Origin of the sequence: Agrobacterium rosae, assembly GCF_002915175.1 — a bacterium.
Classification (GTDB): Bacteria; Pseudomonadota; Alphaproteobacteria; order Rhizobiales; family Rhizobiaceae; genus Agrobacterium; species Agrobacterium rosae.
In genome coordinates this window covers 211,640-267,547 of sequence record NZ_NXEJ01000009.1, presented here as the reverse complement: position 1 = coordinate 267,547, position 55,908 = coordinate 211,640, and the positions used below count along the sequence as shown (strand labels likewise).

Below are 55,908 nucleotides of genomic sequence, written 5' to 3'. Positions count from 1 at the left end.
CTTCGTCGATCAGGAACTGCGCCGCATCTTCTTCAGCAGAGCCACCGATTTCACCGATCATGATGATCGATTGTGTCGCTTCGTCGGCGAGGAACATTTCCAGGATGTCGATGAATTCGGTGCCCTTGACCGGGTCGCCACCGATACCGACAGCCGTGGTCTGGCCAAGGCCTTCGTTGGATGTCTGGAATACAGCTTCATATGTAAGCGTGCCGGAGCGCGAGACAATACCAACCGAACCCTTGCGGAAGATCGAGCCCGGCATGATGCCGATCTTGCACTCTTCCGGTGTCATGATGCCTGGGCAGTTGGGCCCGAGCAGACGCGAGTTGGAGCGGTCGAGGCGAGCCTTGACGCGAACCATGTCCATGACAGGGATGCCTTCGGTGATGCAGGTGATGAACGGAATTTCCGCTTCGATTGCTTCGATGATGGCATCTGCAGCGCCTGCTGGCGGAACGTAGATGACCGATGCGTCAGCGCCGGTCTTTTCCTTGGCTTCTGCAACAGTGGCATAGATCGGCAGGCTTTCGCCCTTGGAACCGGTCCATGTTTCGCCACCCTTCTTGGGGTGAATACCGCCGACCATCTGCGTGCCGTAATAAGCAAGCGCCTGTTCGGTGTGGAATGTACCGGTCTTGCCGGTCAGACCCTGAACGAGGATCTTGGTGTCTTTGTTTACAAGAATAGACATTATTTCCAGTCCCTCAATTAGCCGTTGATCGCCGCGACGATCTTCTTGGCCGCATCGTCCAGGTCGTCAGCAGCGGTAATCGCAAGACCTGATTCGTTCAGGAGCTTCTTGCCCAACTCGACATTGGTGCCTTCGAGGCGCACGACGAGTGGAACCTTCAAGCCGACTTCCTTCACCGCGGCGATAACGCCCTCGGCAATGACGTCGCACTTCATGATGCCGCCGAAGATGTTGACGAGGATGCCCTCGACCTTCGGGTCAGCCGTGATGATCTTGAACGCAGCCGCAACCTTCTCTTTGCCAGCGCCACCGCCGACGTCACAGAAGTTTGCAGGCTCTTTGCCGTACAGCTTGATGATGTCCATCGTTGCCATGGCAAGACCGGCACCATTGACCATGCAGCCGATGTTGCCATCGAGAGCCACATAAGCGAGATCCCACTTGGAGGCTTCGATTTCCTTGGCGTCTTCTTCGGTTTCGTCGCGCAGCAGCTTTACGTCGTCGTGACGGAAAATTGCGTTGCCATCGAAAGACATCTTGGCGTCGAGAACGCGCAGGTGGCCGTCTGTCATGACGATCAGCGGGTTGACTTCGAGCAGAGCCATGTCCTTTTCGACAAAGGCTTTGTAAAGCGCAGGGAAGAGCGCCTTGGCGTCTTCGGCAGCAGCGCTTGAAAGCTCGAGAGCCTTGGAGATCGCAGCAATGTTTTCAGCCGTTACACCGGCTTCAGGTTCGATCGCAATCGTGTGGATTTTCTCTGGCGTGTCGTGAGCAACAGCCTCGATGTCCATGCCGCCTTCCGTGGAAACCACGAATGCGACCTGACCAACGGAACGGTCAACGAGCAACGAGCAATAGAGTTCGCGGTCGATGTCTGCGCCGTCTTCGATGTAGAGACGGTTGACCTGCTTGCCAGCATCGCCCGTCTGCGCCGTTACCAGCGTATTGCCGAGCATGTCCTTGGCGTGAGAAACGACTTCCTCGATGGACTTGGCCAGACGAACGCCACCCTTTGCGTCAGGGCCGAGCTCCTTGAACTTGCCCTTACCACGGCCACCAGCATGAATCTGGCTCTTGACCACGTAAAGCGGGCCTGGAAGCTGCTTTGCGGCAGCTTCTGCTTCTTCGACCTTGAGGATAGCAACCCCTTCGGCCACCGGCGCACCATAGCCCTTCAGAAGAGCTTTGGCCTGATACTCATGAATATTCATGGATTAATCCCTGTTTGTAGCCTAAGCGGCAATTACTTCAGCGACGGAGCAATATTGATGCAGGCTTCGCAAAGACCAGCAACCGCGCCGACGGACTTCTGGAAGGCAGCTTCCTCGTCCTTGTTGAGTTCGATTTCGATGATGCGCTCGATACCGCCAGCACCGATGATCGTTGGAACGCCGACATACATGTCGTTGACGCCGTACTGGCCTGAGAGATAGGCCGCAGCTGGCAGAACGCGCTTCTTGTCCTTGAGGTAGGATTCGGCCATCTCGATGGCGGAAGCAGCAGGCGCGTAATAAGCAGAGCCAGTCTTCAGCAGACCAACGATTTCGGCACCGCCATCACGTGTACGCTGAACGATCTCTTCCAGACGCTCGGCGGTGAGCCAGCCCATCTTGACGAGGTCCGTCAAAGGAATGCCGCCAACGGTGGAGTAGCGCGCCAATGGCACCATGGTATCGCCATGGCCGCCGAGAACGAACGCGGTTACGTCCTGGACGGAGACGTTGAATTCTTCCGACAGGAACAGACGAAAACGCGCGCTGTCGAGAACGCCGGCCATGCCGACGACTTTGTTCTTCGGCAGGCCAGAGAACTTCTGGAGCGCCCAGACCATCGCGTCGAGCGGGTTGGTGATGCAGATCACGAATGCGTTCGGGGCATATTTCTTGATGCCGGCACCGACCTGCTCCATGACCTTGAGGTTGATACCGAGAAGGTCGTCGCGGCTCATGCCAGGCTTGCGGGCAACGCCGGCGGTCACGATGCAGACGTCCGCGCCTTCGATGGCTGCATAGTCGCTAGCGCCTGTGAGTTTTGCATTGAAGCCTTCGACCGGACCGGACTGGGCAATATCCAGACCCTTGCCCTGCGGGATACCGTCGGCAATATCGAAGAGGACGATGTCGCCCAATTCCTTCAGGCTGGCGAGATGGGCCAATGTGCCACCGATCATGCCAGAACCAATAAGTGCAATCTTTTTGCGAGCCATCGAATGCTTCCTCTTGAGCTTCAATTCAATTCGCCGCGAGCGTGTAGCGGCCTAAATTGTCGCACTCGACTTAGCTTTATTGGTCCGAAATGGCAACCGATTCTTTGGAGCTGAGGATTTTCAATCGTTTAGATCATAAAATTCTTACGTAAACGTAATAATTTCTGTTATCAAACTGTCATTAGGCAGCGCGTCTTTGATTGTGCAAAGCTAGATAATCCGCGCTTCGCATCTCGAACAGGCGCGACGCGGTGCGATCAAATTCAAAACCTTCCGTCCCCTTGCGCGTGACAAGAAGCTCTTCCGGCATGGCTGCAGCAGAGGCGAATACCCTGACCGTATGATCGTAGAGTGCATCGATAAGGATGATGAAACGTTTCGTCTCGTTGCGCTTATCGGCATCGAGCAGCGGGATGTGGTCGATAAAAATCGTGTCGAACCGATCGGCTATCGCGAGGAAATCCGACGCGCCCAAGGGCTTCTCACACAGCTCTGCAAACGAGAACCGTGCGACGCGGCCCGCCGCTTTCGCGACCGGAATTGAGCGGCCTTTCATCGCGATCTCCGTTGGCACGATTGCAGTGCCCGCCGTGAGTTCCTTCCAAGCCATATCCATCGCGCGCTCCGCCGCATCATCCAACGGGGTCACGTAAACCGGAAGGCTTTTGATCTTCTCCATGCGGTAATCGGTCGGGCTGTCCAGTGATACGACCTGAACATGTGCCTTCAGCATATCGACGAAAGGAAGGAAAAGACTGCGATTGAGCCCGTCCTTATAGAGATTATCCGGCACCACATTGGACGTTGTGACCAACGTGCAGCCATGGGCAAAAAGTTCGGTGAACAGCCGCGCCAGGATCATCGCATCGGCAATATCGGTGACAGTGAACTCGTCGAAACAGAGAAGCTCTGCCTCCGCCAGTATTTGCGCCGCAACGGGTGGAATGGGGTCAGCCTGTTTGGTCTCGCCGTTTTTCAGCTTTTGGCGATGGGCATGAACGCGATTATGGACATCGGCCATGAACTCATGGAAATGGCAGCGGCGCTTCTTCTCGACCGGCGCGACCTGATAGAACATGTCCATCAGCATGGTTTTGCCACGACCGACGCTCCCGTGAACGTAGAGCCCTTTGACCGACGGCGTGGAGCCTGCCTTCTTGGCGAACATCCAACCCAGCGCACTTTTCTTTTTGGCCGGTTTGCGGATTTTGAGGTCGGTGAGAATGCGATCAAGTTGCGCTGCCACACCAAGCTGGGCAGGATCGGTCGTCAGTTCACCGGACTCCGTCAAGACGTTGAGCTGTTCAACGACGCTGTGATTATAGTCCGGCAATGGCTTCATAAATACGCCTCATCCGCGGGCAACGGAGCCGTTACCCGCGTGATAGAAATTATCGGCTGAGGCTGAGCGGCTGACCGCTGTTGGTCGTGCCGTCGTAACGGGTGGCACCTGTTTTATAGACGCGACCGATCGTATCGCCAGCGCGGTTCTTGAACAGAACCATTTTGCTGGAAACTTCCCAGGAACCCATCGAAGACAGTTCGCCCGCACATCCTCGCGTACCACCGCGTGAACCGCTACCCAGGTTCGTCAGCGTCAGGAACATGTCGCAGGACGCACCGCCATTGGCGACACGCCAGTTACCGACCATGGCTTCCTTGGTAACATCCATGGCAGCAGCCGGAGGCGCAGATGCGACATTGGTGCCACCAGGCGCAGCGTTCGCAGGCGCTGTCGGGAACTGAGTGGAACCGCCAGGAGGTGGCAATGCGCCGGACTGGACAGATGGCACTGGCTGCGCCTGAAGCGGAGGCGTGTAACCGGGATTACCACTTGGAGCGCTATTGTTGTTGTAATCGAAGGAGGTACGTTGGCAACCGGCGAGGCTCATAACGACCGCTAGACCCGTCACCACATATCTAAACTGCATCTCAAGCTCCCGATTTTCTGCTTCGGCAAGACAATGTCTACACAAAACGGCTGAATTATTACCAAAGCATTAGCTAACGCAAGCTGCTACCGCGATAATTGCAATTTCAGTCGATTTTTATAGAAATTTCCAGCCCCATTATCATCAAACAGGCCACGACGGGGGTCGCGGCCTGTTCACTATCATCGATTAAAGCCGCATTTAAACCCGGCGCTCGACCATCATCTTCTTGATCTCGGCAATCGCCTTGGCAGGGTTGAGACCCTTGGGGCAAGCCTGCGCACAGTTCATAATGGTGTGGCAACGGTAAAGGCGGAACGGGTCTTCGAGGTTGTCGAGACGCTCGCCGGTAGCCTCATCGCGGCTGTCGATCAGCCAGCGGTAAGCCTGCAGCAGAACGGCCGGACCGAGATAACGGTCGCCATTCCACCAGTAGCTGGGACAGGACGTGGAGCAGCAGGCGCATAGAATGCACTCGTAGAGACCATCCAGCTTCTGGCGGTCATCATGGCTCTGCTTCCATTCCTTTGCAGGCGTCGGCGAAACGGTCTTCAGCCAAGGCTCGATGGAGCGGTGCTGGGCATAGAAATTCGACAGATCGGGAATAAGGTCCTTCACCACGGGCATATGCGGCAGCGGATAGACCTTTACCGTTCCCTTGATTTCATCCATGCCCTTGGTGCAGGCCAGCGTGTTCGTGCCATCGATGTTCATCGCGCAGGAACCGCAGATGCCCTCACGACAGGAACGGCGCAGCGTCAGCGTCGGGTCGATATTGTTCTTGATATACAGAAGCGCATCCAGAACCATCGGGCCGCAGTCGTCGATATCGATGTAGTAGGTATCGATATGCGGGTTCTGGCCGTCATCCGGGTTCCAGCGATAGACGCGATATTCGCGCACATTCTTGGCACCGGCAGGCTTCGGCCAGACCTTGCCCTCGGTCATCTGAGAGTTCTTGGGAAGTGTAAGTTCAACCATGTCCAGTTCCTCTCAAATCAATAGACGCGAGCCTTTGGCGCGATCTTTTGAAGATCGATGCCTTCGGCAATCAGGTCGGTGTGAACCGGGCGATAGTCAAGCTTCACGTCACCCTGCGCGTTGACCCAGGCAAGCGTGTGCTTGCGCCAGTTGATGTCGTCGCGACCGCCGAACGGACCGTCGACGAAATCTTCGCGCGCATGGCTGCCACGGCTTTCCTTGCGGGCTTCCGCGCCGTAGACCGTGGTGATGGCGTTGGCCATGAGGTTTTCGAGTTCCAGCGTTTCCACCAGATCGGAATTCCAGACCATTGAGCGGTCTGTGACCTTGATGTCCGGCAATTCTTTCCAGATGGCGGAAATACGCTTGCAACCGCTTTCCAGCGATTCCTGCGTGCGGAACACGGCGGCATCGTCCTGCATGGCGCGCTGCATCTTGTCACGCAATACAGCCGTTGGCGTGCTGCCATTGGCGTTACGCAGACGGTCAAAGCGATCCATGATCTTGTCACAGGCCGCGACATTCAGCGCAGGAATAGCGCTGTTGCGATCGATAACTTCGGCTGCGCGAATGGCAGCGGCACGGCCAAAGACGACAAGGTCAATCAGCGAGTTGGAGCCGAGACGGTTTGCACCGTGAACAGACGCACAACCGGCTTCGCCCACAGCCATCAGGCCGGGCAATATGCGTTCCGGATTTTCGCTGTCGGCGTTCAGCACTTCACCCCAATAGTTGGTCGGAATACCGCCCATATTATAGTGAACCGTCGGCAGAACCGGGATCGGCTCGCGCGTCACGTCCACGCCTGCGAAAATCTTGGCGCTTTCGGAAATGCCCGGCAGACGCTCATGCAGGATGGCCGGATCGAGGTGATCCAGATGCAGGAAGATGTGGTCCTTGTTCTTGCCAACGCCACGACCTTCGCGGATTTCCATGGTCATGCAACGCGACACGACGTCACGCGAGGCGAGATCCTTGGCGGATGGCGCGTAACGCTCCATAAAGCGCTCGCCCTCGGAGTTGACGAGGTAACCGCCCTCCCCGCGTGCGCCTTCGGTAATCAGGCAGCCTGCGCCGTAAATGCCGGTCGGGTGGAACTGAACGAATTCCATGTCCTGAAGCGGAAGACCGGCGCGAGCAACCATGCCGCCGCCATCGCCCGTGCAGGTGTGCGCGGATGTTGCGGAGAAATAAGCGCGGCCATAACCACCCGTCGCCAGAACCACCATCTTGGCGGTAAAGCGGTGGATCGTACCGTCATCAAGATTCCAGGCAACGACGCCCGTGCAGCGGCTGCCATCATCGGACATGATGAGGTCGAGCGCGAAATATTCGATGAAGAATTCGGCGTTGTTGCGTAGCGATTGGCCATAAAGCGTGTGCAGAATGGCGTGGCCGGTACGGTCGGCAGCAGCACAGGTGCGCTGTACTGGCGGGCCTTCACCGTAATTCTGCATGTGGCCGCCAAACGGGCGCTGGTAGATTTTGCCTTCGGCGTTACGCGAAAAAGGCACGCCGTAATGTTCCAGCTCATAAACCGCCTTTGGCGCTTCCATGGCGAGATACTGCATGGCATCCACGTCGCCCAGCCAGTCAGACCCCTTGACGGTGTCGTAAAGGTGCCACTGCCAGCTATCCGGCGTCATGTTGTTGAGCGAGGCGGCAATGCCGCCCTGCGCCGCAACCGTGTGCGAACGCGTCGGGAAAACCTTGGTGATGCAGGCGGTCTTGAAACCCTGCTCGGCCATGCCGAGCGTCGCGCGAAGACCGGCACCGCCGGCACCCACGACAATCACGTCATAGGAGTGATCGACATAGGTATATGCCTTGCCATTGGTGGAAGGTGAACTGATCGATGCCATGACGGATTATCCTGCGAATGCAATTTTCAGAATGGCGAACAGACAGAGGCCAGCAACGATGATCGCGAAGAACGTGTTGAGCATCACGAGAGCAAGCTTCAGATATTCAGCGTGAATATAGTCTTCGATGATGACCTGCATGCCGAGCTTCATGTGAATGACGCCGGAGATGACGACAAGCGCCATGACCACCGCAACCAACGGGTTGGCAAGAGCGGCGACGACTTCCGCATGCGGAGCGCCGCCATACATGACCAGGAAAACGACGAAGAACAGCAGCAACGGAACATTGGCGACGGCGGTAACGCGCTGACGCCAGAAATGCTCGGTGCCATCCTTGGCTGAGCCGAGACCGCGAACCTTGTTCAGGGGTGTACGCATATCCATGAAACGATCTCCTTAGCGCACGATGTAGGCGATGACCCAAATCAGCGCGGTCAGACAGATTGACACGACCAGCGAGACCTTCACCAGCTTGGTGGTGAAGTGCTTGTCGAAGCCATGGCCGAGATCCCACATGAAGTGGCGAAGGCCACTCAGCATGTGGTACATTAGCGCCCAGGTGTAGCCGATCAGGATCAGCTTGCCGATGATCGACCCCATCGCCCACTGCACCCATTCGTAATAGGCACCGCCGGACGCAGCTGCGACCAGCCACCATACGACGAGAAGCGTACCGAAATAGAGCGCGGCACCGGTAATGCGGTGCACGATCGACGCAAGCATGGTCGGAATCAGCTTGTAAACTTGAAGATGTGGCGACAGAGGCCGGTTATTTGTCACATTCGCCATCAGAACCTCGCGGCGTTTTTCCAGTGCGCTTCGACTGTTCGAGCGCGCCCCAAAGCAACAGCACATGATGAGAGAATGTGCATTGCACCAACCGCGACCTTTAATAGCACCACGGCACAACGACAAGCACATTTCATGGCCGAATTGAATTTAATCGATTGGTTCTGTCGATTCAGATGAAAAAACTGTCTGCCTCGATAAAAAGTCCAGCATTTCCAAATAGGAAATGCCAAAATAATTGACTTTTACGTAAGTCGTCTATGTGCTATTTAACCTTTTGGTAACTATAAATTCCGGAGGTTTTCAGTCATGTTTTTATATCGAATCACCTGCCGGTTCGCCGCTGTTGCGACCATCTTTTCAATCACCGTGACAGCGGTTGCAGCAGAGGATTTCGGAAGCCGCCGCAATTTTGGTCACCATCAAGCAACCGTTGGCTCCAATGGTCTGCCGTCCGTTATACCACGGATCGGTACGTATAGCGGCGCAATTTCTGCCTTAAGGGTACGAGGCAACGGCAATTACTTTGCGATAGACAACGGCCTGAGCCGCGCCGGGGGGGATAGGCGCGCAGCGATGCCGGTTGCACCAAAAGCGCGTATTATTCACGTCGATGCCCAAAGCATCGGCTCGGCATGCGCTTATGAAAAAGGCGTCTGCGTCATCCGCCCCTGATGAGGTTCAGATGAACCGCCAGACAGTGGTCTTCTTAATCTCGCTGTCCTCAAGCGCACGTGTGACCGGCACTTGGTAAGTCGCGCAGGCTTCGAGCTTGTCCTTCGGCAGATAGGAACGACCCGGATCACCCACAAGAACGGTGACGCCTTGCCGCGCCAGCACGGCAAACCAGGGAATGAGCGCCTCGGCAAAAGCCTGGTCGTAAAACACGTCCCCCGCCAGCAGCACATCGGCGTCGACAGGCGTGTTGATGAGATTGTCACCCGTGAACGCGACATCCACTGCATTTTCATCCGCATTCAGCCTCACAGCCGTTTTGGCCCAAGGGTCGATATCCGCGGCTGTCACATGTACCGCACCAGCCTTTGCCGCAGCAATGGCAACAAGGCCGGAGCCGCTGGCGAAATCCAGCACGCGCTTGCCGCTGACGATGTGGGGATTGTCGAGAACATAACGCGCAAGACCCTGCCCGCCAGCCCAGGCAAAGGCCCAGAACGGCGGCGGCAGACCGATGGCCTGCAATTCATCCTCCGTCTTGAGCCAGAGGTCATGCGCTTCCGATGCCAGATGCAGCGCAATTTCCGGCACATGCGGCGGCCGCATGATGCCGGTATTGGCGAGAATGAACTGCTCCGGATCGGTTTTCAATCCACTCAGTCCGGGGAGTGCGGCGGATTGTCGAGCTTGCCCATACGGCAAACTTCGAGATATTCCTCCAACAACACCGGCTGCACGGAAAGCCGCATGGAGGTAACGAGAGACATGTCGGCAAGCTTTGGGTTGGCTTTCACGTCTTTCAGCGTAACGGGTGAAGGCACATCGCACACGGCCTTGATGTGCACGCAGTCCCAGCGCGCATCGCCTTCCGCCGTAGAATCGGGGCGTGACAGTTCACACACCTCGACAATGCCGACCACTTCCAGCCCCTCATTGGAGTGGTAGAAGAAGCCCTTGTCGCCAATCTTCATCGCCCGCATATTGTTGCGTGCCTGATAATTGCGAACGCCGCCCCACTCTTCGCCAGCGTCACCCTTGACCTTTTGCTGTTCCCACGACCACGTGGATGGCTCGGACTTGAAAAGCCAGTAATTCGCCATGCTATTCAAGCTCCAGGATTGTTGAAGACCCAATTATAAGGCTTCACATCGACGCTTTCGAACAGACCGGCCTTGGCATAGGGATCGGCATCTGCCAGCGCCTTGGCAGCGTCGATGTCGGCGGCCTCGACAATCACCAGACTACCATTCGGCTTGCCTTCGGCATCCAGAAACGGGCCCGCCATCTTTAGCGTTCCCTCGGCATTGAGCTTGTTCAGATGCTCCAAATGAACCGGGCGCGTTTCCATACGCACATGCAAATGGTCAGGCTTGTCTTTGCAGATGAAGGCAAACAGCATTTTCGTCTCCTCTTGAGCCCTATTCAGTGGTGATGGGCCGTGTCATCAATTGTTGAATGGCGGTTCTGATATCGAGCTTGCCATCAATAATGGCCGCAACGGCATCCGTCACCGGCATGTCGATGCCGAGACCATCGGCAAGGCGTGAGGCGACGGAGGCCGCATAAGCGCCTTCCACCAGCCCACCGTGAAACGCAGCAGGTTCGCCGCCCTGCCCTAGCAAAATGCCGAAACGCAGGTTTCGTGACTGGTGGCTGGTGGCCGTCAAAACCAGATCACCTAGACCAGAAAGGCCACGAACCGTATCGGCCTGGCCACCCATCGCGACTACGAGACGCGACATTTCGGCCAACCCACGCGAGATCAGTGCCGCGCGCGCCGAATCACCAAGGCCTGCGCCCTCAACAATGCCGCCTGCGATCGCCAGCACATTCTTCAACGCGCCACCGAGTTGGACACCAATCCTGTCCGTCGAAGCATAAAGCCTGAAAGTCCGCCCGGAAATCGTCTGCGCCAGCCGCTCGGCCACGCTGGCGTCGAGAGTAGCAACCGCCATGGCGGTCGGTAGTCCCTTAGCAATATCGGCAGCAAACCCCGGACCGGACAATACGGCGACAGGATGATGGGGCAATTCACGCTCCAGCACATCCGTCAGCAGTTGGCCCGAAGAGCGGTCAATGCCCTTAGCACAGGTCACGACCACAGCATCCTTAGCCAGGTAAGGACCGTAGTTCCGGGCAGCATCCGCCTGCGCCTGAGATGGCATGGCGAAGAGAACAATGCCGGCATCCCGCAACACATCAGCTTCAGCAGAGTAATTCAGTGCATCCGGCAAGGAAATTCCGGGCAGTGCAGCGTCATGAACCCCATCCACGCGCAAGTCGGCCATCAAGGCTGCATCACGTCCGAGCAGCGTCACGTCATGGCGGTTTTCCAACGCGACGACCACAGCAATGGCAGTGCCGAAAGCGCCAGAACCGATGACGACGACTTTTTCACGCTCAGTCATGCCTTCGCTCCGCGTTTGCCAAAGCCGATCAAGGTCTGCGCTTGCGCGTCCAATGGCCAGCGAGAGCGTGGCTGCGTATCGAAACTGTCAGGCTCCATGCCCAGCGCCATGCGTTCCAGGCCGGCCCAGGCAATCATGGCCGCATTGTCCGTGCACAGCTGTAGCGGTGGTGCAATAAACCGAAACCGATGCTTGTCGCACAGATCCTGCAGCGTTCGGCGGATTTCCTGATTGGCCGCAACGCCGCCGGCCACAACGAGTGAAGGTTCCCCTTCAACCGAAGGGAACTCCTCCAGAAACCGTTGCAGGCCGCGGCCGATGCGATCCTTCAAAGTGCGTGACACGGCCTTTTGAAAGGAAGCGCAAATATCGGCGATATCCTGCTCGGAGAGCGGAGCGATCGCGGTCGCTGCCTGGCGGACCGCTGTCTTCAAGCCGGAAAAGGAAAAATCAAGCCGCGCTTCGCCTACCATGGGCCGGGGCAGAGCAAAACGATCCGCATTGCCGTTTGCTGCGGCTTTTTCCACTGCCGGTCCACCGGGGTAAGGCAACCCCAAAAGCTTGGCGGTCTTGTCGAAAGCTTCCCCCAAGGCGTCGTCGATCGTCGTGCCCCAGCGCTCATATTGCCCGACACCGCGCACGAGAATGAGCTGTGTGTGCCCGCCGGACACCAGCAGCATCAGATAGGGAAATGACAGACCGTCGGTCAGCCGCGCTGTCAGCGCATGACCTTCCAAGTGATTGATGGCGTAAAGTGGTTTGCCGCTCGCCATGGCCATGGCCTTGCCGGTCATCAGCCCGACGATCAGACCACCGATCAAACCCGGACCGGAGGTAGCAGCGATCGCATCGATATCGGCAAGTGTCACACCCGCACCGGTGAGCGCCTCTTCCACGAGGGTATCGAGCGCTTCCACATGGGCGCGCGCGGCGATTTCCGGCACCACGCCACCATAGGCGCTGTGTTCTTCCAGCTGCGACAAAACGACGTCGGAGATGATCTCTCCACGGCCGTCGGCATGCCGAACCACCACGGATGCAGCGGTTTCGTCGCAACTTGTCTCAATGCCGAGGATACGAAGAAAGGGGGTCATCAGCCGGTTCGTTGATTGCGGTGCTTCAGAAACTTGGGTACGAACACCTCCGGTAACAACGGATAGAAGCGGATGCAAACAAAACCTTTCCGAATCGGCACACGCGGAAGCCCCTTGGCGCTGGCGCAGGCCCATGAGACGAGAGATCGTCTCGTGAAAGCCCATGGCCTTGCGCCTGAAATGTTCGAGATCGTGCCGATCACCACCAAGGGTGACCGCATCGCCGATCGCGCCCTCTCTGAGGTCGGTGGCAAAGGCCTGTTTACCGAGGAGCTGGAAACCAAACTTCTGTCCGGCGATCTGGATTTTGCCGTGCACTCCTCCAAGGATATGGCGACAAAACTGCCTGAAGGCCTCTATCTCTCGGCATTCCTGCCCCGGGAAGACGTGCGCGATGCCTTTATCGGTCGTGCCGCTCCAAAGCTGCTGGAACTTCCCCATGGCGCGACAGTCGGTTCGGCATCATTGCGCCGGCAGGCTCTGATCCGCCGCGTGCGGCCAGACATCAACGTCATCCTGTTTCGAGGTGCCGTGGCAACGCGATTGCGGAAACTGGAAGACGGCTTGGCTGATGCGACATTGCTCGCCTTCGCAGGTCTCAAGCGGCTGGACATGGCAGACGTGCCGACGGAGTTGCTGGAAACGACAGACTTTCTCCCTGCCCCTGCACAAGGTGCCATCGGGATCGAAAGCCGCATCGGCGATACACGCGTCGGCGATTTGCTCGCGGCCATCAATCACTGTCCCACCTATGATGCCGTGTCTTGCGAGCGTGGTTTCCTGTCGGTGCTCGATGGTTCCTGCCGCACACCGATTGCCGGTTACGCCACCTGCGATGGCGATGAGCTGCACTTTTCCGGCCTGATCCTGACGCCTGACGGGCGGACGGAACACAGTGTCGAGATATCCGGCAAATGCGCGCAGGCATTGGAGCTCGGCAAGCAGGCCGGGGAACAGGTTCGCGCTGCCGCCGGCACTGGTTTCTTCGAAGGCTGGAGCTGACCATGCGCGTCGTCGTCACCCGCCCACGAGCGTCGGGAGAAAAGACGGCGGCACTTTTGCGCGAACGTGGTCATGAACCGGTTCTGATACCTCTGACAGAGTCCGTTCACCGTGCTGACGTCGCTATCCAAGCTTTGGCAAAGCCGTTGCAAGCACTTGCCGTAACAAGCGCGGAAGCCATTCGCGTGCTGGCAGGACGTGGTCTTGCTGCGCCAGAGATCCTGCATATACCAATGTTTGCCGTGGGGACCGCTTCGGCAGAGGCGGCCCGCAAATCGGGTTTCCACAACGTCACTGCGGGAGAAAGCGATGGTCCGGCACTGGCCCAGTTGATCGCTGACCGGATGAAAAGCGACACCGGATCGTGCGGCAATCTTCTCTATCTTGCAGGAACACCCAGAGACGCTGGGTTCGAAAAGCGGCTCTCGGAATTGATGGTGCCGTTCGAAACCGCCGAAGTCTACGAGATGCAGCCCCTCTCCTGGAACCGCACGGAATGGGAAGGCCTTACAGATAAGCAAGTAGATGTTGTCCTTTTATACTCCAGTGAGGCGGCTCGGCTGTTTTTCAAACTCGTCACCAGTCAGCCTGTTTTCAAGCAATGGGATCACTGTAAGTTTATCTGCATCAGTAAAAAGGTCCTTTCAGATATTCCGCCCGCGTTTCAACACAACGCATTTGCCAGCACTGCTCCCCGCGAGGCCGAAATGTTCGATCTCCTCGACCTGTTAGCGGGAACCTAATTCCCTCTTGCCTCTTTCCTTTGCCGTCATCACTAACTAGGTTTAGGGAAATGCAGGCAAAATGAGGTTGTCATGGTATCGGGAAAACCGCCACGCCACTCCAAGTCCAACGCCGAGCCGGTCACCATTGATCTGGACGCCAAGGACGTGAAAGAAGTCGGCAAGGAAAAGGATACGGCCTCTGTTGAGGATGCGACGACGGCTAAACCCGAACAGAGCACACCGCCTGAACAGACCTCGCAAGTCGACGCTCCGAAGGAGAACCCTCGTCCTATCTGGGAAGAGCAGGTAAAGACTCCGATCGAGCCGGAATCAAATATCCACAAGCCCGATGGTGTCAAGGCCGAAGCTGCCACTGGCCAAGGGCCTGCCGAGGCGTCAACTGTTCCGCCCTTCAAAGCTGAAACACCCAAGCCGGACCAACCAAAATCGGAGCTGCCAAAAACCGGGCCGACCAAACCTGCTGATGCCAAAACATTCTCCACCGCAGCAACACCATCGAAGAGCGCCACGCACAACAAGGCAGGAAATTCCGGCCTTTTGGCTGCAGGTATTGTAGGCGGCCTGATTGCGCTTCTCGCAGCTGGCAGCATGCAATATGCCGGTTATCTGCCACCATTCACCGGCAATGGCGGTTCTTCGGACGAGTTGACCGCACTTAAGACACAGGTCGCCAGCCTGCGCGAACAGATCGCCAATGCACCACAAACAGCAGCAGACACGTCGGCACTTGAAACCCGCATTGCCGCACTAGAAAGCTCCACTGCATCCGGCGGCGGCGATGTCGCCAACAAGTTGACGGCGCTTGAGAGCACAGTCTCTACCCTTCAGTCCGAAAAAGCCGCGCAGGACAGCGCCAACGCCGATCTTACCCGCCGTTTGAGCGAAGCCGAAACCAAGATCAATGAACCGCGCGACGATATAGAAGTCGCGCGCGCCATCGCTTCTGCCGGCCTGAAGGCGGCTATCGATCGTGGCGGGCCATTCCTTGCGGAACTCGATACGTTGTCAAAGGTCACACCGGACGAGCCAGCAGTACAATCGCTGCGGCCCTTCGCAAATACGGGCGTTCCGTCTCGCGCCGAACTAACCCGCAATTTCCCCGACGTCGCCAATGCGATGCTGGACTCCCTCAACCAATCCGATCCCAATCAGGGCGTCTTTGATCGTTTGACGGAAAGCGCTCTATCTCTCGTCAAAGTCCGGCCGGTGGGCAATGTCGAGGGAGAAGGTGCCGACGGGAAAATTGCGCGGATCGAGGACAAGCTTCGCAATGGCGACTTGAAGGGTGCAGCTCTTGAGTGGGATGGTCTGCCTGAACCAGCAAAGGCGGCATCGGCTGACTTCAAAAAATCGCTTGATGCCCGCGTTCAGGTTGAAGACCTCGTGAACGGTACGTTGACACGCGCCATCACAAGCACCGGACAGAAGGGGTAAGAGATGACAAAAATCATCAGTTTCGTTGTCATCGTCCTTCTCATTGGCTTCGGTTTTTCCTGGCTTGCAGATCGTCCAGGCGTGCTTTCCATCGTCTGGCAGGGCCAGCTGATCGAGATGAGCCTGATGGTCGCGGCCTCCATCGTCGCGGCCTTGATCGCGGTGGTGATGATCGTCTGGTGGCTTTTCAACACTGTCTGGAACTCGCCCCATGCCGCGCGGCGTTATTTCCGTTCCCGCAAGCGGGATCGCGGTTATCAAGCGCTCTCGACCGGACTGATTGCAGCAGGAGCGGGCAACGCCCTTCTCGCACGCAAAATGACGGCGCGCACGCAAGGGCTTTTAAGTGCCGATCAGGAGCCTCTTATCCATTTGCTGGAGGCACAGGCCGATCTTATCGAAGGCAAATATGATGCGGCCCGCCGCAAGTTCGAAGCCATGGCGCAGGACCCGGAAACGCGTGAGCTTGGCCTGCGCGGACTTTATATGGAAGCACGCCGCCAAGGTGCCAACGAAGCAGCTCTCGAATATGCCGAAGATGCGGCAAAGAACGCACCCTATCTTCCGTGGGCAGCTCAAGCGACGCTGGAAAGCAAATCCCGCAACGGCGAATGGGACGACGCCATTCGCTTGCTAGACCAGCAGAAGGCAGCGCAGGTCATAGAGCGGGGCGAAGCGGAGCGGCTGAAAGCTGTTCTCTTGACCGCAAAAGCGGAAGAGAAGTTCGAGAGCGATCCCAAGGCCGCGCGTGAAGATGCCAAGCAGGCGTTGAAACTGTCCAAGGGGCTTGTCCCTGCCGCGCTGGTTGCTGCAAAATCTTACCTGCGTGAAGACAATCTTCGCAAGGCTGCCGCAGTTTTGGAGCCGGTCTGGAAGATTGCACCCCATCCACAGATCGCTCAACTCTACGTCCGCGCCCGTAGTGGCGATACCGCCGTTGATCGCCTCAAACGTGCCGAGCGGCTCGAAAGCTTGAAACCCAACAATGTCGAGTCACTGTTTGCGGTGGCACAGGCAGCTCTCGATGCGCAGGACTTTACCCGCGCCCGCGCCAAAGCAGAAGCTGCCGCGCGTATCCAGCCCCGCGAAAGCATCTTCCTGCTGATGGCAGACATAGAGGAAGCGGAAACGGGAGATCAGGGCCGTATCCGCCATTGGATGGCGCAGGCGCTGCGCGCGCCGCGCGACCACGCATGGGTTGCGGATGGCATCGTCTCCGACAAATGGCTACCGACTTCCCCGGTCACTGGCCGATTGGACACTTTCGAGTGGAAAGTCCCCTTCGGCCAGGTCGAAGGTCCCGTGGAAGACAATAGCATCGACCATGCGCTGTCTTCGCTGCCGGATGTTGCTAAACCGGAAATTCGTGAGAAAATCATCGAGATTCCTGTTCCAGTGAAGGTGGCCAATCCTGTCATCCTGACCGAGGCCAAACCGGTGGCTGACAAACCGATCTATCCGAAAAATGACGTCGTTAAGCCTGTCGAGCAAAAGCGCCCGGATGCCGTTCCCTTCTTCGGTGGATTGCCAGATGATCCTGGTGTGAAAAAGCCTAATGCCGAGCCGGATGAAAAGACCCGCCTCAAGCTGTTTTGATCGATTTAAGGACAATCATGTTCGAACGTATCCAGTCTTTTTTCCAGAATCTCACGCAAGGCGGATCGTCAGAGGATTTCGCACCAGATGATTTGCGCGTTGCCATTGCGGCCCTGTGCTTTCAGGTCATGGAGGCTGACGGCACCGTTTCGAACGTGGAGCGCCAACGTCTGCGTGAGTTGCTACAGGAGCATTATGATCTCAGCTCCAGCAAACTGGATGCTTTGATGGAAGCAGGCCGTGAGGCTGGCCGGGAAGCGGTGGATTATTATCGCTTCACCACTGACATAAGGCGGCATCTCGACGAAGAGCAGCGTATCGAACTGATCGGCGTTCTCTGGGACATCGTTTATGCGGATGGTGAACGCAACGAAATGGAAGACCACGTCATCTGGCGCGTCGCCGATCTTTTGGGCGTTTCGGTACGGGACCGCGTTTTGCAGCGCCAACAGGCAGCAACGCATGTGAATGTTTCCGAAGAAAGCGACAACAAACAAGATGCTGTTTGAGCCATCCCGTCAGCGGGGGAAACAAGACAGCATCTTGATCGTTCTCCACCAGGAAAGATCAACCCCCGGCAGGGTCGGTCAGATGCTGATCGAAAAAGGGTACAGGCTGGACATCCGCCGCCCCGCACTGGGTGACGAACTTCCCGTAACGCTTGGTGCGCACAGGGGTGCCGTAATCTTCGGTGGCCCGATGAGTGCCAATGACCCCGAACCCTTCATCAAATCAGAAATCGACTGGCTGAAAGTCCCCCTGAAAGAGAACAAGCCTTTTCTCGGTATCTGCCTCGGTGCACAAATGCTGTCCAAGCATCTGGGCGGAAAGGTTCAGGCTCATCGGGAAGGCAAAGTGGAAATCGGCTGGTATCCATTGAAGACGACCGAAAAAGGTCGCTTGTTGATGAAGCATTGGCCGCAAATGGTCTACCATTTCCACCGGGAGGGTTTTGATCTGCCCCACGGGGCGGACCTGCTTGCTTCCGGCGAGACCTATCCCAACCAAGCCTTCCGCTATGGCCATAACGCCTGGGGATTGCAATTCCACGCTGAACTTACCCGCGCCATGATGCACAGCTGGGTGGTGCGCGGAGCGGAACGCTTCGGCATGCCCAATGCGCAGGTTGGCAGCCAGCATCTGGAGGGGCGGATGATGTTCGATACGCCGCTCAGAAGTTGGTTATCTCATTTTCTGGATCTGGTGTTTGAAGGCCAGTCACCGAGCGCTTGCCCAGCTAGCTACGCAACACTTCCGTCAGTTTGACACCAATGATGTTGTCATCATTGTCGGAGACAATTTCGCCCCGGCCTATCGTCTGACCGTTGACCCTGATTTCGACCGGATCACCAAAGCGCTTGTTCAAGAGAACGACCTGATCTTTCGTCAGCGACATCAAAGCAGAGACCGGAACCTGTGCGTGGCCGATGACGACTTCCATCGTCAGCGGAATGTCATCGAAGCTTTTACCAGATACGGGTTGCGGACCAGCCAAGGCGCGGCTGTTGTCGTAAACCGGTGTTCCCCAGTCGGTCAGTTGCGCTCTCAGAGCTTGCCGATCTGAAATCGGAGAGTTTAGCGCGTGCTCAACGCGATAGGGCTGGTTGAAACTGGCACCAACAGCGGGCCATGAGAAAGGTGCTGCACCGTCACTTGAATCCATCATGGAACACCTTCAACAAATCGAATCAGCCCTCTCATAGGGTCGCTGTCATCATAGTCGTACTGCTGGTGGAGATTTATGAGCCAGTGATTTGATTGTTAACGATAATTTAACATCCACAGGTAAGCCCCGGCATATGGTGCGAGGGCGGGAAAATAGCGTCAAATCGGCACAGATGCCCGAATTGACGCAAGCTTCGGTGGCAACTAGAGAAATCGTGTCGCAAAGCTGAACATGTCAGCGCAGTTCGAGCGTCCGGGTTAAAACAAAAAGACGTTATTCATGACATCCCGAAAACCGCATCGCGTCTCTTGAAAAAGCCTCCAAATCAACGGCACTTGCCGGTTGCTGTGTGAATGACTAAATGTCACCCAACAACGATATGGAGACATTGATGCTTGCCCTGTTTCAGACAATCGATCTGGCGTTAAACCTTTATACCTGGGTGCTGATTATCAGTGCCATCTTCTCCTGGCTTTATGCCTTCAATGTCATCAATTCTTCGAACCAGTTCGTGGGCGCGATCGGCAGTTTCCTTTACAATGTCACCGAGCCGGCGTTGCGACCCATTCGTCGCGTTCTGCCAAACCTCGGCGGCATCGACATCTCTCCGATCATCCTGCTGCTGATCATCTTCTTCATCCGCTCGCTGATGTGGAACACGATCTACCCGCTGGTCGCTTGATTTTCTCCCTATCGACATAAAAAAATCCTCCGGATCGTTAGCGACCCGGAGGATTTGCAGTTCCAAATATATGTAGAAGCTGCAATCAGCCTTGCGACTTGTAACGCTCGATAGCTTCGAGAATCAGCTTCTTGGCAATGTCGACATTCTGCCAACCGCCCATCTTCACCCATTTGCCGGGCTCCAGATCCTTGTAGTGCTCGAAGAAGTGCTCGATCTGCTTCAGCGTGATTTCTGGCAGGTCCGTGTAGTTCTGAACCTTGTCGTAACGCTGCGTCAGCTTGGGAGATGGGACAGCGAGAATCTTCTCATCCTTGCCGCCATCGTCTTCCATGATCATCACGCCGATTGGGCGCACATTGATAACGCAGCCAGGCACCAGCGGACGTGTGTTGCAGATCAACACATCGATAGGATCACCATCCTCAGAGAGAGTGTGTGGTACGAAACCGTAGTTACCCGGATAAGTCATCGGGGTGTAAAGAAAACGGTCAACGACCAGCGCGCCCGCTTCTTTGTCCATTTCGTACTTGATCGGGTGGCCGCCAACCGGGACCTCAACAATCACATTGATATCATCCGGCGGGTTCTTGCCGATAGAAATAGCATCGATACGCATTCGCTTCCCTCGATTAGGTGGGTTGGACTGGCATGTCGATACTGGGAAAGTCGCCGCTTGGCAACACAGCTTGACCGGTTGCGACAAAACTCCCCATGCAAACGGTGGGTTACCGTTACAGGAGCGTAGAAACTCATAGGTGCGAACTGATATTAACGCGCCTTAGCCGAAGGATTTGGCGACCGCAAGCATGCAGTCGCAAATCTTCGGCTGAAGCAAAACCCGACGTCGTGCGTTCAGCGACTTACTGGTCGATGATGGTCCCGCGACCGTCATTCCAAACGCGCATGTTCTGCTGCTCGTGGCGGCGCGGCTGCACGGGAATCGGAGCGGGTTTGAGACGGGCGGAAAAGAGACGCGCTGCGCTCAACACCGCCAAGGTGCCGATAAGCGCAATCGTCAAGGACGCGGTGAAAAGTGCGGCAAGAGCCAGAATTGCGATGCTGGAAGCCGCGATAAAGAATGTACGAATGCCCTGCATGATTCAAACCTTTCTGTCCAGACGAATGTGGGCCTTCTTTCCGCTGCTTGCAAGAGGGTTACCGCCGTCTGTAAGCTTGCGAATGTCACAAAAGGTTGACACAAGTGCGGCATGGCCGATTTTTATTTCAACAATACTGCTCGTCCCCGCCGTTCGCTTCTTTCGGTGCCCGCCATAAACACGCGCGCACTTGCAAAACTCCAGACACTGGATTGCGATGGCGTGATCTTCGATCTCGAAGATTCGGTTTCGCCTGACATGAAGGACGAAGCGAGACGCAATCTTGTGGCTTTCTTGAAAGAAACGACTTTGGCAGGTCTTGAAGCGATCATCCGCATCAACCCTGTCACGACGACTGTCGGACAGGCAGACCTCAAAGCGGCGCTTGCCTGCCATGCCGACGCCATCCTTCTGCCAAAGGTCGAACAACCCTCAGATATTAACGACGTGGCCGACCTGCTGGCAGAGGCCGATGCCCCCGACACTCTGAAAATCTGGGCGATGATCGAAACACCCAAAGGTGTGCTGAATGCAGCCGCCATCGCCGAGGCGTGTCACACGACAGGTGCGCGGCTTGGTGGTTTCGTGATCGGTCTCAATGATCTGCGCAAAGACACCCGCGTACCCACGGGGGCCGGGCGAACCTATCTTGTACCATGGTTGATGCAGGTCGTGCTTGCAGCCCGCGCCTATGGATTGGACGTCATCGACAGCGTGTCGAACGATTTTCGTGACCTCGACGCGTTTGCAGCGGAATGCGAGCAAGGCCGCGCCATGGGTTTCGATGGCAAGATGCTGATCCATCCAGCGCAGATCGACGCGGCAAACCAGGCTTTTGCACCGGAGGCGCAGGCGTTGACGGAGGCGCAGGAGATAATTGCAGCTTTTGCAAAACCGGAATCTGTGGGATTGAACGTCATCAATTCCAACGGGCGGATGATCGAGCGACTGCATGTCGGCCCAGCTGAAAGGCTGGTCGCCATGGCGCAGATCATCGCCGAACGAAAGGCAGGAAAAACATGAAAGTCTATCGCTTTATCACCGGCCCTGATGACGCGAAGTTTTGTCATCGCGTTACCGAAGCGCTCAACAAAGGCTGGGAGTTGGCGGGATCACCGACCTACGCGTTCAACGCTGCAACCGGCGTCATGCATTGCGGACAGCCTGTCACCAAAACCGTCGAAGGCAAAGAGTACCATCCGGACATGAAACTGGGCGAGCAGTAAGGCTTGACCTTGGCAACGGCGGATCAGCGATCCGTCGCTGCCTCGTCGGCGCTTTCTTCGATACGCTCCATATCGTCATCCGACAGGCCGAAATGATGGCCGATTTCGTGGATCAGGACGTGGGTGATGATGTCGCCCAGCGTCTCCTCGTTTTCGGCCCAGTAGTCGAGAATGGGGCGACGATAGAGGATGATGCGGTTGACCATCTCACCGGTTTCCATGGTGAAACGTTCCGAAATACCGCGTCCTTCGAACAGGCCAAGCAGATCGAAGGGCGTTTCCAGCGCCATGTCCTCGAACACCTCATCGGTCGGAAAATCCGCGATCTCGATGATCAGGTCCTTGGTCAGCGCGCGAAACTCTTCCGGCAAATGGCCATATGCCTCGATGGCAAGCGATTCGAACGCTGAAAGTGTCGGCGCGTGGCGATCCCGCCAATCGTCGGTTTTGTCTATGCGGGCCATTTCTGCTCCTTGTTGAGAGGCCCATATAAACCCTCGCCGACGAAATTTCGAGGCCTGTTTGCCACAACTGGTGAAATCCCCTGAGATTCTTGGTCATCAGGGTTATTTTCCATAGCCAAACAACCTTGACAGAAACGGTCTACTGGCGTATCCGGCACGTGAAATTGAGGGCGTATTGCGTCTTCCGTTCATATCGCTTTGTCAAAAGCGGTTTCACCGGCTTGGCTTCAAGAAGCATTCTGCCTTCAGAATCCAAGCTATTCGACTGATAAAAAGACGGCCAGACCGCATTTGCGGGCAGAGCCGGAACGAACATGAAAGGGTAAAAAATGTTCGCAGTCATCAAGACCGGCGGTAAGCAGTACCGTGTAGCGGCCAACGACGTGCTCACAATTGAAAAATTGGAAGCAGAAGCTGGCGCAACTGTAGAATTCACCGAAGTTCTCGTGATCGGCGTTGGCGCTGACGCACAGTTCGGCGCGCCTTTCGTTGCCGGTGCAACGGTCAAGGCTGAAGTTGTTGAACACAACCGCGGCAAGAAGGTCATCGCCTTCAAGAAGCGTCGTCGTCAGAACTCCAAGCGTACGCGCGGTCATCGTCAGCATCACACCGTCGTCCGTATCACGGACATCGTTGCAGCCTAATCGGCGCGACACGGGAAACCAGGTTTTAAAGGAGAAATCCAATGGCACATAAAAAAGCTGGCGGTTCATCGCGTAACGGTCGCGATTCGAATTCCAAGCGCCTTGGCGTGAAGAAGTTCGGCGGCGAAGCCGTCATTCCAGGCAACATTATTCTGCGCCAGCGCGGAACGCAGTGGCATCCCGGCGCCAATGTTGGCCTCGGCAAAGACCACACGATTTTCGCGCTCACAGCCGGCAACGTGTCCTTCCGCTCGAAGGGCAATGGCCGCGTATACGTGTCTGTAGCACCGAAGGCGGAAGCCGCAGAATAAGCCGGTCGCGTCATATGCAGCCGGTGTCCCAATGACCCGGCTGAGACGTAACAGGTTCAGTCATAAAAAAGGGGAGTTGGGGCACCACCCAACTCCCCTTTTTTCTTAACCTCATGGAGGGACTGAACCATGCAAGCTGAATTGTTAAGGGATGACCAATCACGGTCACCCGAAGAGCGGCCGAGACCGGACCGGTCAAGGAGCGATTGCCCCGTCTTATTATCGCAAAGGCTCGTTTTGCGCGCGCCTCACGAAGAAGACATTGACGCCCTTGCCCATCTTGCCAACAACGCCAACATCGCGACCATGGTGTCGCGTATGCCGCACCCTTACACGGCCAAAGATGCCGCGGATTTCGTGCGACGTGCAAAAGTGGGCGAGATTGGCAAGTGCGTCTATGCGATTACCCGCATGGAGAACGGCGAGTTCATGGGCTGCTGCGGGCTGGAACCGCAGGAAGACGGCAAGACGCTCGAAATGGGCTATTGGCTGGGCGAGCGTTACTGGAACAATGGATACACGACAGAAGCCGCCCATGCCTTGATTGACATGGCATTCCGCACCCGTGACATCGAACAGATCGATGCACGGTGCCGCGTCACCAACATTGCCTCGCGCCGGGTCATACAAAAGTGCGGTTTCCAGCTTCAGGGTTCCGGCATGGTCGGTTCGCTGGCGTTGGGCGGCATGGTTCCGGTTGAATGGTACAGACTGGATCGCAAGACCTGGGTCTCGCTGAGAAGCTGGGGAGATATGCGATGAGCACAGCTTACTCGACACATTCCCAGCATTCGATCGTGGCCAATACTTGCCCGATATTGCAAACCCGCCGTCTGGTGCTGCGCCCGCAGCGTCTTTCGGATGCGGGGAGCATTGCGCAAGCGCTGAGTGACTTTGAGGTGACACGGATGCTGACCCGCGTTCCCGCGCCTTACCACAGGCAGGATGCCCTGGAATGGTTGCTTCTTCGCACCGTCGGCACATCGCCGGACTGGGATTTCGCCATCACATGCGGCGACGATACATTGGTTGGCGTCGTGTCCATCGAGAACCGTCGAGATGAATGGCATCTGGGATATTGGCTGAACCGTTCCCATTGGGGCCGCGGCTATATGACAGAAGCTGTCGCAATGGTGATCGGCCGCTTCTTCGAGAAAATGCCGGGCGACGTCCTATATTCGGGCGTGTTTGCGGATAATCCAGCTTCTTTGCGGGTGCAGGAGAAGCTGGGTTTCCGCATCACAGGATGCCATGAAGTTTACGCGACCCCGCGCTCGACCATGGTGACACATATCGACACGGCTGTGACTGCGAAGACATTTCGCGCGCCGCAACCCTGATCGGAACGAAAATAGGGCCGGTTTCTCACAAACCGGCCTTGCTCCACGGGCTTTCGGGCCACGATAATCTTTGACCTTGAGAGCCTGCACCTATATTTGGAGCGGCAGACCCTTTTTACAAAAAAGCAAGACCGCAAGCGTTTGCAGGAATTGCCACTAAGCTGACAGAACGGCCAAGACGATGAAATTTCTCGATGAAGCAAAAGTTTATATTCGCTCCGGCGACGGCGGTGCTGGCGCGGTTTCCTTCCGGCGCGAAAAATTCATCGAGTTCGGCGGCCCCGACGGCGGTGACGGTGGGCGCGGTGGCGATGTGTGGGTGGAGGTCGTCAATGGCCTAAACACGCTGATCGATTTCCGCTTCCAGCAGCACTTCAAGGCCACCATTGGCCAGCACGGTATGGGCCAGGGCCGCACGGGCGCGAAAGGTGCCAGCGTGGTGTTGCGCGTACCCGTTGGCACGCAGATTTTTGAAGAAGACAATGAGACGCTGATTATCGATCTGACCAAGGAAGGCCAACGGTTCCGGCTGGCTGCCGGCGGTAATGGCGGCTTCGGCAATGCCTATTTCAAGTCTTCGACCAATCAGGCCCCGACGCACGCCAACCCCGGGCTTGCCGGTGAGGAAAAGATGATCTGGCTTCGCCTGAAGCTGATTGCTGATGCGGGTCTGGTTGGCCTTCCCAATGCGGGCAAATCAACGTTTCTCGCGACTGTTACGCGTGCGCGTCCAAAAATCGCCAACTATCCCTTCACCACGCTGCACCCCAATCTGGGTGTTGCCACGATTGACGGCCGTGAATTCGTTCTGGCCGATATTCCGGGCCTGATCGAAGGCGCGCATGAAGGCGTTGGTATTGGCGACCGTTTCCTGGGTCACGTTGAGCGCACCCGCGTCCTGCTGCACCTCGTTTCGGCACAGGAAGAGAATGTTGGTAAGGCTTACAAGACCGTCAAACGTGAGCTTGCTGCTTATGGTGGCGGGTTGACCGACAAGCCTGAAATCGTGGCGCTTTCGCAAATCGACGTGCTGGACGAAAAGGAATTGAAGAAGAAGGCAAAGGAGCTGGAGAAGGCTTGTGGCCGTCCGCCGCTTCTTCTGTCTGCTGCCGCCCATCTCGGTATGCTCGAAACCCTTCGTGAGCTTCGCGATATCATCGTGTCCGACAGCCGTGGCGGCGATACCGCCATGCCTGATCGCTCCATGCCAGTCGAAGACGAGATCGAGGATGGAGACGACCGCCTATGACATTGGCGCGAAAATCTCTCGGTAGCCACCACCGTATCGTCATCAAGATCGGCTCTGCCCTTCTGGTTGACCGTGCGAGCGGCCTGAAAAAGGAATGGCTGGATGCGATTTGCGAGGATATCGCGGCGCTGAAAGCCAATGGTGCCGATGTGCAGGTCGTGTCATCAGGTGCAATCGCGCTTGGGCGCACAGTCTTGGGCCTACCCTCGGGACCGCTGAAGCTTGAGGAAAGCCAGGCGGCAGCGGCCGTAGGCCAGATTGCGTTGGCACGTGCATGGTCGGAAAGTCTCTCCAAACACGACATCGTCGCGGGCCAAATCCTGCTGACGCTGTCTGACACCGAAGAACGTCGCCGCTATCTCAACGCCCGTGCAACGATCAACCAGCTTTTAAAACTCGGGGCCATCCCGATCATCAACGAAAACGACACGGTTGCGACGACGGAAATCCGCTATGGCGACAATGACCGTCTGGCGGCCCGCGTGGCGACGATGACGGGTGCGGATCTGCTGGTTTTGCTGTCGGATATAGACGGGCTCTACACCGCACCGCCGCATCTCGATCCCGATGCCCAGTTTCTGGAAACGATTGCCAAGATCACGCCAGAGATCGAAGCCATGGCGGGTGGGGCTGCGTCTGAGTTTTCGCGTGGCGGTATGCGCACAAAGATCGATGCGGGCAAGATCGCGACGGCCGCCGGTTGCGGCATGATCATCGCGTCCGGCAAAACGCTCAACCCGCTGAAAGCCATCGAGAACGGAACACGTTCGTCATGGTTTGCACCGTCTGGAACGCCCGTCACGGCCCGCAAGACCTGGATTGCCGGACAGCTTCAGCCCGTTGGCGAGTTGCATGTGGATGCAGGTGCTGAAAAGGCGCTCTATGACGGTAAAAGTCTTCTTCCCGCCGGTGTGACGCTCGTAAAAGGTAATTTCGGTCGTGGTGATGCAGTTGTCATCATGGGCGCGCAAGGTCGGGAAATCGCCCGGGGTCTTGCCGGTTACGATGATGACGAAGCGCGCCAGATCAACGGTCACAAGTCTAACGAGATCGAGGCGATCCTCGGTTATGTCGGTCGTGCCGCGATGATCCACCGTGACGATCTGGTGATGACGGGTCTTTCCGTCAAACTGAAAAATGCAAACAAGGATGAAGTCGATGCCTGAACAGGCCGTGAAGCAGAGCCATGATATCGAAACGCTGATGATGTCCATCGGCGCTCAGGCAAAAGCTGCTTCGCGACCTCTGTCCATTGCCAGCCCCGAGCAGAAGAACCGCGCTTTACTGGCCATGGCCTCTGCCATAGAAGCTGCGACGGGCAAAATCCTTGATGCCAATGCCAAGGATATGGTGGCTGCCGAAAGTGCAGGCGTTGCCGCGTCCTTCATCGATCGCTTGAAACTGGATGATGCGAGAATTGCCAGCATCGCAGAAGGCATTCGCTCCGTCGCTGCACTGGCCGACCCCGTTGGCGAGGTCATAGCGGCATGGGATCGTCCAAACGGCCTTAAGATCGAGCGCGTTCGCACGCCGCTCGGTGTGATCGGCGTCATCTATGAAAGCCGCCCGAACGTGACGGCAGACGCGGGTGCGCTTTGTCTGAAGGCAGGGAACGCCGTGATCCTGCGCGGCGGTTCGGACTCGCAATATTCATCGCGTGCTATCCATGCCTGCCTGGTCGAAGGCCTGAAGATCGCAGGTCTCCCAGAGCATGCTATCCAACTCGTGCCGGTGACGGATCGTGCAGCCGTCGGCAGTCTGCTGGGCGGGCTTGGCGGCACTGTTGATGTCATCGTTCCTCGTGGAGGCAAAAGTCTCGTAGCGCGTGTTCAGTCGGAAGCCCGCGTTCCCGTCTTTGCGCATTTGGAAGGCATCTGCCACGTCTATGTCGATAAATCCGCCGATCTGGAGATGGCGCGGAAACTCGTTCTGAACTCCAAGATGCGCCGCACGGGCATCTGTGGCTCGGCTGAAACACTGCTCGTTGATGCGGCGGCCGTTTCCACGCATCTGAAGCCGTTGATCAAGGTTCTGATCGACGGCGGTTGTGAGGTTCGCGGATCGCAAGCCGTTCTGAATGTCGTTGACGGCGTTACGGCTGCGACAGAGGAAGACTGGCGCACGGAATATCTCGATGCGATCATCTCGGTCGCCGTGGTGGACGGCATCTCCGGTGCCATCGCGCATATTGGCAAATATTCCTCCAATCACACGGAGGCAATCATTGCTGAAGACACAGAGGTAGTCGAACGTTTCTTCAACGAGATTGATTCGGCCATTCTGCTGCACAACGCTTCCACGCAATTTGCCGATGGCGGAGAATTCGGCATGGGCGCGGAAATCGGCATCGCCACCGGCAAGATGCATGCGCGCGGCCCTGTCGGCGTCGAGCAGCTGACGTCCTTCAAATACCGTGTGCATGGCACCGGCCAAACGCGGGCCTGATATTTGACCGCGGATCATGGCCTGGAAAAACGCTATCTGACCATGCCGCACACGGAGCGCGGCATGGTGATTGGTTTGTTTGGCGGTTCGTTCAATCCGCCCCATGCCGGTCATGCGTTGGTTGCTGAAATTGCATTGCGGCGGCTGGGTCTCGATCAACTCTGGTGGATGGTGACGCCGGGCAATCCCTTAAAAAACAAGGCCGATCTTGCGCCTCTGGCGTCCCGTATCGACGCCTGTGAAAAGCTGATCTCCGACCCGCGCGTCAAGGTGACCGCCTTCGAACAATCCTTCGGCGTTACATATACGGCCAACACGCTTCGCCTGATAAAAGCGAAGAACCCCCACGTCCGGTTCATCTGGATCATGGGTGCGGATAATCTGCGCAACTTTCATCGCTGGCAGAACTGGCGCAAGATTGCCGAAACCTTTCCGATTGCCGTCATCGACAGGCCAGGTGCAACGCTTGCCTATTTGTCCTCCACCATGGCGCAGGCCTACAGCCAAGCCCGCGTGGACGAAGATGATGCCGGTGTCCTCTGGACGAAAACCGCGCCAGCCTGGATTTTCATTCACGGCCCGCGGTCCACATTGAGTTCCACAGCGCTGCGCAACGAGCATAGATGAAGTAGGCGAGGTACTGACCTTGCCCACATCTTGAAAAGTTAACGCTTTGATGCCACCTTATTTGTGTGGCGCACAGAATCGTTGCGTCACAGTATCTGGTTTGTCATTTCGAGAGGAAAACAACTGACAACAGTACACACCAAGGGAAGAGCTTTCAGCGCTATCCCAAAGAGCATGGAGAGTGGCGTTGATGCTGCCCGTCGTGCCCTCGGAACCGTCCTTGCAAGTGTCGAGGACTCCAAAGCAGAAGACATCGTTTACCTGAACATTGCCGGAAAATCGGCGCTTGCGGACTACATGGTTGTGGTTTCCGGGCGCTCGAACAGGCATGTCTCGGCGATTTGCGAACATCTCATGTCCGATATGAAGGATGAGGGCTTCGGCCATTCGCGTATCGAGGGCCTCGAAAACGGCGATTGGGTCGTGATCGACTCTGGCGATGTCATCATTCACGTGTTCCGTCCTGAAGTCCGAGCGTTCTACAACATCGAAAAGATGTGGGCCGCTCCTGATATCGAGGAAGAAACGTTGCACTGATGCGGCCTTCGGGTGACGCAGACGCTTCGCCCGCATAGGAATCCGCAGCCTGTCCTGCTAAGAGCGCAACTGGCAACATTTGCGATATGGATGGATGTGTGAATGCGGATTTCGATTTTTGCGGTGGGACGGCTCAAATCCGGCCCTGAAAAGGATCTTGCGTCTCGTTATCTCGACCGTTTTGCCAAAACCGGTCCGGCAATCGGGCTGGAATTCTCGCGCATCATCGAGGTCGCGGAAAGCCGTGCTTCGAACGCTGAGACACGCAAACGTGAAGAAGCGGCCATGCTGGAGAAGCATTTGGCCGACGGTGCTGCTCTCATTCTGCTCGATGAGCGTGGCAAGGCGCTCGATAGTCCCGGCTTTGCAGAGCTTTTTGGAAACCTTCGCGATGGCGGCAAGCGTGACCTTGTGATTGCCATTGGCGGAGCAGATGGTCTCGACCCCCAGCTTTATGACAAGGCAACAGTCACTCTTTGCCTAGGTAAACTCACCTGGCCGCATCAGTTGGTGCGCATCCTGATCGCTGAACAACTCTACCGCACCGTCACGATTCTCTCTGGCCACCCCTATCACCGCGTCTGAAGTTTCGTGTAAAGCCGCCATCATATCGACAAGCGACAGGTGCCTATTGGCGCGAAGCGGCGAAGCAGCGTATGGTCGCCAAACTTTTCGGCGGTTAAACATTTCCAATGGTAAATATATGCGGCAAAAACAGGTGGACGGCCTTTTCGGGCGTGATCCTGGCTGTCTGCATGGTCGCGTCCTATCCATCTGGTAAGGCCATGGCGCTGGAAGACGCGCCGCCGACACTTTCACACGATACCACACCGCCTGATGAACTGGATGCGCTGGAAAAACGCCGCGATCAGAACCGCGAGGATTTGCAGGCACTTGTCGACAGTATCGGTCTTTCCGAAGACAAGGCGCGCCAGCTTCAAGACAGCATAGCCGCTCTCAACCAGGATACGAGCCGCATCAAGGACGAGTTGATTGCCTCGGCCGGGCGTCGCAAAGACCTTGAAGGGAAGATCAGCGACGGCGAGGACCGGCTCGCCAAGCTCAGCGTCCGAGAAGATGCCGTCAAAACATCCTTGAGGGAACGACGCGGTGTGCTGGCCGAAGTGCTGGCCGCTCTTCAACGCATGGGCCGTAATCCCCCTCCCGCCCTTCTCGTTTCACCCGAAGATGCCTTGGCATCGGTGCGCAGCGCCATTCTTTTAGGGGCCGTCGTTCCGGGCATCCGTAGCGAGACGGACAAGCTGATTTCTGCTCTCAAAGAGTTGACTGATCTGCGCCAAGCGATTGCGCTTGAGAAAGAACAGCTGACGAGCACCATGACCGCAAGCCTGGAAGAGGAAAAGCGACTCGATTTGCTGCGTTTGGAAAATGAGAAACGCAACAGCCAGACGGCCAGCGAACTTGAGGCAGAACACAAGCGTTCTGAAGAGCTTGCGAGCAAGGCAACCAGCCTTGAAGGACTGGTTTCATCGCTTGAAAACGAGATTTCTTCGGTGCGCGAGGCGAAAGAAAAAGAGCGCCTGGAGCAGGAGCGGATAGCCTCTCTACCACCAGCGGAACGGGACAAATTGCAGGCCCAGACCGAGGCCGGAATGCCCGATAAAAACCGCATTGCGCCCGCATATCCGTTTTCGAGTCTGAAGGGTAAATTGGCGTTGCCAGTTTCCGGAGATGTGCTGCGACGGTTCGGCGATGCCGATGGTACGGGACATTTTTCCAAGGGAACGGTTGTTGCGACTGGCCCGGAAGCGCTGGTAACGGCACCTGCCGATGGTTTCGTGGTTTTCGCCGGGGAATTTCGCAGTTACGGCCGAATGATTATTCTCAATACGGGTGACGGTTATCACCTTGTGCTGACGGGCATGGACAATGTGAGGACGAGACAGGGCATGTTTGTGTTCTCCGGCGAACCGATTGCCTCCATGGGTACGAAAAGAGTGGCAAGTGCAGCAGCATTGGCGCTGGAAACTGACAAGCCGACGCTTTACATTGAATTCAGGAAAGACGGCGTACCGGTTGATTCTCAACCTTGGTGGACCGCAAAAAATACCGGAAGGGCGCGCAATGATTCGTAAGGCTTCACTTCTCATTATCGGTGGACTTATGGGTGCCACAGCGATGAGCGTTATCTACTCGGCAAGCATGCCGGCACAGGCTGCTGGCCCTTCGACCTATAAGGAGCTGTCGATTTTTGGTGACGTGTTTGAGCGTGTACGCGCCCAATATGTGACGCCACCCGATGACAAGAAGCTCGTTGAAAACGCCATCAATGGCATGCTGAGCTCGCTCGATCCCCATTCCAGCTTCCTAAATGCACAGGACGCCACAGACATGCGCACCCAGACAAAGGGTGAATTCGGCGGTCTCGGCATTGAAGTGACGATGGAAAACGAGCTGGTTAAAGTCATCTCGCCTATGGATGACACGCCCGCTGCCAAGGCTGGTATTCTGGCCGGCGACTATATCTCCGAAATCGATGGTGCCCCAGTCCGTGGGCTGAAGCTTGAAGAAGCCGTCGAAAAGATGCGCGGTGCCGTCAAGACCCCTATTAAGTTGACGGTTATCCGTCAGGGCGCAGACAAGCCGCTCGACTTTACCGTCATGCGTGACATCATCGCCGTCCGTGCGGTCAAGTCGCGTGTTGAAGGTGGTGATATCGGTTACTTGCGTGTGATCTCCTTCACCGAGAAGACCTATGATGATCTCGAAAAGGCAATCAAGAAAATCAAGGAAGACGTGCCCGCCGACAAGCTGAAGGGTTACGTCCTCGATCTGCGCCTCAACCCAGGCGGTTTGCTGGATCAGGCGATCAATGTTTCCGACGCCTTCCTAGAACGCGGCGAAGTCGTATCGACCCGCGGTCGTAACCCGGAAGAGACCCGTCGCTTCAACGCGACTGCAGGCGATCTGACCGATGGAAAACCCGTGATCGTTCTCGTCAACGGTGGTTCCGCATCCGCATCGGAAATCGTAGCCGGTGCGTTGCAGGACCTGCGCCGCGCGACCGTTGTCGGCACGCGTTCCTTCGGTAAGGGTTCCGTGCAGACGATCATTCCTCTTGGCGACACCGGCGCGCTTCGTCTGACGACGGCGCTCTATTACACGCCATCGGGTAAGTCTATCCAGGGCACGGGCATCACGCCTGACATCAAGGTCGATCAGCCATTGCCGGAAGAGCTTCAGGGACGTGTCCGTGCGGAAGGCGAATCCAGCCTGCGTGGCCATATTCAGGGCCAGAGCGAGACGGATGAAGGTTCCGGTTCGGCAGCTTACGTTCCGCCGGAAACAAAGGATGATATCCAGCTCAATTACGCGATGGATCTTCTCCACGGCACCAAGACGGACCCATCCTTCCCGCCAAATCCTGATAAGGCTGTGGTCAACAAGCAATAAGATTCAAGGGCATGGGTCAAACCCATGCCTGTTTGCCCAGCGATCAGTCAGTTACGGATAGACCATTGTCTTCAGACCTGCGCAAACCGCTCATGGGTCGACAAAGAAAAAAAAGCGCCGGAACGTTCCGGCGCTTTTCTGCGCTTGGAGTTATGGTCCTTGCCGTGGCGAGTATTGGCGGTTTTTCTGTCTATACCGCCATGTCCCCCGGCAATCTTGAAGGCAACTCTACGGCCCCGGATGTCGGGCTGACAGAAGCAGAGCCGTCAAATAATGACGCTGCGCAGACATCAGCGCCGCCGAAAGATGGCTTGGCACCACAAAGCGGTCGCTCAGGTGCAAACGTCCAGAAAAATACGATGCCGGATGGCAATGTCGTCTCCATCTTCTCGCCGCGCACACGCGAAAACGATGGCCCTGTCCTGATGACCGGACAGACCTATGGGCAAGATTTGCGGATTGCAGCCCAACCCAACGAGGATTTGCTGGAAGATACCGCATTTGGTCGGCTGCCAAAGATCGGCACCGACGGCCTTCGCCCCATGGAGCAATATGCCCGGCCATGGTCAGGTGCCAGAGGCACACGCATCGCCATCGTGGTCGGCGGCTTGGGCCTGAGCCAGACCGGCACGCAAAAAGCCATTCGCGACCTGCCGCCAGAAGTAACACTCGGTTTCGCCGCCAGCGGCAACAGTCTGCAGCGCTGGATGCAGGAAAGCCGGCGCGAGGGCCACGAGATCCTGCTTCAGGTCCCGTTCGAACCCTTCGGCTATCCCGGCACCAATCCGGGCGCGGATACTCTGCTTGTCGCAGATCCGGCCAAGATCAATCTCGAACGCCTACACCGGTCCATGGCGAAGATCACCAATTATACCGGCGTCATGAATTATCTCGGTGGGCGGCTGATGGCGGATGAAAAGACGCTGGAGCCGGTCATGCGTGACATCGGCAAGCGTGGTCTGCTGTTCCTCGATGATGGGTCTTCTGCCCAATCCAAGACGGCCTCCATAGCCAAGGCACTGTCGGCTCCGACAGGCTTCGCCGATCTGCAATTGGACGATCAGGTCAATGAGGCATCGATATTGCGCAAGCTGGATGATCTGGAACGAATAGCCCGCCGCAATGGCTCGGCAATCGGCGTTGCCTCTGCATTTGACGAGAGCATCGCTGCGATTTCCAAATGGTCGGTGGAAGCTGCCGGTCGCGGCATCGAAATCGTCGGAGTTTCCGCGCTTGTTTCCGATAAGGCCGAACAGTAAATCTCTCGCACTCTCTCTGCGAAACCCTCACGAGTAGGTTCAAGATGACGATCAAAGCGGACGACCTTCCCTACCGCCCCTGCGCGGGCATCATGGTTCTCAATGCCGAAGGGCTGGTCTGGGCCGGACGCCGCATTTCCCAAGGTAACTCGGAATTTGATGGCTCTCCCCAACTCTGGCAGATGCCGCAAGGCGGCATTGATGATGGTGAGAAGCCTTTGCTGGCTGCCATCCGTGAACTCTACGAGGAAACCGGCATGAAGACCGTTTCGCTTCTGGCCGAAGCGAAAGACTGGATCCATTACGATCTCCCGCCGCAACTGCTCGGCATCGGCCTCAGAGGCAAATATCGTGGTCAGGCGCAGCGCTGGTTTGCTTTTCGCTTCGAGGGCGACGAAAGTGAAATCCAGATCAACCCGCCGCCGACAGGCCACGAGGCCGAATTCGATGAGTGGGCTTGGAAACCGATGGAAAGTCTGCCGGACCTGATCGTACCCTTCAAGCGCGGCGTTTACGAGCAGGTCGTTGCAGAATTCCGGCATCTGGTAGCCAAGTAATCGCAACAAAAAAGGCGGCAAGAATGCCGCCTTTTTCAATTCTGCAATGATCGCGTCACTCGGACTCGGCAGCATCCGCGGAGTCGGCGTTAAGCTGGCCGTATTTCGCTTCGCCGATCTTGTTGAGAAGATCGAGCTGCGTTTCGAGGAAGTCGATGTGACCTTCTTCATCGATCAGCAGCGTTTCGAACAGCTTCATGGAAACATAGTCGCCAGCGTCGTGACAGATGTCGCGGGACTTCTTGTAAGCCGTGCGCGCGTCATATTCGCCCGCGAGATCCGCTTCCAGCACTTCCTTGACGTTCTGGCCAATGCGCAGCGGCGCAACGGTCTGGAGGTTAGGATGACCTTCGAGGAAGATGATACGGTCGATGATCTTGTCCGCGTGCTGCATCTCTTCGATGGATTCGGCACGCTCTTTTTTGGCGAGCTTTGTGTAGCCCCAGTCGTTCAGCAGTCGGTAATGCAGCCAGTACTGGTTGACCGCACCGAGTTCGAGGAACAATGCCTCGTTAAGCTGCTCGATGACTCTTGTGTCGCCTTTCAATGTCCGCTCTCCTGTTGTCTTCATGCAATTGTCTCAGGCGGGACATAAAATCAAAAACATCGGCCTCCGTCGAGTGCCGACGGGCATGATATTCTTCTGTCGTCTTGATAATCAGTTCGACAACCGAGGGAAAGCAGCCGCAGCAGCGCCCGCGTTTCTCCATCGCGTGGTACACCTTGGCAGGAACGATGAGCTGCCAACAGTCATCATCAAGCATCTCGTTGATGACGTCGCGAATGTCTTTATCGGTGATGTAATTGCAGCTGCAAACGAGCATGGTACTTTGCCTGTGTGACGCAACACGTTGTTTTCATTCTTAAACCAAAACAGGATAGTCAGTGTCAAGAAAAAGATATCCAGTAAAACCGCCGCATTATTTAGAGTCGTTCTAAACTTAACAAAAATCCTCGTATTTTCATTTAGTTAGCATCTTCTTGCGGACGAGATGGGGAATTCAAGTTTTCGTCAGCGTTGCAAAATCCTCACCGTCGATCACGGAAAGTTTACTGACTTTAGCCCCTAGGCAAAATACTGCCCGCCATTGGCGGTCAATGTCGAGCCGGTGATGAAGCCAGCATTATCGGCAGCTAGAAACAGCGCACAGCGCGCGATCTCTTCCGGTTCCCCCAATCGTCCGACAGGAATTTGCGGCAGAATACGTTCATTCAACACATTCTCCGGCACGGCACGCACCATTTCCGTTCCGATATAGCCGGGGCAAATGGCGTTGACGGTGATGTTTCGGGAAGCACCTTCCTGGGCCAGCGCCTTGGTGAACCCGATGTCGCCCGCCTTGGCTGCCGAGTAATTGACCTGCCCTGCCTGGCCCTTTTGTCCGTTAATGGAGGAAATATTGACGATGCGTCCAAAGTCGCGTTCACGCATGCCGGGCCATATGGGATGCGTCATATTGAAGACACCGGTGAGATTGGTATCGATCACCTCGCGCCACTGCTGCGGCGACATTTTATGAAACATCGCATCGCGGGTGATGCCAGCGTTGTTGACCAGAATTTCGATCGGACCGAGGTCGCCCTCGACGTTGGCAATACCGGCGACGCAGGCATCGTAATCGCGAATATCCCAGCAATAGGCAGGAATGCCGGTTTCACGGCGAAACTGCTCGGCACGGTCTTCCGTGAACGCGTAATTGACCGCGACCCTGTAGCCTTCAGCATGAAAAGCCTTGGCGATGGCCGCACCAATACCGCTCGTACCGCCCGTTATCAACGCAACCCGGCTCATCTCAAGGCCTCCTTTGTTTGTCTGTGTCAGCCTTTAGATGTCTCAAAGTGGCATTTCAATGATGGCGGCCGTTACAGGCCTTCGAGACACATGGCCACGCCCATGCCACCACCGATGCACAATGTCACTAGTCCCTTTTTGGCGCTGCGGCGCTTCATTTCGAACAGCAGCGTGTTGAGAACACGCGCACCCGATGCGCCGATGGGATGGCCGATGGCAATCGCGCCGCCATTGACGTTGACGATGTCAGGGTCAAGCCCAAGATCGCGCACCACGGCACAGGATTGCGCCGCAAAAGCCTCATTCGCTTCAACGAGGTCCAGGTCGGCGATCGACCATCCCGCTTTTGCCAATGCCTTGCGCGATGCGGGGATGGGACCGGTTCCCATGATCTGCGGATCGACACCTGCCGTGGCCCAAGACGCGATGCGCGCCAGAGGCTGAAGGCCACGCTTTTCCGCTTCTGCTTCGGTCATCAACAGCACGGCAGCGGCACCATCGTTGAGACCAGAGGCGTTACCCGCGGTGACCGTACCGTCCTTGTCAAAAGCCGGGCGCAATTTGGACATGGTATCGAGCGAAGCGCCAGCGCGGATATATTCATCTGCATCGACCGTAACATCGCTTTTGCGGCCCTTGATGATGAAGGGAACGATCTCATCGGCAAAACGGCCTGCGGCCTGCGCGGCCTCGGCGCGGTTTTGGGAGGTTACGGCAAACTGGTCCTGTTCATCACGCGACAGCTGCCATTTTTCAGCGATATTTTCAGCCGTGATGCCCATGTGATACCCGTAGAAGGCATCGGTCAGGCCATCACTCAACATGGTATCGATCATCTTGAAATCACCCATCTTGACGCCGCCGCGCAGATGCGCGCAGTGCGGTGCCATGGACATGGATTCCTGCCCGCCAGCAATGATGATCGAGGCATCACCTGTTGCGATCTGCTGCATGCCCAGCGCTACGGCTCGCAGGCCAGATCCGCACAGCTGGTTGATACCGAAGGCGGTGGCCTCCTGGGGAATGCCCGCTTTCATCGCGGCCTGACGTGCGGGGTTCTGACCTTCGCCGGCAGTCAGCACCTGACCGAGAATGACCTCATCAACCTCGCTCGCAGCAACACCTGCACGCTCCAGAACGGCTTTAACCACGGCCGCACCCAGTTCGTGCGCAGGCGTGTTGGCAAAGCTGCCGTTGAAAGAGCCGACTGCCGTGCGCGCCGCGCTGACAATGACGATTGAAGGCGAAGTCATTCAGTTATCTCCCATTTCTCGGGCGGGAGATTGTCAAAGCTTCAAGCTCAAGTCAAACAATCTCCCCTGACAGCTCCGCCAAGATGTTTCCGGATAAATTGCTGCGCAAAAAAAGACTGTTGCAATGCACAAAACATTTGTCATGCCGATTAAGTTGAGCATAAACTTAAAGATGGGAAGAGCAAAAACACCTGATAAAAAGAAAATACCATCATCGCGAGGAGGCGAGCATGGCCAAACACAGTGGCGAGACCGTCATAAAAAAATATGCCAACCGGCGGCTCTATAATACCGGTACCAGTACCTATGTGACGCTGGAAGACTTGGCGAAAATGGTCAAGCGTGGGGAAGAGTTTAAGGTCCAGGACGCCAAGACATCCGAAGACATCACCCATGCGGTTCTGACCCAGATCATCATGGAACAGGAAGGCAAGACCGGCAACACATTGCTGCCGACGGCGTTCCTGAGACAGCTGATTTCCTACTACGGTGACCAGATGCAGATGGTCGTGCCGACCTTTCTAGAACATTCCATGAAGACCTTCTCCGAGCAGCACAGCCAGATGCAGGAGCATATGGGTAAAGCGTTTGGTGACGCATCCGGCACCAAGAACTTTTCATCGCCGTTCGGCTTTATGGAAGAGCAGATCAAGCGGAATACGGAGCTTTTTCGTCAAGCCATGCAGGTCTTCACGCCATTTCCGGTACCTCCCGTACCGAAGGAGCAGAAGAAGCCCGACGCCTCCGAACTTGATGATCTCAAGGCGCAGTTGCGCACGCTCCAAACCAAGCTCGATCAGCTCTGAGCTGGACGCACCCCTTCGGGAACACGCAGCAACAGCAGAAAGCCAGCGCCGAGAAAGATCGTCAGCATGGCCATGCCCACATGGGCGGAACCGGTTGCATAAGTCGCGATGGAAAAGGATAGCGTGGCCATGAAGCTGGTTGCGCGACCCGACAAGGCGTAGATGCCGAAATATCTCCCTGCCTCCGCAACGGTAATGTTGCGGGAGAGGTAGGAGCGCGATGAGGCCTGTACCGGGCCGAAGGCGAGCCCCACCAGTATACCGTAAAACAGATAGGCCTTTTCTGCGGATGTAGAAAACAGCCCATCCCGCACGGAGGCTTGCAGTTGAATGAGGCCAAACAAGGTTGAATCGGTCTGCGTGGAAACAATGCCGATGGTCGCCAATAGCAGTAGGGTGAGGCTGATCAGCACCGTCGTCCGCGATCCCAGACGTTGATCCACATAACCAGCCGCGATACAGCCACCGATGGCGACGATATTCAAGATGATGCCATAAATGCCGATTTCCATCGTGCCCCAACCGAACATGCCAGCAGCGAAGGTACCACCGAGGATCAACACGCCGTTGACCCCATCTTGATAGAGCATGCGGGCGATCAGAAATCGCATGATAACCGGGCGACCTCTCAGTTCTCTCAGCGTGACTTTCAGTTCCGACAGACCGGAGTGAACCGCTTTCCTGAAAGGCAAGCCTTTTTTGACGTCTGGGGTAAAAAAGAACATCGGCAGGATGAAAACGAAATACCAAATCGCCGAAATCGGACCGGTGATCCGCGCATCCTCTCCCGCCGCCGGATCAAGCCCAAACAGTGGCGGTATTCCAAGGATGGTGACGCCGCTGCCAGGTGCAGCAGCCAGAAACAGCACCACGAAGATCAGAACCACCATGCCGCCCAGATATCCAAGGCCCCAGGCCGTATTGGAAATACGACCGACATTCTCCGGCGTGGTCAGGCGCGGCATCATGGAATCATTGAAGACGATGGAAAACTCAGCTGCAATGGAGGCCAGGATCATGAAGGTGACCGGCCAAAGAAGGTCCGAACCGGGTGCTGCGAACCACAACATCGAAAGGCTGGCAATCTTCAGCGTCGCGAAGAAGGCAATCCATGGTTTTCTCGAGCCGGACTGATCGGCGATCGAGCCAAGAATTGGAGAGAAAATGGCAATGATCACCGATGAGATCGTCGCCATGTTGCTCCACGTCGTCTGCGCGGAAATCGGGTCCGCAGTCAGCCGGGCAACGAAATAAGGACCGAAAATGAATGTGGTGACTACTGTGAAAAAGGGTTGAGCCGCCCAGTCGAACAGCATCCAGCCCCAGATGCCGCGCTTTGGTATCTTTTCACCGGTGGTCGGGAAGGATGAGGCCATGGGTGACCCTTTCAGCCGGTGCAGCAAGGCGCGTGAAAACTGCCCAGCCATCACGACCGGGCAGTCTATAATTCTGTATCAGACGTTACGAGCCTGGACTATATCGGAAAGCAATCCGGCAGCAACAGTCAGGCGCGCAAGGTTGGTCTCGCCACTATCGCTCAGGCCGCCAAGCTCCGAGACGATGCGGTTGACCCGTACACGATCTGCCGCATACCAGGCCTGAACCGGGTTCTTTTCCTTGGCATGCTCGGTCAGAGCCGAAATGACGATCCGGCGTCGCGACGACGATATCTGGTCCTGGCTGCGCAGCAGGGCAAGGCTCTCATAGTGGTCGGCAGGTGTCACGCGTCGGCCCGCATCAAGCAACTTTGCCACGCGGAAAGTGACGGATACGGCAGCATAGCTTTCGGCGGCGCGGGCAAGCGTCGTATTTGCCTGCTCCGCAATGAGCATGATTTCCGGCACGTAGACCAGAAGTGACAGCGTTTCCAACTCGCGTATCAGCGCGGGGTCGACACCCTCGATTTCGGTGAAGCCGATCTCGTCCTGATAACGAGCGGCACCCGGCGACAACGTCTTGATGGCCGTTCTCAGCCGATCGATTTCGTCCGCCATCGATGCCGTGGCCGTACCCGTCGTCTGGAGATAAAGTCGGGTCGCATCCGTGAAGATACGGTTGACGGTGGCATAAAGACCGTTTTGCACATCGCCGGAAATCTGGCCGTCCAGCTTGTCGACTTCGCTCCACAGGCGTTTCAGGCCAAAGCCGTCTTCAACGATCATTGCGCCCTTGACGACCACAGGTGCCAGCAGACTGCTGGCATCCGCCAGCTTCTGCACGAAGCCTGGCCCACCGCGATTGACGACCTGGTTGGCAAGCGAAGTCGCAACGATTTCGCGGTGCAGACGGTGGCTAGTGATATCAGCCGCATAGGTCTTCTGCATCTTGCTCGGGAAATAATCCGTCAAAAGATGCTGGAGATAAGGCTCATCCGGTAGTGTGCTCGCCACCAATGTATCAAACAGCGTCAGCTTGGCATAGGACAGGAGAACGCCGATTTCGGGCCGGGTTAGCGGCTTGCCCGCCGCATAACGCTCGCTGAACTCGGCATCATTCGGCAAAGTTTCCACCTTACGGTTCAACTGTCCCGCTGCCTCCAGCGCGCCCATCAGACGACCAAGCTCCTCGCGGTTTTCGGTACCGCGACGCTCGGTCAGCGATATCGCCAAGGATTGCAGGTAGTTGTTGCGCAGGACGAGTTGTGCCACCTCCGTCGTCATGGACGACAAAAGCTGGTTGCGCTTGGGCAATGTCAGGCGTCCGTCATTGACGGGCGATGCCAATGCGATCTTGATATTGACCTCGACGTCCGAAGAGTTGACGCCTGCCGAGTTGTCGATGGCATCAGAGTTGCACCGCCCGCCCGAAAGCGCATAGGCGATACGCGCCTTCTGCGTGATACCGAGATTGGCCCCTTCGCCGATCACCTTGGCACGAACTTCGGTCGCGTTGATGCGGATCGGATCGTTGGCGCGGTCACCCACCTCGGCATTGGTTTCCACCGCCGCCTTGACGTAGGTGCCGATGCCGCCGAACCAGAGAAGATCGGCTTGTGCCTTCAAAATCGCCGTCATGATTTCGAACGGCGTGGCCACGGATTTGTCGATACCGATGGCCGCGACAGCTTCCGGTGTCAGCGCCACGGACTTCTCCGCGCGGGAAATGATCATCGCACCCTTGGACAGCGTTGCCCGATCATAATCCTGCCAGCTGGAGCGCGGCAGGTCGAACAGGCGCTTCCGCTCGGCAAAGGAAATAGCCGTATCCGGTGTCGGATCGATGAAGATATCGCGGTGGTCGAAGGCTCCTATCAGCTCGATCTTTTCGGATAGCAGCATGCCATTGCCAAACACGTCGCCGGACATGTCACCCACGCCAACGACCTTGAACGGCGTCGTTTGAATGTCGGTGTCCATCTCGCGGAAATGCCGTTTGACCGTTTCCCACGCACCGCGTGCGGTAATACCCATCTTCTTATGGTCGTAACCGGCAGAACCACCAGACGCAAAGGCATCATCGAGCCAGAAGCCCGCCTCACGCGCCAGCCCGTTTGCCGTATCGGAGAAGGTGGCCGTTCCCTTGTCGGCAGCGACGACGAAATACGGATCGTCGCCGTCCAGCCTCAACGTATCCGAGGGTGCAACGATATCATCGCCGACGATGTTGTCGGTGATCGACAGCAACGTGCGGATATAGGTCTTGTAGGCATCTTTGCCCGCATTGAAGATTTCGTCACGGCTGCCGCCGACGGGCAGAGTTTTCGGGAAGAAGCCGCCCTTGGCACCAACCGGCACGATCACAGCGTTCTTCACCTGCTGGGCTTTGACCAACCCCAGAACTTCCGTACGATAATCCTGTCCGCGATCCGACCAGCGAAGTCCCCCACGCGCCACCTTGCCAAAACGCAGATGAACGCCTTCGACTTCGGTGCCGTAAACGAAGATTTCGCGGAACGGACGCGGATCGGGCAGGCCATCCAGAAGCTTCGGATCGAACTTGAAAGCCAGCATCGCTTTCGGCAATCCGTCTTCGTTGCGCTGGAAATAATTGGTGCGCAATGTGGAATCCACCGCGTTCACATAACGACGCAGGGTGCGGTCCTCATCCAGATTGGGAACGCCGGACAGTGCTGCTTCAATGGATTTGTGGAGATCGGATAGTTTGCGAAGGCGCGGTTTCTCTCCGATCTTCGGATCGAAGCCATGGGCAAACAGCTGGAAAATGCTGGCGGCGATGGCCGGATATTTGAACAGGGTTTCGGAAATATGCTCCTGCGAATAGACGATGCCGGTCTGGCGCAGGTAACGCGCATAGGCACGCAAAACGGAAATTTCACGAACGCTAAGGCCAGCGGAGAGGATCAGCCGGTTGAAGTTATCGTTGTCGACGCTGCCATCGAAGACCGCAAGAAACGCCTCTTCAAGCCGCGGGCCGTAGGTCGCAAGATCAAGCGTCTCGCCCTGCTGCACCTTCAGCTCCATATCATGCAGAACGATAGTGGTGGTCTCGTCGCCCGACACGACGCCCACATCGAAGGTCCGTTCGCTGATAACGCTGAAACCAAGGTTTTCCAGCAACGGCACGCGGCGAGACAGCGGCAAATGACCATCCCGGTGGAAAATCTTCAGCGACAGCACATCACTGGTTTGGTCGTCACGGCGATAGAACTCGATGCGAACTGGTTCACCGCTGGCAGTCGCGGCGATATCGGCCATATCACCAATGGCCTCTTCAGGCGTAAACGCTTCCTGATAGGCCTGATCGACATCCAGAACGGGCGTGCCGGACGGGGAAAGCGCCACGAAATGATCGATCCAGCGCGCGGCGATATCGCCAACGGCATCTTCGAGCTTGTCCTGCGCGACCCGCGGCGTCTTGTCGTTGGTGCGACCGACGATGAAGTGAACGCGGGCAACCGAACCTTCTGGGAAGGCCGGGTAATAGGCCGAGATATGCCCGTCATAGACCCGGGCCAGATATTCGCCGATCTTCTCGCGCACATAGGAATTATACTCCTCGCGCGGCACGAAAATAATCACCGAGACGAAGCGGTCAAACCGGTCGATGCGCGGCAGGACACGCACACGCGGGCGGTCACTGAGCTCCATGATCTGCTCGATAAAGCGGATCAGAAGGTCCGTATCGATCTGGAAAAGATCGTCACGCGGATAGGATTGCAGCGTATTGTGCAGGATGCGTCCGGAGTGACTGTTGGGGTCGAAGCCGAAATGATGTTCGACCTCGGCGACCTTGGCTCGCAGCAGCGGAATTTGCCGCACGGAATGCGTATAGGCCGTCGCCGTAAACAAGCCGACAATCCGCAATTCGCCGATAACGTTGCCATCCTCATCGAAACGCTTGATGCCGATATAATCCATATAGGCGCGGCGGTGGACGATGGATTTCACATTGGCCTTGGTAACGATCAGGAAATCCGGGCCATCGAGGAACGCCAGAATTTCCGGCGTCGTCGTGACAGCATCCTTGCCCAGACGCAGGACGCGCACATTCGGGTCCGTGAGCGTACCGAGACCACTGCCCTCGCCGCGCTCGACCTTAGCGTTCTTACCCGTGCCGGAATAGCTGTAATCGCGCATTCCGAGGAAGGTGAAATTATCGTTGCGCAACCACTCTAGAAAAGCCACCGCCTCACTGCGCTCGGATTTGCGACGACTTGAACCGCGTTCTTTCAACTCGATCAGGGCTTCGTCGAGTTTCGCCAGCATCGGCTTCCAGTCGCTATAGGCGGACTGAACCTGCGACAAAACGAAGCGGAGCTTTTCCTGAAGCGTTTCGGCTCCTTGTTCCGTCACCGGCGCGATGTGAAGCTGAATGACGCTGATATTGTCTTGCTGCGCATCCACTTCTGGGTCGGCCAAGCGATAACCGCCGACCGCAGTTTTATCGGCAACCATGATGGGGTGCACAGCGAGATAAAGGCTGCGGTAACTGCTTGTGACTTCCCCCATGACGGAATCGTAGAGGAACGGCATGTTGGGCGCGATGACGGTTAGAACAGAAACCGGAGTTTCACGGGGTTCGACGCCTTCTACTTGTGAAATACCAATATAGGATGCGTCTTTTTTCCAGTTTGAAAGTTCTTTCGCGACGTGCTGCGCCGCAGTAGCCAGCATTTCCGGAGAATAATACTGGATGTCGTCAGCGCTGGCACGACCGAAAATTGCAGATGGGTCAATGAACGCCTTACCGGATGCTTCCGCCAGTTTTCTGGATTTTTCGAGTTGTTTGTCGCGTTTTGGATTGTTCCGGTAGCCCATTTTGCCTTTTTCCTCCCGAAGGATGAGGGGTTATGAAAGAAAAACGCAAAATCTCTGCATTTTCGTTCAAATTCGAATCGGATATTGGCGCGGAATTGTGAATAGTTTAAGTGGCAATCCCTACTTTAAATGCTTCATCAAAATTTTATTCGATTGAAAAACAACTTTCCCTCCTGCGGCCGCATAAAAGTATCAATTGCCTGATTTCTGTTAACATCCGGGCGACCCTATTGTGACGCCTAAGTCACTGTTGAAGCAAATTATTGATTTCCACGTATTTTTGTGGTAGACAGATAAAACTGATCCACAGCGTGGCATTTGCGTGCCCAAAAACACCACGAAAGCAACTCATCACTTGCACGCGGTCTCCGTGACATATCGTTCGTTTGTGTTGTCAACCTTGGCGGTTGCAAGATGATTTATTTTTGAGCGCACGTCTGTACCAGTACGAAGTCACCTGACGGTTTCCCCCGTCTCATCCGGGCCTACCGACCCGACCCCGGACCCCCGGGTGCATGTAACAGGGAGTTTTTAGAACGAATGACTATCCAGCAGAAGAAATCTCCAGCGCGTCACGGCTTCAAGATCGGCGAAGCGATCGTTTATCCCGCTCATGGTGTCGGTACCATTTCGTCTATTGAGGAACAGGAAGTCGCGGGCATGAAGCTCGAACTGTTCGTCATAGATTTCGAAAAAGACAAGATGCGTCTCAAGGTTCCTGTAGCCAAGGCTGTCACCATCGGCATGCGCAAGCTGTCCGAAGGAGATTTTGTCGAGCGTGCACTGAAAGTCGTTCAGGGCAGAGCGCGCGTCAAGCGCACCATGTGGTCGCGTCGCGCGCAGGAATATGATGCGAAGATCAACTCCGGCGACCTGATCGCGATTGCCGAGGTCGTTCGTGACCTTTATCGCGCTGAAAACCAGCCAGAACAGTCTTATTCCGAACGCCAGCTTTACGAAGCTGCTCTTGACCGCATGGCGCGCGAAATTGCCGCCGTCAACAAGATGTCAGAAACGGAAGCCGTTCGTCTCGTTGAGATCAATCTCAACAAGGGACCAAAGCGCGGCAAGGCTGCTGATGAAGACGAAGCTCAGGAAGAAGAAGCCGCTTAAGCTTTTCTTTTCTGGCGACACTATAAAGCCGACCCTCGAACTGCCTTCAAGATGTTGACGATCAACGACTTGAGGCAATTCGAGGGTCGGTTTTTTTATTCCGAGATGATTTTCACGCGCTGGCCCGGCTGGATCGTCGCGGTCGCGCTCATGGCGTTGAGGACGCGGAAAAGTTCAAGCTTGCGATCCGTCCCCATCATGCGGGCGGCAAGCGACGCGACGGTATCATCCGCCTTTGTCGTCACGACACGGACGCGAAGCGGTTTGAGCGCAGCGATTTCCTGCGGTGTCATCTTGCGGAAGCTGGTGCGCAGCACATTGGCAACGGTCTCAAGCTGAGCGCTCCCCTTTGGTACAGCTGTGAGGAACCGGAAAATCTGCTGTCCGACACGGATGACGGTGACGTCGAAGTCCCATTTGTCAGCCGTCGCGCGCGCGGTCGCAGCTGGTAGCCCATTGATTTCGGTCTCACGCACAGTCTCAGGCACCAGACCCGCTACCCAGCCGCTGGTGAGATAATTCGCAAGGCTGGTCTGCTTGGGATCGGCGACGCCATCGAAACGGATCGCCATTTCGCCGGGGCCGGTCGCCAGAACAGCTTCGACCTTGTTGTCGATCTGGAAACCTTCTGGCACGTCGAAACGAATGCCCAGAGTGCCGTGCAGGAACGTATTGCCTCGCACATAGCCCTCCTGCGGGCTGTCGCCGTAAAGCAGGCCATCAATGCCATTGAGGAACCATTCGCGCCCCTTGTCTCCGACCTGCCCTTCCTGACCGAACGCCCGGGCATGTCGCTTGGCCAGCTCGATACGCTGCGGCGTATTGGGGTGGCTGGATAGGAAGTCGAGGCTTTGGTCACTGTCAGGATCAGCAGAGGTGAAGCGCGCATAGGCCGCCATGGAATCCAGGAAGCGCGGCGATGCATAAGGGTCATATCCCGCTTCGCCCAGCATACGCACGCCGATAACATCAGCCTGCAATTCCTGTTGGCGAGAAAATGCAGCCAGGCGCAGCTTGCCGCGCGCCAAAGCCTGTTTTCCAGCCAGATCGCTCGACAGCACTTCTGCAACCACACGGCTGGCAATAACTTCTGCCTCTTCGCGCCGTTGACGCTCGATACCGTGATTGGCGGTGACGTGGCCCATTTCATGCGACAGAACCGCCGCGACTTCCGACGCGTCGTTGGCCAGCGCCAGCAGACCACGGGTCACATAGAGATAACCGCCCGGCAGGGCAAAGGCGTTGATGGCCGGCGAGTTGAGGATCGTGATACGGTAGGACTGCTGCGGATTTTCAGACACCGCCGTCAACGCGCCAGCAATCCGCGCCACCAGACGTTCGGTCTTGTCGTCATGATATTCACCGCCATAGCTGGCGACAATGCGTGGATGCTCGCGCGCGCCCATCTGCGCGCGTGGGTCGTTTTTCTGCACTTCCTCAACGGTCTGCGGATTGTCCGAAGGCTTCAGGCTCGATTGGTAGGACGGGCTGAACAGCGACTGGCACGACGACAAAATGAGGCCAGCGGTTACCAGCGTCAGAATGCGCCTGACCGACTTGCCCCTCTGCCATACATTCTGACCGGAGGTGTGGCTCTGCGGAGCCTTCACACACGTCATCATTCTGCCTGTCTGCTCCAAACGTTCCTGATCATCCGTCAATTGCAGACCAGAATACTCTATTACCCCTAGGGGCATGTGAATGCGCCAACACCGAAAACGATCCGTCACACGGCAATATTAAGCCAGAAGGATTGTTCTTATAGTTTTCAAGCAGTTGTTATAAATCCGCAAGTGCAAAAATGGCGCATCGCCTGTGTGATTTCGCAAGGCTTGACAGTCCCCCGCGTCCAAATTGTGACGCGACCGGGCCAACCCGGCATCCAAACCTGTCTTAAAGCGCAAGAAAGGTTCTGATCTCTTCGACATGCGTTGCCGAAAAGAAGTCTTCGACTTTGCCCTTATAAACAACATGGCCGTTCGAAAGAAAAATGACGTCGTGCGCCAATCGACGGATATCGTCCGGATGATGGGTCACAAGAAGAACCGTGTTTTTCAAGTCATCATGCAGCTCTTTCAAAAGAGCGGACATGCCGGAACGCAAGCCGGGATCAAGCGCCGCAAACGGTTCATCCAGCAGCATCACAGCCCGCTGGCGCACCAGCGCTCTGGCCAGCGCCGCCCTCTGTCGCTCGCCACCGGACAGGGTGGAAGGCAGGCGTTTTTCAAAACCGCCAAGACCAACCCGCGAAAGCGCGTGGCTGATGGCCGTCTTGTCGTCCGCGGTGAGTTTCAGCGAGGGGCTGACCCCGAGGCCAACATTTGTGAAAATATCCAGATGCGAAAAGAGATTGTTGTCCTGAAAGATAAGCGAAGCCGGACGCTCCGAAGGGTCAAGGCCGTTCACATCACGCCCATCGATCAGCACACGCCCTGCATCCGGTGTTTCGAAGCCTGCAACGAGATTGAGAAGCGTCGATTTTCCGGAGCCGGACGGTCCGACGACAGCCGTGACCTTACCCGGTTCAAACATGCAATTCAGCGCAAAATCCTGTTGACCCAGTTTCAGGGTGATATTGTCGAGGCTGACACCGCAATCTTGAGCACTCATGCGGCGGCCTTTGCTGTTATGGCCTGTCGTGACACCCCGCCTGCCGCAAGAACGAGGCAGATGACACCCAGAATAAAGGCATAGCCTGCCGCATCATTGGTCCGGTAGCTGCCCATATTGCTGTAAACCAGCCATGGCAGAGTGACAAAATTTTCGGAGCCGAACAGCGCCACGGCTCCAAGATCACCCAGTGAAAGCGCCATGGCGAAGGAGAACGCCATCGCGATCGGAGCCCACAGAACCGGCCAGTCGATAAGCCGAAGCCGGGAGAAGCCTGATATGCCAAGGCTCGCAATCAATCGACCGGTGCGGGCCTGATGGGTCGAAAACGCAGGCTCCAGAACACGCATCACAAAGGGTAGCGCCATCAGCATGTTGATAAAAGCGACCAGCGCCGGTGCGAAGACGGCAACATCGCCGAAAGGGCGCAGCAGCAAAAACCATCCGCTGCCCAGCACCACCGGCGGGACGAGAAGCACGAGTGACGAGCCGGACCCCAGCACTGTCGAAAAAGCGTTCAACGGCCAGCCCGTAGATCTGCGAGCAGCAACGGCCTGCCGTGCCCGGATGATGGCGACGGAGACTACAAGCGCAAGCGAGGCAGAGAGGAAGGCGACCATCATGCTGGTGCCGAAGGCCTTCCAGAAAGAACCTGCCGTCAGAAGGCGCGGAAGATCCGCCGACAGCCCGGATGATGCCACCGCAACCAATGGCAGGCCGACCAACAGCAATGCCAGGGAGATAATAACCCCATCCCACAGTCGTGATGGAATGCTTGATCCATCGAAACGGCGAACCCCTCGGCCCTGCGTCGAGGGCTCCGCATCCGTAGATGGCAACAGCGCCAGCAAAGCCAACAGAATGCCGGTCATTCCGATCTGCACAAGCGATAACGCAATGGCCCGTGGCGGGTCGAAATCGAATCGCAAGGCCTGATAGATCGCCACCTCGATCGTCGTCGCGGAGGGCCCGCCGCCCAGCAGCAGAACGAGGGTAAAACTGGTGACGCAAAGCATGAAGATCAGCCCCGCAACGCCCGGAACGAGCTTTGCGACCGCTGGCCATTCGATGAACCGAAACGTGGAGACGGGTCCAAGGCCAAGGCTTGCGCCCATGCGCCAATATTCATCCGGCACGCGCTCCAGACCGGCCAGAAAGAATCTCACGGCCAGCGGCAGGTTGAAGAAGACATGGGCAATGAGGATACCGGACAAACCATAGATGCTGAACGGTTGGTCTGCACCCAAAGCCAGCAGGGCGGCGTTGAACACACCCTGCCTGCCCCATATCGCGATAATGCCCAGCGCGCCCACGATAACCGGCAGGCCCATCGGCACCGCCATCAGCCTGATGATCCAGATGCGGCCGGGGAAATCGCGCTGGCGGGCAAGGGCCAGCGCCACCGGCAGCCCTGTAACAATCGAGATCAGCGTGGAAAGACTTGCCTGCCACAGCGTGAAACGCAGGATGCGCAGCGTATAGGGATCGAAAACTGCCGCCGATGACGCCCCGGCATCGAAAGACAGCAAGGCCGCAACAGCAAGGCCCATGAACATCAGAACCGCGGCAAATGCCACCGCTCCGCTATAGATGAACCTGCGACTGTCGCGACGCTGTATCATGGCGGAAGACTACTTCACGCTCATGGCCGTAAGCCATTCGTCGATCCATACCTTGCGGTTCTTGGCCACCACTTCCGGGTCCATCAGGAATGTTTTTGTGGGTTGCACCAGCTTGGAGAACGCATCCGGCAGGGGCGCAGACGTTGCGGCCACCGGCATCATCCAGTTGTTTTCTGGAATGGCGTCTTGAAAACCCGTGGTCAGCATGAAGGCGAGAAACTGCTTTGCCAGTTCCTTTTCCGGCGCATTCTTCAAGATACCGGCCACTTCGATCTGGATATAATGACCCTCTTCGAAGCTGGCCGCCTGATAGCGATCGGTCTTTTCCGCGGCCATGTGATAGGCAGGCGAGGTGGTGTAGGACAGCACCATCGGCACTTCGCCCTTGGTGAACAGACCGTAGGATTCCGACCAGCCGGGCGTGACAGTCAACACGCGGTTTTTCAGCTTTGCCCAGGCCTCCGGCGCCTTGTCGCCATAGACGGATTTCACCCACAACAACAGTCCGAGGCCCGGCGTCGAGGTACGCGGATCCTGGATCGCAATTTTTTGCGACGGATCGCCCTCGACCAGCTCCTTGAGGCTCTTGGGTGGGTTTTTCAGCGTCTGCGTGTCGTAAACAACGGCGAAATGGCCGTAATCATAGGGGACGAAAACGTCATCCTTGAAGTCACCCGGCACCTTGGCTGCGGACGGATCGAAGCCCGACGCCTCGAAAAGACCGGTCTGCTTGGCCTCGGCAATGAGATTGGTATCGAGGCCGACAACCACATCCGCTTTGGAGCCGGGACCTTCCAGTTTCAGCCGGTTCAACAGCGCGACACCATCGGCAACGCCCACGAAATTGACGGTGCAGTTGCATGTCTCTTCAAAAGCAGCCTTGACCTTGGGACCGGGACCCCACTCGGAAACGAAGCTTTCGTAAGTATAGACCGTCAGCGTCTTTTTATCTTGCGCCACGGCGATAGCGGGCAGCAAAACGGACGCAGCGACAAGCGAATGAAGGAAAAAACGACGATACATCAAGAGCACCTCCTCGAAATGGGCAACGGGGAACAGGCGTCTGAATGGAAGCCGTCTAATCCCTCCGCCGGTGTTAACCGGATCAGGTTCTTCGGGTTGGCTAAGCCTCTCAGCCTTGTCCCGGATAGGACAAAGCACCCCGTTAGATCTAGGCAAAGATGTAATCGGTGATCCATCAATTAGCAAGATGGCGTTGAAGCGATCCGCTTTAGTTTTCGAGCTCCTCGCGCAGCATTTCCAGCTCCAGCCATTCTTCTTCCATGGTCTCGAGCTTCTGCCGGAGTTTCGACATTTCATCGGCAAGCTTGCTGAAAATCTCAGGGTTCTTGGCGAAAAGATTGGGGTCGGCCATACGCTCTTCGCGCTGAGCGATCTCCCACTGGGTCTTTTCCATTTCCTTGGGCAGATTTTCGAGCGCGAATTTCTGTTTGAAGGACATCTTGCCCTTCGCTTTAGCCGGTTCGACACCTGCATTCGAAGCAGATTTTGCCTTTTCCTGCTTTTCAGCCTTCTTCTTTTCGTCCGACGCGCCCTTACGTTGCGCCATCATATCCGAATAACCACCGGCATATTCAATCCAGCGCCCATCCGGTGCATCCGGGTTTACAGGCGCGATGGTGGAGGTGACGGTCCGGTCGAGAAAGTCACGGTCATGGCTGACAAGAATGACGGTACCGGAAAAGCCGGAGACGATTTCCTGCAACAGATCGAGCGTTTCGATATCGAGGTCGTTGGTCGGCTCATCGAGGATCAGAAGGTTTGTCGGGCGGGCCAGAATGCGCGCAAGCATCAGGCGTGCACGTTCCCCACCGGAGAGATTGCGGATCGGCGTGCGGGCCTGCTCCGGCTGGAACAGAAAGTCCTTCATATAGCCGGTCACGTGTTTCAGCTCGCCATTGACCAGAAGGTTTTCACCGCGCCCGTCGGTCAGATAATGCGCCAGCGTATCGTTCGGGTTCAAATCCTCACGCTTCTGGTCCAGCGTCGCCACTTCCAGATTAGTGCCGAGCTTGACCCAGCCGCTATCTGGCTTCAGCTGACCTGTCAGCATTTTCAAAAGCGTCGTCTTGCCGGCACCGTTCGGGCCAACGAAACCGATGCAATCACCGCGATGAACGCGCAGCGAAAACGGTGCGACGATGGTGCGGTCGCCATAGGCCTTGGTAATCTGGTCTGCTTCGATGACGAGCTTGCCGGACTCGCGGCCCTCGGCCGCCGTCGCCTGCACGCTCCCCGTCGGGCCTTTATGTCCACGGTAGTCGGCGCGCATCGCCTGAAGTTCACCCACGCGGCGCATGTTGCGCTTGCGGCGAGCGGTCACGCCATAACGCATCCAGTGTTCTTCACGCTCGATGGCCTTGCCGAGTTTGTGCTGTTCCAGCTCTTCCTCTTCCAGCACCTTGTCGCGCCATTCTTCGAAATGGCCGAAACCACGGCTGAGGCGACGCGCTTGGCCGCGATCCAGCCAGACAGTGGCGGTGGAAACTTTCTCCAGAAAGCGACGGTCATGCGAAATCAGAACCAGCGCGCTGCGCGTCTGCTGCAATTCACCTTCCAGCCATTCGATGGTCGGCAGATCCAGATGGTTGGTCGGCTCGTCCAACATCAGAATATCGGGTTCCGGTGCCATAACGCGCACGAGAGCGGCGCGGCGCGCCTCACCACCCGAAAGACTGGACGGATGCTCCTGACCCGTCAGACCCAGATGTTCAAGCAGATAGGTCACCCGGTAAGCATCATCTCCCGGTCCCAGACCCGCTTCGGCATAGGCCTGAACCGTCTCGTAACCTGCAAAATCCGGTGCCTGATCCAGATACCGGATGGTGGCCGATGGATGCCGGAAGATTTCACCCGATTGCGCCTCGACCAGACCGGCAGCGATCTTCATCAGCGTCGATTTGCCAGAGCCGTTGCGGCCGACAAGGCAGATGCGATCCCCCGGCTCCACTTGCAGGTTTGCACCATTCAGCAGCGGTGTGACGCCGAAGGTCAGCATGATATTGTCGAGTTTTAGAATAGGGGGTGCCAAGGGTTCAGGCTCCGGTCAAATCATAAGGACGGGCAAGCACGATGGCTTTGCCGCTTTGAAGGCGAAGGCGCAAAGGCCCTTCCGCCACGTTGGAAATAGTGCGCGACGAGCCGAAAGCAAGCGCGAAATTGGCGAGCGGATAACGCGCATTGTCGATATCGAGCCCTTCCAGTGCCGTGAAACCGGCAACCGAAAACAGCGAACCCGAGGGAAGATCGAGCTCGAACGCGCCTTCCATCAGTGGATAGGCCTCTTCGTCACCCGATGTCAGCACCACCTCGAAACCACGCTCGGCAAGCGAGACCGCATAGAGCAGATGAAACAGCGCATGATCAGATCGCTCCCCCGCCAGCGCGCCCACCAGCGTCAGCCGTTTTGCGCCGCGTGTCAGGGCTTCGGATACGGCAATCTCGCCATCCGTCACGCCTTTGGCAGCCGGGAACGGTTGCTGCTCCACATCAGGCCACAGCTCTTGCAAGGCCATATCTGAGGAGTCGAAATCACCGACCCACAGTTCCGGCACAAGTCCAAGCGGCTGCGCATGCCGCATGCCGCTATCGGCTGCAATCACACGCGTATCCGCTACCGCCTTTCGCAAGCGATCCGTCACGGTGATGTTGCCGCCGAGCAAAATGGTGAAATGGCTGGTCGTCATGCCCTGCCATAGCCCGGAACGGTGTTGGATGGGAAGGCCGAAACGCCTTGGAAAGCGGTGATATTGATTTTCTTGAACGAGAGGATTATGACACCTGCCAGTGGTGATTTGCCGACCGGCTTGCAGCCACTTTAAAGAAGTCGCTAAATGGTCGAGGAAACACGTCAATTTCCGAGGACCGGCTGCGATTTCGTTGCCGGTTTTTTTGTGTTTAAGGCCCTCGCCGCCACGGAAGTGAGTTCGACATGCCGATTAAAATTCCCGATACCTTGCCTGCTTTTGAAACCCTCATCCAAGAGGGCGTGCGGGTGCTGACTGAAACGGCGGCTATCCGGCAGGATATTCGCCCGCTCCAGATCGGGCTTCTCAATCTCATGCCGAACAAGATCAAGACCGAGATACAGATGGCACGGCTCGTTGGTGCCTCCCCGCTTCAGGTGGAACTGTCGCTGGTGCGCATTGGCGGTCACCGCGCCAAGAACACGCCGGAGGAGCATCTGCTGTCCTTCTACGAAACATGGGAAGAGGTGCGCCACCGCAAGTTCGATGGCTTCATCATCACCGGCGCACCTGTCGAAAAGCTCACCTATGAAGATGTGACCTATTGGGATGAGATGCAGAAGATTTTCGAATGGACGGAAACCAACGTTCATTCAACGCTGAATGTATGCTGGGGCGCGATGGCTGCCATCTATCATTTCCACGATGTACCCAAGCACGAGCTGAAGGAGAAGGCATTCGGCGTCTACCGTCACCGCAATCTTAGCCCCGCCTCCATTTACCTCAACGGCTTCTCGGATGATTTTCAGGTTCCTGTATCGCGCTGGACAGAGGTGCGCCGCACAGACATCGAAAAGCATCCTGATCTCGAAATCCTGATGGAATCGGAAGAAATGGGCGTGTGCCTGGTGCATGAGAAGCGCGGCAAGCGTCTCTACATGTTCAACCACGTCGAATATGATTCCACATCATTGTCGGAAGAGTATTTTCGTGACGCGGATGCGGGCGTGCCGATCAAGCTGCCCCATGATTACTTCCCGCACAACGATCCGGCGCTGACCCCGCTCAACCGCTGGCGCAGCCACGCGCATCTGTTTTTCGGCAACTGGATCAACGAGATTTACCAGACCACGCCCTATGATCTGGACAATATCGGCCAGCAGCCAGCATAATTCAAAGATTGCGCGGTGCCGGAAAATGAAGCAACGTCCGGCCTTATGGCTTAGATTGGGAGAATGACGGCATGAGCGAGAGCGGCGCACGGGAAAATTTCGGATTGACGGCGACGGGCGAGAAAGTCGAGCGCGTCACGATTTCGGCAGGCGGGCTGACGGCACATGTCATGACTTGGGGCGCTGTCATTCAAGATCTGCGCCTTGATGGCCATCGACCGCCTCTCATGCTCGGATTCGACAAATTTGACGATTACCCCAAATACTCCTCCTATTTCGGCGCGACACCCGGGCGCAACGCCAACCGTATCGGTGACGGCAAGTTCGCTATCGATGGCAAAGACTACCAGCTCGAACTGAACGAGAAGGGCGTTACCCATCTTCACGGCGGCAGCGATAATATCGGCAAACGCAACTGGATGATCATGGAACATGGTCCAAGCCATGTGGTGTTGCAGATCGTCGATCCCGATGGCCGCGCCGGTTATCCCGGCAATTGCACGGTGCGGGCGACCTACACGATCCGCGACGGCGGCGTACTATCTGTGGCCTATGAAACCACTACCGACGCGCCAACCATCGCCAATGTCTGCCAGCATTCCTATTTCAATCTGGATGGCGCGGAATCTGCACTCGGCCACGAAATCGAAATTGCTGCCGATCACTATCTGCC

Annotated in this window: 57 protein-coding genes, 1 pseudogene and 2 riboswitches (2 of these 60 only partly in view); of the genes and pseudogenes, 28 read left to right on the top strand and 30 right to left on the bottom strand. The window is 56.7% G+C overall.

Translation table 11 applies throughout. The annotated features are described in order from the left end of the window. The 9 genes from sucD to sdhC all read right to left on the bottom strand — a co-directional run. Window positions 1–694, bottom strand: partial view of a succinate--CoA ligase subunit alpha gene (sucD, locus tag CPJ18_RS21055; RefSeq protein WP_077121265.1) — the 5' portion only. 209 nt of this gene lie to the left of the window's left edge; only the first 694 of its 903 coding nucleotides appear in the window; it begins with the start codon at window positions 692–694; its stop codon lies off the left edge, out of view. A gap of 17 nt (window positions 695–711) precedes the next feature. Then, window positions 712–1,905, bottom strand: a complete 1,194-nt coding sequence (gene sucC / locus CPJ18_RS21050) for an ADP-forming succinate--CoA ligase subunit beta (protein WP_077102970.1) — start codon at window positions 1,903–1,905, stop codon at window positions 712–714. A gap of 32 nt (window positions 1,906–1,937) precedes the next feature. After that, on the bottom strand, window positions 1,938–2,900 hold the full coding sequence (mdh, locus tag CPJ18_RS21045) for a malate dehydrogenase (protein WP_077121267.1): 963 nt from the start codon (window positions 2,898–2,900) through the stop codon (window positions 1,938–1,940). Window positions 2,901–3,081: 181 nt separating this feature from the next. Then, window positions 3,082–4,242, bottom strand: coding sequence for a cell division protein ZapE (gene zapE / locus CPJ18_RS21040; RefSeq protein ID WP_103659880.1), 1,161 nt, complete (start codon window positions 4,240–4,242; stop codon window positions 3,082–3,084). 49 nt (window positions 4,243–4,291) lie between these two features. Then, complete coding sequence (locus CPJ18_RS21035; protein ID WP_077121271.1) at window positions 4,292–4,831, bottom strand: protease inhibitor Inh/omp19 family protein; 540 nt, start codon at window positions 4,829–4,831, stop codon at window positions 4,292–4,294. A 201-nt stretch (window positions 4,832–5,032) separates the two neighbouring features. After that, complete coding sequence (locus tag CPJ18_RS21030) at window positions 5,033–5,812, bottom strand: succinate dehydrogenase iron-sulfur subunit (protein WP_077121272.1); 780 nt, start codon at window positions 5,810–5,812, stop codon at window positions 5,033–5,035. Window positions 5,813–5,829: 17 nt separating this feature from the next. Further along, a complete protein-coding gene (gene sdhA, locus CPJ18_RS21025) occupies window positions 5,830–7,674 on the bottom strand; it encodes a succinate dehydrogenase flavoprotein subunit (RefSeq protein ID WP_103659879.1) in 1,845 nt (614 codons plus the stop codon). A 6-nt stretch (window positions 7,675–7,680) separates the two neighbouring features. After that, window positions 7,681–8,061, bottom strand: coding sequence for a succinate dehydrogenase, hydrophobic membrane anchor protein (gene sdhD, locus CPJ18_RS21020; RefSeq protein ID WP_077102982.1), 381 nt, complete (start codon window positions 8,059–8,061; stop codon window positions 7,681–7,683). Between the two features lie 12 nt (window positions 8,062–8,073). After that, window positions 8,074–8,466: a succinate dehydrogenase, cytochrome b556 subunit gene (gene sdhC / locus CPJ18_RS21015; RefSeq protein WP_077102984.1), complete on the bottom strand. Its 393-nt coding sequence runs from the start codon at window positions 8,464–8,466 to the stop codon at window positions 8,074–8,076. 309 nt (window positions 8,467–8,775) lie between these two features. Here sdhC and CPJ18_RS21010 point away from each other — a divergent pair, with 309 nt between their 5' ends. Beyond that, window positions 8,776–9,141, top strand: coding sequence for a hypothetical protein (locus tag CPJ18_RS21010; RefSeq protein WP_103659878.1), 366 nt, complete (start codon window positions 8,776–8,778; stop codon window positions 9,139–9,141). 6 nt (window positions 9,142–9,147) lie between these two features. On the opposite strand, the gene CPJ18_RS21005 is transcribed toward CPJ18_RS21010, so the two are convergent. Genes CPJ18_RS21005 through tsaD form a run of 5 tightly spaced genes read right to left on the bottom strand, consistent with a single transcriptional unit; the run spans window position 9,148 to window position 12,643 of the window. After that, window positions 9,148–9,792: a class I SAM-dependent methyltransferase gene (locus tag CPJ18_RS21005; RefSeq protein WP_103659877.1), complete on the bottom strand. Its 645-nt coding sequence runs from the start codon at window positions 9,790–9,792 to the stop codon at window positions 9,148–9,150. 5 nt (window positions 9,793–9,797) lie between these two features. Continuing rightward, window positions 9,798–10,241 (bottom strand): EVE domain-containing protein, encoded by a 444-nt coding sequence (locus tag CPJ18_RS21000; protein ID WP_103659876.1) that lies wholly within the window; start codon window positions 10,239–10,241, stop codon window positions 9,798–9,800. A gap of 5 nt (window positions 10,242–10,246) precedes the next feature. Further along, entirely contained in the window at window positions 10,247–10,540 is a 294-nt protein-coding gene (locus tag CPJ18_RS20995; RefSeq protein ID WP_062452925.1) for a YciI-like protein, read from the bottom strand. Window positions 10,541–10,559: 19 nt separating this feature from the next. Further along, window positions 10,560–11,549, bottom strand: coding sequence for an NAD(P)H-dependent glycerol-3-phosphate dehydrogenase (locus CPJ18_RS20990; protein WP_103659875.1), 990 nt, complete (start codon window positions 11,547–11,549; stop codon window positions 10,560–10,562). Next, window positions 11,546–12,643, bottom strand: a complete 1,098-nt coding sequence (gene tsaD / locus CPJ18_RS20985; protein ID WP_103659874.1) for a tRNA (adenosine(37)-N6)-threonylcarbamoyltransferase complex transferase subunit TsaD — start codon at window positions 12,641–12,643, stop codon at window positions 11,546–11,548. The genes CPJ18_RS20990 and tsaD overlap by 4 nt, the downstream gene beginning before the upstream one ends. Before the next feature lie 72 nt (window positions 12,644–12,715). On the opposite strand from tsaD, the gene hemC reads away from it, so the two are divergent. The 6 genes from hemC (at window position 12,716) to CPJ18_RS20955 (ending at window position 18,687) form a co-directional block, all read left to right on the top strand. Next, the gene (gene hemC / locus CPJ18_RS20980; protein WP_103659873.1) at window positions 12,716–13,645 is read left to right on the top strand and encodes a hydroxymethylbilane synthase; all 930 of its coding nucleotides are present in this window, start codon (window positions 12,716–12,718) and stop codon (window positions 13,643–13,645) included. Beyond that, complete coding sequence (locus tag CPJ18_RS20975) at window positions 13,558–14,388, top strand: uroporphyrinogen-III synthase (protein WP_421611198.1); 831 nt, start codon at window positions 13,558–13,560, stop codon at window positions 14,386–14,388. Before hemC ends, CPJ18_RS20975 begins: the two co-directional genes overlap by 88 nt. A 72-nt stretch (window positions 14,389–14,460) precedes the next feature. Then, entirely contained in the window at window positions 14,461–15,825 is a 1,365-nt protein-coding gene (locus CPJ18_RS20970) for a COG4223 family protein (RefSeq protein WP_103659871.1), read from the top strand. 3 nt (window positions 15,826–15,828) lie between these two features. Continuing rightward, window positions 15,829–17,421 carry a heme biosynthesis protein HemY gene (locus CPJ18_RS20965; RefSeq protein WP_103659870.1) on the top strand — a complete coding sequence of 531 codons (1,593 nt, stop codon included), beginning with the start codon at window positions 15,829–15,831 and terminating at the stop codon, window positions 17,419–17,421. A 17-nt stretch (window positions 17,422–17,438) separates the two neighbouring features. Beyond that, complete coding sequence (locus CPJ18_RS20960; protein ID WP_103587253.1) at window positions 17,439–17,930, top strand: tellurite resistance TerB family protein; 492 nt, start codon at window positions 17,439–17,441, stop codon at window positions 17,928–17,930. Further along, a complete protein-coding gene (locus CPJ18_RS20955; RefSeq protein WP_103659869.1) occupies window positions 17,920–18,687 on the top strand; it encodes a glutamine amidotransferase in 768 nt (255 codons plus the stop codon). The genes CPJ18_RS20960 and CPJ18_RS20955 overlap by 11 nt, the downstream gene beginning before the upstream one ends. Here CPJ18_RS20955 and CPJ18_RS20950 read toward each other — a convergent pair. Beyond that, the gene (locus tag CPJ18_RS20950) at window positions 18,659–19,087 is read right to left on the bottom strand and encodes a FliM/FliN family flagellar motor switch protein (protein ID WP_103659868.1); all 429 of its coding nucleotides are present in this window, start codon (window positions 19,085–19,087) and stop codon (window positions 18,659–18,661) included. The genes CPJ18_RS20955 and CPJ18_RS20950 overlap by 29 nt on opposite strands. Before the next feature lie 391 nt (window positions 19,088–19,478). Between CPJ18_RS20950 and CPJ18_RS20945 the strand changes: the two genes are divergently transcribed. Continuing rightward, window positions 19,479–19,769: a YggT family protein gene (locus CPJ18_RS20945; protein WP_083716349.1), complete on the top strand. Its 291-nt coding sequence runs from the start codon at window positions 19,479–19,481 to the stop codon at window positions 19,767–19,769. A gap of 85 nt (window positions 19,770–19,854) precedes the next feature. Here CPJ18_RS20945 and ppa read toward each other — a convergent pair whose 3' ends face one another. After that, complete coding sequence (ppa, locus tag CPJ18_RS20940; protein ID WP_077103012.1) at window positions 19,855–20,388, bottom strand: inorganic diphosphatase; 534 nt, start codon at window positions 20,386–20,388, stop codon at window positions 19,855–19,857. Window positions 20,389–20,632: 244 nt separating this feature from the next. Further along, window positions 20,633–20,869, bottom strand: a complete 237-nt coding sequence (locus CPJ18_RS20935) for a hypothetical protein (RefSeq protein WP_077103014.1) — start codon at window positions 20,867–20,869, stop codon at window positions 20,633–20,635. Between the two features lie 111 nt (window positions 20,870–20,980). On the opposite strand from CPJ18_RS20935, the gene CPJ18_RS20930 reads away from it, so the two are divergent. Next, complete coding sequence (locus CPJ18_RS20930; RefSeq protein WP_103659867.1) at window positions 20,981–21,892, top strand: HpcH/HpaI aldolase/citrate lyase family protein; 912 nt, start codon at window positions 20,981–20,983, stop codon at window positions 21,890–21,892. Next, complete coding sequence (locus CPJ18_RS20925) at window positions 21,889–22,095, top strand: DUF1737 domain-containing protein (protein ID WP_045230874.1); 207 nt, start codon at window positions 21,889–21,891, stop codon at window positions 22,093–22,095. Before CPJ18_RS20930 ends, CPJ18_RS20925 begins: the two co-directional genes overlap by 4 nt. 23 nt (window positions 22,096–22,118) lie before the next feature. Here the strand turns inward: CPJ18_RS20925 and CPJ18_RS20920 are convergent, their stop codons facing one another. Then, window positions 22,119–22,559 carry a metallopeptidase family protein gene (locus tag CPJ18_RS20920; protein ID WP_045230875.1) on the bottom strand — a complete coding sequence of 147 codons (441 nt, stop codon included), beginning with the start codon at window positions 22,557–22,559 and terminating at the stop codon, window positions 22,119–22,121. A gap of 329 nt (window positions 22,560–22,888) precedes the next feature. Here CPJ18_RS20920 and rplU point away from each other — a divergent pair, with 329 nt between their 5' ends. From rplU to CPJ18_RS20850, 14 genes and pseudogenes are all read left to right on the top strand, one after another. Then, on the top strand, window positions 22,889–23,203 hold the full coding sequence (gene rplU, locus CPJ18_RS20915; protein ID WP_042620033.1) for a 50S ribosomal protein L21: 315 nt from the start codon (window positions 22,889–22,891) through the stop codon (window positions 23,201–23,203). Window positions 23,204–23,244: 41 nt separating this feature from the next. Next, window positions 23,245–23,514, top strand: a complete 270-nt coding sequence (gene rpmA, locus CPJ18_RS20910; RefSeq protein ID WP_045230877.1) for a 50S ribosomal protein L27 — start codon at window positions 23,245–23,247, stop codon at window positions 23,512–23,514. A gap of 129 nt (window positions 23,515–23,643) precedes the next feature. Then, on the top strand, window positions 23,644–24,276 hold the full coding sequence (locus CPJ18_RS20905; protein WP_103659866.1) for a GNAT family N-acetyltransferase: 633 nt from the start codon (window positions 23,644–23,646) through the stop codon (window positions 24,274–24,276). After that, on the top strand, window positions 24,273–24,854 hold the full coding sequence (locus CPJ18_RS20900; RefSeq protein ID WP_103659865.1) for a GNAT family N-acetyltransferase: 582 nt from the start codon (window positions 24,273–24,275) through the stop codon (window positions 24,852–24,854). Before CPJ18_RS20905 ends, CPJ18_RS20900 begins: the two co-directional genes overlap by 4 nt. 181 nt (window positions 24,855–25,035) lie before the next feature. Then, window positions 25,036–26,103: a GTPase ObgE gene (obgE, locus tag CPJ18_RS20895; RefSeq protein WP_077121306.1), complete on the top strand. Its 1,068-nt coding sequence runs from the start codon at window positions 25,036–25,038 to the stop codon at window positions 26,101–26,103. Beyond that, window positions 26,100–27,269, top strand: coding sequence for a glutamate 5-kinase (proB, locus tag CPJ18_RS20890; protein ID WP_103659864.1), 1,170 nt, complete (start codon window positions 26,100–26,102; stop codon window positions 27,267–27,269). The genes obgE and proB overlap by 4 nt, the downstream gene beginning before the upstream one ends. After that, a complete protein-coding gene (locus tag CPJ18_RS20885; RefSeq protein ID WP_167397949.1) occupies window positions 27,262–28,548 on the top strand; it encodes a glutamate-5-semialdehyde dehydrogenase in 1,287 nt (428 codons plus the stop codon). The genes proB and CPJ18_RS20885 overlap by 8 nt, the downstream gene beginning before the upstream one ends. A gap of 42 nt (window positions 28,549–28,590) precedes the next feature. Beyond that, window positions 28,591–29,175 (top strand): nicotinate-nucleotide adenylyltransferase, encoded by a 585-nt coding sequence (locus tag CPJ18_RS20880; protein WP_103659957.1) that lies wholly within the window; start codon window positions 28,591–28,593, stop codon window positions 29,173–29,175. A 95-nt stretch (window positions 29,176–29,270) separates the two neighbouring features. Continuing rightward, window positions 29,271–29,712, top strand: a pseudogene (gene rsfS / locus CPJ18_RS20875) (ribosome silencing factor). A 102-nt stretch (window positions 29,713–29,814) separates the two neighbouring features. After that, window positions 29,815–30,297 carry a 23S rRNA (pseudouridine(1915)-N(3))-methyltransferase RlmH gene (rlmH, locus tag CPJ18_RS20870; RefSeq protein ID WP_103659863.1) on the top strand — a complete coding sequence of 161 codons (483 nt, stop codon included), beginning with the start codon at window positions 29,815–29,817 and terminating at the stop codon, window positions 30,295–30,297. A 200-nt stretch (window positions 30,298–30,497) separates the two neighbouring features. Beyond that, the gene (locus CPJ18_RS20865; protein WP_407026457.1) at window positions 30,498–31,808 is read left to right on the top strand and encodes a murein hydrolase activator EnvC family protein; all 1,311 of its coding nucleotides are present in this window, start codon (window positions 30,498–30,500) and stop codon (window positions 31,806–31,808) included. After that, on the top strand, window positions 31,798–33,126 hold the full coding sequence (locus CPJ18_RS20860; protein WP_077103031.1) for a S41 family peptidase: 1,329 nt from the start codon (window positions 31,798–31,800) through the stop codon (window positions 33,124–33,126). The genes CPJ18_RS20865 and CPJ18_RS20860 overlap by 11 nt, the downstream gene beginning before the upstream one ends. Before the next feature lie 65 nt (window positions 33,127–33,191). Next, a complete protein-coding gene (locus tag CPJ18_RS20855; protein ID WP_103659862.1) occupies window positions 33,192–34,385 on the top strand; it encodes a divergent polysaccharide deacetylase family protein in 1,194 nt (397 codons plus the stop codon). Window positions 34,386–34,429: 44 nt separating this feature from the next. Then, the gene (locus CPJ18_RS20850) at window positions 34,430–34,942 is read left to right on the top strand and encodes an RNA pyrophosphohydrolase (RefSeq protein WP_077121320.1); all 513 of its coding nucleotides are present in this window, start codon (window positions 34,430–34,432) and stop codon (window positions 34,940–34,942) included. A gap of 55 nt (window positions 34,943–34,997) precedes the next feature. On the opposite strand, the gene bfr is transcribed toward CPJ18_RS20850, so the two are convergent. From bfr to CPJ18_RS20830, 4 genes are all read right to left on the bottom strand, one after another. Further along, window positions 34,998–35,489 carry a bacterioferritin gene (gene bfr / locus CPJ18_RS20845; protein ID WP_062452949.1) on the bottom strand — a complete coding sequence of 164 codons (492 nt, stop codon included), beginning with the start codon at window positions 35,487–35,489 and terminating at the stop codon, window positions 34,998–35,000. Beyond that, entirely contained in the window at window positions 35,455–35,766 is a 312-nt protein-coding gene (locus CPJ18_RS20840; RefSeq protein WP_077103037.1) for a (2Fe-2S)-binding protein, read from the bottom strand. The genes bfr and CPJ18_RS20840 overlap by 35 nt, the downstream gene beginning before the upstream one ends. Window positions 35,767–36,008: 242 nt before the next feature. Beyond that, window positions 36,009–36,734, bottom strand: a complete 726-nt coding sequence (gene phbB / locus CPJ18_RS20835; RefSeq protein WP_103659861.1) for an acetoacetyl-CoA reductase — start codon at window positions 36,732–36,734, stop codon at window positions 36,009–36,011. A 71-nt stretch (window positions 36,735–36,805) separates the two neighbouring features. Further along, on the bottom strand, window positions 36,806–37,987 hold the full coding sequence (locus CPJ18_RS20830) for an acetyl-CoA C-acetyltransferase (RefSeq protein WP_103659860.1): 1,182 nt from the start codon (window positions 37,985–37,987) through the stop codon (window positions 36,806–36,808). Window positions 37,988–38,217: 230 nt separating this feature from the next. On the opposite strand from CPJ18_RS20830, the gene phaR reads away from it, so the two are divergent. Next, window positions 38,218–38,793 carry a polyhydroxyalkanoate synthesis repressor PhaR gene (gene phaR / locus CPJ18_RS20825; protein WP_077103043.1) on the top strand — a complete coding sequence of 192 codons (576 nt, stop codon included), beginning with the start codon at window positions 38,218–38,220 and terminating at the stop codon, window positions 38,791–38,793. Here the strand turns inward: phaR and CPJ18_RS20820 are convergent. After that, complete coding sequence (locus CPJ18_RS20820) at window positions 38,784–40,169, bottom strand: MFS transporter (RefSeq protein WP_103659955.1); 1,386 nt, start codon at window positions 40,167–40,169, stop codon at window positions 38,784–38,786. The genes phaR and CPJ18_RS20820 overlap by 10 nt on opposite strands. A gap of 78 nt (window positions 40,170–40,247) precedes the next feature. Continuing rightward, window positions 40,248–45,011, bottom strand: a complete 4,764-nt coding sequence (locus CPJ18_RS20815; protein WP_103659859.1) for an NAD-glutamate dehydrogenase — start codon at window positions 45,009–45,011, stop codon at window positions 40,248–40,250. A gap of 540 nt (window positions 45,012–45,551) precedes the next feature. On the opposite strand from CPJ18_RS20815, the gene CPJ18_RS20810 reads away from it, so the two are divergent. Then, complete coding sequence (locus CPJ18_RS20810) at window positions 45,552–46,124, top strand: CarD family transcriptional regulator (RefSeq protein ID WP_077103049.1); 573 nt, start codon at window positions 45,552–45,554, stop codon at window positions 46,122–46,124. Window positions 46,125–46,219: 95 nt separating this feature from the next. Here CPJ18_RS20810 and CPJ18_RS20805 read toward each other — a convergent pair whose 3' ends face one another. The 6 genes from CPJ18_RS20805 to CPJ18_RS20780 all read right to left on the bottom strand — a co-directional run bounded on the left by CPJ18_RS20805 (window position 46,220) and on the right by CPJ18_RS20780 (window position 54,063). Next, window positions 46,220–47,821, bottom strand: a complete 1,602-nt coding sequence (locus CPJ18_RS20805; RefSeq protein WP_245445447.1) for a M48 family metalloprotease — start codon at window positions 47,819–47,821, stop codon at window positions 46,220–46,222. Between the two features lie 196 nt (window positions 47,822–48,017). Next, window positions 48,018–48,734, bottom strand: a complete 717-nt coding sequence (locus tag CPJ18_RS20800; RefSeq protein ID WP_103659858.1) for a thiamine ABC transporter ATP-binding protein — start codon at window positions 48,732–48,734, stop codon at window positions 48,018–48,020. Next, a complete protein-coding gene (thiP, locus tag CPJ18_RS20795; protein ID WP_103659857.1) occupies window positions 48,731–50,356 on the bottom strand; it encodes a thiamine/thiamine pyrophosphate ABC transporter permease ThiP in 1,626 nt (541 codons plus the stop codon). Before thiP ends, CPJ18_RS20800 begins: the two co-directional genes overlap by 4 nt. A gap of 9 nt (window positions 50,357–50,365) precedes the next feature. Beyond that, window positions 50,366–51,379 carry a thiamine ABC transporter substrate binding subunit gene (thiB, locus tag CPJ18_RS20790; RefSeq protein ID WP_103659856.1) on the bottom strand — a complete coding sequence of 338 codons (1,014 nt, stop codon included), beginning with the start codon at window positions 51,377–51,379 and terminating at the stop codon, window positions 50,366–50,368. A 42-nt stretch (window positions 51,380–51,421) separates the two neighbouring features. Further along, window positions 51,422–51,531: riboswitch (TPP riboswitch) on the bottom strand. Window positions 51,532–51,587: 56 nt separating this feature from the next. Further along, window positions 51,588–53,408, bottom strand: a complete 1,821-nt coding sequence (locus tag CPJ18_RS20785; protein WP_103659855.1) for an ABC-F family ATP-binding cassette domain-containing protein — start codon at window positions 53,406–53,408, stop codon at window positions 51,588–51,590. Window positions 53,409–53,412: 4 nt separating this feature from the next. Further along, window positions 53,413–54,063: a thiamine diphosphokinase gene (locus tag CPJ18_RS20780; protein WP_103659854.1), complete on the bottom strand. Its 651-nt coding sequence runs from the start codon at window positions 54,061–54,063 to the stop codon at window positions 53,413–53,415. A 90-nt stretch (window positions 54,064–54,153) separates the two neighbouring features. Beyond that, a riboswitch (SAM riboswitch) is annotated at window positions 54,154–54,230 on the top strand. 78 nt (window positions 54,231–54,308) lie between these two features. Between CPJ18_RS20780 and metA the strand changes: the two genes are divergently transcribed. Next, window positions 54,309–55,235 (top strand): homoserine O-acetyltransferase MetA, encoded by a 927-nt coding sequence (gene metA / locus CPJ18_RS20775; protein WP_103659853.1) that lies wholly within the window; start codon window positions 54,309–54,311, stop codon window positions 55,233–55,235. A gap of 71 nt (window positions 55,236–55,306) precedes the next feature. After that, window positions 55,307–55,908: the 5' portion of an aldose epimerase family protein gene (locus tag CPJ18_RS20770; protein ID WP_103659852.1), read on the top strand. It continues 421 nt past the right edge of the window; only the first 602 of its 1,023 coding nucleotides appear in the window; it begins with the start codon at window positions 55,307–55,309; its stop codon lies off the right edge, out of view.

Bases quoted from the DNA above. Each gene is read 5' to 3' on its own strand.
- sucC (WP_077102970.1), bottom strand. From the start codon at position 1,905: ATGAATATTCATGAGTATCAGGCCAAAGCTCTTCTGAAGGGCTATGGT.
- mdh (WP_077121267.1), bottom strand. From the start codon at position 2,900: ATGGCTCGCAAAAAGATTGCACTTATTGGTTCTGGCATGATCGGTGGC.
- zapE (WP_103659880.1), bottom strand. From the start codon at position 4,242: ATGAAGCCATTGCCGGACTATAATCACAGCGTCGTTGAACAGCTCAAC.
- CPJ18_RS21035 (WP_077121271.1), bottom strand. From the start codon at position 4,831: ATGCAGTTTAGATATGTGGTGACGGGTCTAGCGGTCGTTATGAGCCTC.
- CPJ18_RS21030 (WP_077121272.1), bottom strand. From the start codon at position 5,812: ATGGTTGAACTTACACTTCCCAAGAACTCTCAGATGACCGAGGGCAAG.
- sdhA (WP_103659879.1), bottom strand. From the start codon at position 7,674: ATGGCATCGATCAGTTCACCTTCCACCAATGGCAAGGCATATACCTAT.
- sdhD (WP_077102982.1), bottom strand. From the start codon at position 8,061: ATGGATATGCGTACACCCCTGAACAAGGTTCGCGGTCTCGGCTCAGCC.
- sdhC (WP_077102984.1), bottom strand. From the start codon at position 8,466: ATGGCGAATGTGACAAATAACCGGCCTCTGTCGCCACATCTTCAAGTT.
- CPJ18_RS21010 (WP_103659878.1), top strand. From the start codon at position 8,776: ATGTTTTTATATCGAATCACCTGCCGGTTCGCCGCTGTTGCGACCATC.
- CPJ18_RS21000 (WP_103659876.1), bottom strand. From the start codon at position 10,241: ATGGCGAATTACTGGCTTTTCAAGTCCGAGCCATCCACGTGGTCGTGG.
- CPJ18_RS20995 (WP_062452925.1), bottom strand. From the start codon at position 10,540: ATGCTGTTTGCCTTCATCTGCAAAGACAAGCCTGACCATTTGCATGTG.
- CPJ18_RS20990 (WP_103659875.1), bottom strand. From the start codon at position 11,549: ATGACTGAGCGTGAAAAAGTCGTCGTCATCGGTTCTGGCGCTTTCGGC.
- tsaD (WP_103659874.1), bottom strand. From the start codon at position 12,643: ATGACCCCCTTTCTTCGTATCCTCGGCATTGAGACAAGTTGCGACGAA.
- hemC (WP_103659873.1), top strand. From the start codon at position 12,716: ATGCAAACAAAACCTTTCCGAATCGGCACACGCGGAAGCCCCTTGGCG.
- CPJ18_RS20975 (WP_421611198.1), top strand. From the start codon at position 13,558: ATGCGCGCAGGCATTGGAGCTCGGCAAGCAGGCCGGGGAACAGGTTCG.
- CPJ18_RS20970 (WP_103659871.1), top strand. From the start codon at position 14,461: ATGGTATCGGGAAAACCGCCACGCCACTCCAAGTCCAACGCCGAGCCG.
- CPJ18_RS20965 (WP_103659870.1), top strand. From the start codon at position 15,829: ATGACAAAAATCATCAGTTTCGTTGTCATCGTCCTTCTCATTGGCTTC.
- CPJ18_RS20960 (WP_103587253.1), top strand. From the start codon at position 17,439: ATGTTCGAACGTATCCAGTCTTTTTTCCAGAATCTCACGCAAGGCGGA.
- CPJ18_RS20955 (WP_103659869.1), top strand. From the start codon at position 17,920: ATGCTGTTTGAGCCATCCCGTCAGCGGGGGAAACAAGACAGCATCTTG.
- CPJ18_RS20950 (WP_103659868.1), bottom strand. From the start codon at position 19,087: ATGATGGATTCAAGTGACGGTGCAGCACCTTTCTCATGGCCCGCTGTT.
- CPJ18_RS20945 (WP_083716349.1), top strand. From the start codon at position 19,479: ATGCTTGCCCTGTTTCAGACAATCGATCTGGCGTTAAACCTTTATACC.
- ppa (WP_077103012.1), bottom strand. From the start codon at position 20,388: ATGCGTATCGATGCTATTTCTATCGGCAAGAACCCGCCGGATGATATC.
- CPJ18_RS20935 (WP_077103014.1), bottom strand. From the start codon at position 20,869: ATGCAGGGCATTCGTACATTCTTTATCGCGGCTTCCAGCATCGCAATT.
- CPJ18_RS20930 (WP_103659867.1), top strand. From the start codon at position 20,981: ATGGCCGATTTTTATTTCAACAATACTGCTCGTCCCCGCCGTTCGCTT.
- CPJ18_RS20925 (WP_045230874.1), top strand. From the start codon at position 21,889: ATGAAAGTCTATCGCTTTATCACCGGCCCTGATGACGCGAAGTTTTGT.
- CPJ18_RS20920 (WP_045230875.1), bottom strand. From the start codon at position 22,559: ATGGCCCGCATAGACAAAACCGACGATTGGCGGGATCGCCACGCGCCG.
- rplU (WP_042620033.1), top strand. From the start codon at position 22,889: ATGTTCGCAGTCATCAAGACCGGCGGTAAGCAGTACCGTGTAGCGGCC.
- rpmA (WP_045230877.1), top strand. From the start codon at position 23,245: ATGGCACATAAAAAAGCTGGCGGTTCATCGCGTAACGGTCGCGATTCG.
- CPJ18_RS20905 (WP_103659866.1), top strand. From the start codon at position 23,644: ATGCAAGCTGAATTGTTAAGGGATGACCAATCACGGTCACCCGAAGAG.
- CPJ18_RS20900 (WP_103659865.1), top strand. From the start codon at position 24,273: ATGAGCACAGCTTACTCGACACATTCCCAGCATTCGATCGTGGCCAAT.
- obgE (WP_077121306.1), top strand. From the start codon at position 25,036: ATGAAATTTCTCGATGAAGCAAAAGTTTATATTCGCTCCGGCGACGGC.
- proB (WP_103659864.1), top strand. From the start codon at position 26,100: ATGACATTGGCGCGAAAATCTCTCGGTAGCCACCACCGTATCGTCATC.
- CPJ18_RS20885 (WP_167397949.1), top strand. From the start codon at position 27,262: ATGCCTGAACAGGCCGTGAAGCAGAGCCATGATATCGAAACGCTGATG.
- CPJ18_RS20880 (WP_103659957.1), top strand. From the start codon at position 28,591: ATGCCGCACACGGAGCGCGGCATGGTGATTGGTTTGTTTGGCGGTTCG.
- rlmH (WP_103659863.1), top strand. From the start codon at position 29,815: ATGCGGATTTCGATTTTTGCGGTGGGACGGCTCAAATCCGGCCCTGAA.
- CPJ18_RS20865 (WP_407026457.1), top strand. From the start codon at position 30,498: ATGGCGCTGGAAGACGCGCCGCCGACACTTTCACACGATACCACACCG.
- CPJ18_RS20860 (WP_077103031.1), top strand. From the start codon at position 31,798: ATGATTCGTAAGGCTTCACTTCTCATTATCGGTGGACTTATGGGTGCC.
- CPJ18_RS20850 (WP_077121320.1), top strand. From the start codon at position 34,430: ATGACGATCAAAGCGGACGACCTTCCCTACCGCCCCTGCGCGGGCATC.
- CPJ18_RS20840 (WP_077103037.1), bottom strand. From the start codon at position 35,766: ATGCTCGTTTGCAGCTGCAATTACATCACCGATAAAGACATTCGCGAC.
- phbB (WP_103659861.1), bottom strand. From the start codon at position 36,734: ATGAGCCGGGTTGCGTTGATAACGGGCGGTACGAGCGGTATTGGTGCG.
- CPJ18_RS20830 (WP_103659860.1), bottom strand. From the start codon at position 37,987: ATGACTTCGCCTTCAATCGTCATTGTCAGCGCGGCGCGCACGGCAGTC.
- phaR (WP_077103043.1), top strand. From the start codon at position 38,218: ATGGCCAAACACAGTGGCGAGACCGTCATAAAAAAATATGCCAACCGG.
- CPJ18_RS20820 (WP_103659955.1), bottom strand. From the start codon at position 40,169: ATGGCCTCATCCTTCCCGACCACCGGTGAAAAGATACCAAAGCGCGGC.
- CPJ18_RS20815 (WP_103659859.1), bottom strand. From the start codon at position 45,011: ATGGGCTACCGGAACAATCCAAAACGCGACAAACAACTCGAAAAATCC.
- CPJ18_RS20810 (WP_077103049.1), top strand. From the start codon at position 45,552: ATGACTATCCAGCAGAAGAAATCTCCAGCGCGTCACGGCTTCAAGATC.
- CPJ18_RS20805 (WP_245445447.1), bottom strand. From the start codon at position 47,821: ATGCCCCTAGGGGTAATAGAGTATTCTGGTCTGCAATTGACGGATGAT.
- CPJ18_RS20800 (WP_103659858.1), bottom strand. From the start codon at position 48,734: ATGAGTGCTCAAGATTGCGGTGTCAGCCTCGACAATATCACCCTGAAA.
- thiP (WP_103659857.1), bottom strand. From the start codon at position 50,356: ATGATACAGCGTCGCGACAGTCGCAGGTTCATCTATAGCGGAGCGGTG.
- thiB (WP_103659856.1), bottom strand. From the start codon at position 51,379: ATGTATCGTCGTTTTTTCCTTCATTCGCTTGTCGCTGCGTCCGTTTTG.
- CPJ18_RS20780 (WP_103659854.1), bottom strand. From the start codon at position 54,063: ATGACGACCAGCCATTTCACCATTTTGCTCGGCGGCAACATCACCGTG.
- metA (WP_103659853.1), top strand. From the start codon at position 54,309: ATGCCGATTAAAATTCCCGATACCTTGCCTGCTTTTGAAACCCTCATC.